This is a genomic window from Ruegeria sp. R13_0, assembly GCF_017743995.1.
In the GTDB taxonomy this organism is placed as follows: Bacteria; Pseudomonadota; Alphaproteobacteria; order Rhodobacterales; family Rhodobacteraceae; genus Ruegeria.
In genome coordinates, this window is the sequence record NZ_JAGHRB010000023.1 from 1 (window position 1) to 47716 (window position 47716).

Sequence of the window (47716 nt, forward strand, 5' to 3'; positions counted from 1 at the left end):
AATGAGTTAGCAAGACCCGCGAGATGATGGTGCATAAGTCAGCCGCCAAAACCAGGACACTCCGCCGAATGGCGCGGGCGTAAGAGCCCGCAAAGCTGATAGGAACTTGGTTTGCGGAACCCATCAGCGCCAGCGGTCAAAACCGCGCAAAAAGGCCGGACACATGACTGCTTCTGACAAATGCACAAATCAGGTCAAAAAGGACTTGCTATGCAGGAGCCATCCACACATGCCATTCGCTGTAATCGAAAAAACTCTCTTTGATTGTGACAGGTTTCGGGTTCCGAGCAGAAATTGAAGCAAACTACAGGGCTATGGGAAGCTGAAGCGTGACGCTTGCTCCTTTTTCGACTTGGTTGATCGCGGCCACTCCTCCGTGGCGCTTCGCTACAGCTGAGACAATCGACAACCCTAAACCGCTGCCTTCGGAATATTCCAACTGCGAAAATCGACTGAAAACGGCTTCGCTTTGTTCGGGTGAAAGGCCGGTTCCGTCATCGGATACGGTAAGCTTTACGTTCTCGCCATCAGAGCGCAGCGCGACTGAAATTTGGCTCAACTTAGTCCCGCCGTGCTTAACTGCGTTGTCCAGCAGGTTTTTGATGGCCTCAGTTAAAAAAACCTGATCTCCTGAAACCGAAATTGTCGAGTCCGGCATCGTAACATCAAACTCGATCCCTTTTGCGAGGATCTGTACACCCATGTCAGTGCAGACTTCTTCCACAACCGCACGGAAATCAATCTTGTCCATCTGATCCTGATGCGTAGGTTGCCGCAACCGCTCCAACGACAATAGCTGCTCGGCCACCGTGGCGGAATTTTTCGCTGCCGACACAAGCTCGATAATCCGTTTGTCCTTGTCCTCATCCGTTTTTGCGTCCCGCAAAGCCTCGGCCATGGACTGAACCGCTGCCGCGGGATTCCGCAGCTGATGCGCGGCCTCTGAGATAAACACCTGATGGGCGTTGATGCTGTGTTCGACCTGTCCAAACAGCCGGTTCAGGGTCTGAACAATGCCATAAACTTCGACCGGGACCGGGCGTTTGATTTCGCTCAGGTCGTCAGGTGAGCGTAGGTCGATCGCATCCTGCAAATCCAGCAAGGGCCGCAACCCGCGTGCGACCCCAAACCACACGACAAAAGCAAGGGTGGCCAGCAGGATACCCATCAGGCTCGCTGCGCGGATCGACAGTTCGTTGGCAAAGGCGTTGCGGTCCGCAACGCGTTGCCAAGCTGTTACCGTCGCATCGCCCACCAGGTTACCCAGTGTGACACGCTCGGTCATTTTCAGTACGCGCACCGGCTCATCCCGATAAATCGCCTCGAAAAACCTCGGCTGGTACGCGCCTTGCTCAGACGGGTTTGCAGCGGCCGGAGGATATGCATACCCTGTGACGTAAATGCCACCGGGTCCGGTCACGTGATAAAAAATCTCTCCGCCTGACGCATCGCGGATCAAGCTGCGCGTGGTGGGCGACAGGGCATCGCCTTCTGAGACTGCTACATCGCGCGAAATGGCCAGACCGGCAGATAACAGGCTGTCGTCAAAAAGCTCCTGCGCCGTCTGCTGGGCGACCGTGTAGCGCCAGTATCCAAGCAAGATTGCGAGCAGAACCAATGGCGTCAGGATCAGAATAAAAAGCCTAAGCCTGAGTGAGCCGTGCCGGATCACTTTTGCACCTCAAGCAGATATCCAAGGCCACGCGCGGTCTTGATCCGGATGCCAAAGTTCTGAAGGCGCTTGCGCAGTCGTGACACATGCGGCTCGACGGCTGAATCGTCAACATCAGCGCCCACGCCATAGACGTAGTCGGTCAACTGACTTTTGGGGACGATCCTGCCGCGTCGTTCCAGCAGGCATTCAAGCACGGCCATTTCCCGGCGCGGCACATCAAGCACTTGGCCCTTTGCGCTGACCTGCCGGGCTGTTCGGTCAAACTCGAGGTCTCCGATGGTTTCGTGTGCGCCGTAGTCCAGCTGTTTGCGGCGCGACAGGGCGCGTATGCGGGCCTCAAGCTCGTCCATTTCGAAGGGCTTCACCAAGTAGTCGTCAGCGCCCATATCCAGACCTGAAACTCGGTCACCGGTTTCGGAGCGCGCGGTCAGCAGGATGACAGGCGCACTGTCGCCCCGATGGCGCAGCGACCGCAAGATCTCAAGACCTGACCGACCCGGCAGGTTGATGTCCAGAACGATCAGATCCGCGCCTTCCTGTTCCAGATACAGATCGGCGGCATCGCCATCTGTCAGTACGTCGGCGGCATGACCCCGATCCCGCAGGCGGTAGGCAATGGCGTTGGCAAGGGTTTCATTGTCCTCGACGATGACGATCCGCATTCGGGCTCCTGCAAGTTTCGCGCAAGGTTGGCGCTCCATGATTGCCAGATGGGAGGGGGAATCAACCCCACAGTTCTATTTACAGTCACGGTGGCGCGGAGGGCGTCGACGTGGTTGTCTGGTCAACAGGGAGGAACCAATGGCCGTTTCCAACTTCACCCGTCGCGCCGTCGTGGGGCTGATCGCCGCCGCCGGACTCGCCGCACCTGCCGCTGCCGAGGTCGATTTCTCGGGCAAGACCATCGAATGGGTCATTCCGTTCTCGGAAACGGGCGGGTCGGCCAAATGGGCCAACTTCTTTGCGCCGCTTCTGTCCGAGGCACTGCCGGGCCAACCGACTGTGGTGGTCAAATTCATGCCGGGCGCAGGTTCGACCAAAGGTGCGAACTGGTTTCAGGAGCAGAATCATGATGACGGCACGCTGCTGTTTGGCACGTCGGGTTCAACACAGTTCCCGTATCTGCTGAGCGACCCGCGTGTGCGCTATGAATACAACGATTGGATTCCTGTCATGGCGTCGGGTACCGGTGGCGTTGCCTATCTGAACGCCGAGGATGGCGCCAAGTTTGATGGCTCTGCCAATGCGTTGAAAGACACCAATTTCATCTACGGCTCGCAAGGCGCGACCCGGCTGGATCTGGTGCCGCTGCTGGCATGGCAGATGTTGGGTATGAATGTGGAGCCGGTCTTTGGCATCAAAGGCCGCGGTGATGGCCGCCTGATGTTCGAACGCGGTGAGGCCAATATCGATTACCAGACGTCGTCGGGCTATCTGGGCGGGTCGGCCCCGCTGGTCGAGGCTGGTCAGGCCGTTCCGATGATGACGTGGGGCGCGTTGGATGCGGATGGCAATATCGTGCGCGATCCGACCTTCCCGGACATTCCGACTTTCAAGGAGGTCTGCGAGGCCACCGATGGCTGCGAAACCAGTGGTGAGGCATGGGACGCATGGAAAGCCTTCTTCGTCGCAGGTTTCCCGGTTCAGAAGCTGGCCTTCCTGCCCGGTGACACACCGCAAGAGGTCGTCGACGCCTATACCGCAGCGTTCCAAGCTGTGACCGAGCGGGGTGATTTTGCGGACATTTCGTCCAAGCGCGTTGGTAATTATCCTGTGTTTGTCGGCGAAGGCTCGAAATCTGCTCTGCAGACGGCGACTAATGTGGACGACAACGCCAAGCAATATGTCCTGAACTGGCTGAAAGAGGCCTACGGCGTCGAACTGAACTAAGTTGACACGTCGTCGCGCGCCCAACGAAGGGCGCGCGTTTCTCTACATCCAAGACATTTTATGAAAGGCGGCCGCTATGGAGGTTTTCGCCACCGCTCTTCCTGCGCTCGGTGACGCGTGGGGTCTGATCCTGCAACCTATCGTTCTGGGGTATCTCATTCTCGGCGTCGTTATGGGGCTGGCCGTGGGCGTCTTTCCGGGGCTGGGAGGCATCGCCGGTCTGTCCCTGTTGCTGCCCTTCATGTTCGGTATGGACCCGATCCTTGGACTGGCGCTGATGATCGGTATGGTCGCGGTGGTGCCGACGTCGGACACTTTTGCGTCCGTCCTGATGGGTATCCCCGGCAGCTCCGCCTCGCAGGCGACCGTGCTGGACGGCTTCCCCATGGCGAAAAAGGGCGAAGCGGCAAGGGCGCTGTCGGCGGCTTTTTCCTCGTCCCTCTTCGGCGGGCTGGTCGGCGCGACCTTCCTGACCATGTTCATTCTGATCGCGCGGCCCATCGTTCTGGCCTTCGGCCTGCCCGAGATGTTGATGATCACAATTCTCGGCCTGTCGATGGTCGCCATTTTGGCCGGGCGGATCCCGCTGAAAGGCGTCGCCGCCGCCGGTCTGGGCCTGATGGTCGGCACGATTGGTGAGGCGGATGCAGGCGGTTCGCTGCGCATGGCAACTTATGACATTCCTTATCTGACGGACGGCCTGAAGCTGGTCATCGTTGGCCTGGGTATCTTTGCGGTGCCCGAGATCGTATCGCTGCTGCGTCAAGATCGGTCGATTGCCAAAGGGGCCTCACTGGGCGCCGGTTGGCTGGACGGCGTCAAAGACTGGTTCGCAAATATATGGCTGTCGGTGCGTTGTTCGATCATTGGCGTGATTGTTGGCGTCATACCTGGTCTTGGTGGTTCGGTGGTTGACTGGATTGCCTACGGCCATTCGGTTCAATCCACCAAGGACAAGAGCAATTTCGGCAAAGGCGAAGTGCGCGGAGTCATCGGCCCGGAAAGCTCAAACAACGCCAAGGAGGGCGGCGGTTTGGTGCCAACTTTGCTGTTCGGCATTCCCGGTTCCGGCTCAATGGCGATCTTTATCGGCGCGGTGGCCCTGCTGGGGTCTGGCGATATCGAGGTCGGTCCGAGCATGCTGAAAGACAATCTCGACATCACCTATTCAATCGTTTGGCTGCTGGCGCTGGCCAACGTCGTGGGCACGATCTTGTGCATCGCAGCCTCGGGCGGCATCGCCAAGTTGACCACGATCCGCTTTACCTATCTGGCCCCGTTCCTGTTCATGTTGATCAGCTTTGCGGCGTTTCAATCCGGCCAAAACTTCGAAGACTTGCTGGCCCTGTTCGTGATCGGCCTGATCGGCATCTTTTTACGCCGTTTCGACTGGTCGCGCCCAGCCTTCCTGATCGGTTTCGTTTTGTCGAACCCGGTTGAGAAGTTCACCAATCAGGCGTTCCAGATCGCCTCATTCCGGTTCCGCAAAAGCTTTGGTGAGGGGATGGAATATGTCTTCAGCCCTATCGTCATCGTGCTGATCGTGGTCACGGTTGTTTCGGTCATTCTGGGTATCCGGCAGGCCAAGATGATCATGGCCGAGGGTGATGTTCAGGCCGGTACCAAACGCGCGCCGCTTATCTTTCTGCTGGTGATCATGGCCTATCTGATCGTCGCTTTGGTCAACGCCAACATGATCCCCGACTACAATATGACCGACAAGATTATCCCGCTGGTTATCGGCGGCGTCTCGCTATTCTGTTGCGTGATCCTTCTGATCCAGATGATGCGACGTCCTGAAGGCGACGTGATCTTTGCCGACAAGGAAATCGCCGGTGAGGACGCCAGTGCCCCCCATGGTCTGTGGTCCACGCTGGCGTGGTTCGCAAGCCTGATCGCGGCCACGTGGGTGGTGGGCTTCATCCTTGCCCTGATAGGGTTCCTGATCGCCTTTCTCCGTATCCGCGCCGGGTCCAGCTGGCAGATGACTCTGATCCTGACCGCCTGCGGCATTGGGTTCATGTGCCTGATGGCGGGCGCTCTGAACCGCGATTTCCCGCCAGGTCTGTTGCAGGACATGGTCAGCCTGCCCTGGCCGTTGAAGTGAGGGGTTCAAAATGACTCAAACCGCAATCCCTTATATCTTGATGCGTGGCGGCACGTCGAAAGGCCCGTATTTCCGCCGCTCGGATTTGCCTGAGGATCTGGACGCGCTGGCCGAGGTGCTGATCGCCGCTCTTGGGTCCGGGCAGTCGCTGAACATCGACGGCATCGGCGGCGGCGCGGCGGTGACCACAAAGGTCGCGATGCTGTCAGTCAGCGAGGATGACTGGGCCGATATCGACTATTTCTTCGCGCAGGTCTCGGTCGAGGACAAGCTGGTCGATTTCAAACCCACTTGCGGCAATATCCTGTCTGGCGTTGCCCCTGCTGCCATCGAGATGGGCTTGTTCAAACCGCAGGGTGATGAAACTGAAGTTCGCATTCGGGCCGTCAACACTGGGGCTCGGATCGTGGCCAAGGTGAATACACCCGGGGGCGAATTGACCTATGAGGGTGATGCGGAGATCGCCGGCGTTCCCGGTCATTCAGCGCCGGTGCAGTTGAGTTTCATGGGCGTGGTGGGCTCGGCCACCGGAGCGTTCCTGCCTACGGGCAACCTGCGCGATGCAGTTCAGGGCGTCGAACTGACCTGCATGGATGTTGCTATGCCGATGGCTATCGCCCGCGCCACAGACTTCGGATTGACGGGCTATGAGAGCGCCAAGGAGCTGGACGCAAACCGCGCGTTCTTTGACCGGATGGAGGCCGTTAGGATCGAAGCAGGGCAGCGGATGGGTATGGGGGATGTGTCCAAATCGGTCACCCCTAAGTTCGGCCTTGTTGCTCCGGCCAGAGAGGGCGGAACGCTCGCAGTGCGGTATTTCATGCCGTGGAAAACCCACCCGACCATGGCGGTCACCGGCGCGCAATGCATGGCGTCTTGCGCTTTGACTCCCGGAACCGTCGCCGACGGTTTGCTGGATCGCCCCACGAACAGCCCGGCTGAAGTCGTTCTGGAACACGCCTCGGGCAATATCGACGTGTTGGTGGATTTTTCCACCACCGACGGGTTCACAGTGAACGCGGCGGGTTTGGTGCGGACCGCGCGCAAGTTGGCGGACGGGCATGTTTATGTGCCTAAATCTGTTTGGAACGGGAGTTGATCAAGTGTAACCCAAATAGTATACTATTGTATACATAATGGGAGGACACGATGGACAACTACTCGGAATGCCTCGATATCGCGCGTCAGGAACTCAGGTTGGCGCAGTCGGCCCTACGGCGGAACATCGCGGACTACCCGACACCGATTGCTGGCTGCGATGAGCAGTTTAACCATTTGCTGGATCAAAGCGAACGGGTCCGCAATGCACTTGCCGCTCTCGACACATGTCATTTTGTGCCGACGCCAAGAAAACTGAACACCGAGCAGGGTATAGAAAGCCGATGAAGGTCCACATTCTTGATGACTGGTTTGACACGCTTCGTGGCCTGCCTTGCTTTGAGAGACTCACGGGTCATGAGGTGACGGTATGGACGGATCATGTCGAAGACACTGACACTCTGGCCGAGAGATTGCAGGAAGCAGAGGTGTTGGTGCTGTTCCGCGAACGTACCAAAGTCACTCGCTCCTTGCTGGGGAAGTTACCGAACCTGAAACTGATCAGCCAGCGCAGCGTTTATCCTCATGTCGATGTCGAAGCCTGTACAGATCACCGCGTGTTGTTGTGTTCGAACATGCATGGTGGAACGCCGTCTTATGCTGCAGCTGAACTTACTTGGGCGTTAATCATGGTCGGGATGCGGGATTTGCCCGCACAAATGGCCTCGGTCAAAGCAGGGCATTGGCAGGCGGGCGTGGGCAAGACGCTGCGGGGGCGTCAGTTGGGGCTCTATGGCTATGGCCGAATTGCCCACGCGGTTGCGGGCTATGCCGAGGCGTTCGGGATGAATGTCGTTTGGTGGTCGTCTGAGGAAGGCCGGACACGTGTGCAGGCGGATGGCGCACAGGTCGCGCCCAGCCGTGAAGCGTTCTTTGGCAGCAGCGATGTCGTCTCTATCCATGTGCGCTTGAAACCTAACACGCGCGGGATCATCACCGCACCGGATTTTGCACAGATGCAGCCGGACGCGCTGTTTGTGAACACCTCGCGAGCCGGGCTGATCGCTCCAGGTGCTTTGCTTGAGGCGCTGAGCGCGGGTCGCCCCGGCAAAGCGGCGATTGATGTGTTCGATACTGAGCCACTGATCGATCCGACCGATCCGCTATTGTCGCATCCCAACTTGATCGCGACGCCACATATCGGTTTTGTCACTGAAGACGAGTTCGACCTGCAATTCGCGGATATTTTCGATCAGGTGAACGCCTATGCCGAAGGCGCTCCGATCCACATGATCAACCCCGAGGTTTGGACCAACGCAGAATAAGATTTGCGGCGATGGGCGCACCGATGATCACCAGCACGATCCTTGTCAGATGATGGGTGATCACAAAGCCCAAATCCGCGCCCGAGACGATGGCCAGCACAGTCATCTCTGCCTGCCCACCGGGCGCGAAGGCCAGAAACGCCTCGACAGGTTGGCCCAGTCCCAAGGTGGTGACAACGGCGGTGAAAGCGGCTGCCAGGACGGCAAGGACAATGACATAGGCGAAGCCCGCTGCCACTACCCGGCGTAGTTCGACCCATGTGACACCTACGAATTTCACACCAATTCCGCAGCCAATGAAAAACTGCGCTGCAAGTATGGCCTCGCGAGGCGGTCGGGTATGAATGAAGTCGCCCAGTGACAAGGCGGCCGTAAGGATCATTGGCCCCAGGATTGACGCCCCGAACAGGCCGATCCGCTCCCCGCCTTTCCAGCCGATAATGGCAGCCAGAACCATCAGCGCCAATTCATGTATTGGCAGGTTGTGCGCGGGCTCGCCAATCGGATTGGTGAGTTGGGCATCATAGAACACGGTGAGGAACAAGGGGGCCAACGTCACGATGATCAGCACGCGCGTACCGTGGATCAAGGACAAGGTACGCGGATTGGCCCCCGCCTCAGTGCCAAAGATGATCATGTCTTGCAAACCGCCCGGCATGGCTGCGTAGAAAGCCGTTGTGGAGTCAAAGCCCCAGAATTTGCGAAAGAATGGCACACCTACCAGCGCGATTAGCAGGATGAAGAACGGGATCAGCGCAATTGACGCGGCCATTTTTGGCAATTCAGCAAACAGAGCCGGCGTAATCGATGCCCCTACCGCCACGCCCAGTATAGTGCGGGCGGCAACCGAGACCTGTCCAAAGCCTTCCATCGGTGCGTGCGCAAGAGCTGCAATCAAACATGCGCTCATTGGCCCGAACAGAAAAGGTAGCGGCAGGTTTAGCGCCCCAAATACCCCAGTGCCCAACACCGCCAGGCCGAGCGTGACGGCCCGTTTCGTCAGAAGAGAGGGGGTATCGGTTTGGCTGTGCAAGGTAAGCATTCCAGCTTCGTTGACTTATAATGTATCCATATGTATACAACTGGACGCAAGATGACAAGAGAGCCTGCGATGACCCTTCAGGACGCCCCGTTACAACCTGGCCCACAAGGCAATTCTGCGTATCAGCGCCTGCTGGACGAGATTCGCGAGGGCACTCTTCTGCCCGGCGACCGGCTGCGTGAGATTGAGCTCTCGGAACGGTTGGGCGTCAGCCGTACCCCGGTACGCGAGGCGATAAGGCAGTTGGAGGCCGACGGGCTGGTCACGCATGTGCCACGGCAAGGTGCCACCGTGCGCAGTCTGGATTACGCTGAGGTCATGGAACTCTATGAGATGCGCGCGGTGCTTGAAGGGACAGCGGCCCGTCTGGCAGCCCGCGCGGCATCGGATGTCGAACTGGATGAGCTTGAGGTTCTGAACGACCGGTTGGCCGAGGCGGGTACTGGTCCCGATGCGGCCAAAATCAACAGGGTCTTTCACGCGACGTTGCTGGATGCGGCCAAGAACCGGTTTCTGGCAAAATCCATGCTCTCCTTGCAAAAGGCGCTGTTGATCCTGGGTCCCTCGCAATTGCTGGATAGCGACCGCGCCGAGGCCGCAGTGGCCGAGCATCGGCGCATCATGGCGGCTTTGAAGGCCCGCGATGGTGCGGCGGCCGAGACAGAGATGCGCGCGCATATTCAGGCTGCGCAGCGGATGCGCATCCGCGCGTTGCAGGACCGCGACCGCTCAATCGACGAAAGCCGGTAGGCAGACAGGATATGGCCACCCCAAAGGAAGCTTACGATATCGCTGTGATCGGTGGCGGCAATGCGGCTCTCTGCGCTGCGATGACTGCCGCTGAGGCCGGCGCGCGCGTTTTGATCCTTGAAACGGCGCCAAAACCTTATCGCGGCGGAAACTCCCGCCACACCCGCAACTTCCGCTGCATGCATTCGGGCCCGTTGGGCCCGCTCGTCGAGGCGTATGGCGAAGATGAATACCTCTCGGATCTGCTGAAAGTCACCGGCGGTAAAACCGATGAACACCTGGCCCGCCTCGCGATCCGCACGTCGGAAGAATGCCTACCGTGGATGCAAGAGCATGGGGTCCGGTTTCAGCCCTCGCTTTCCGGCACATTGTCATTGGCACGGACCAATGCGTTTTTCATGGGGGGCGGCAAATCTCTGGTGAATGCCTATTACCGGACGGCGGCGGTGTTGGGTGTAGATGTGCTGTATGAGGCCGCTGTGACGCATCTGGAACTGAACAGGGACCAGATCGAGTGGGTCGATTACACCTATGAAGGCCAGTCTCATCGCATCGCGCCCAAGGCGGTCATCGTTGCCTCCGGCGGGTTTCAGGCTGACACAGATTGGCTCACCCGCGCCTGGGGTGAACCTGCCAAGAACTTCCTGATCCGGGGAACGCCGTACAACCGAGGCGTGGTCCTGTCTGATCTGCTGGACCAAGGCGTAGAAAGCGTCGGTGACCCGACCCAATGTCATGCCGTGGCTATCGACGGTCGCGCGCCGAAATTCGACGGCGGCATCGTCACCCGTCTGGACTGCGTTCCGTTTTCCATCGTCGTGAACAAACATGCCGAGCGGTTCTATGACGAGGGCGAAGACGTCTGGCCCAAACGCTACGCGATCTGGGGCCGTTTGGTGGCGGCGCAGCCGGATCAGGTGGGATATGCCATCATCGACGCCAAGTCGCTGAATCTGTTCATGCCGTCCGTGTTCCCTCCGCTAAAGGCGGACACGTTGGACGAATTGGCCGGGATGATGGACCTGCCCGCGGAGAAACTGAAAGCAACCGTCAGTGCATTCAACGCCGCCTGCAGTGATACCAGCGGGTTTCATCCGACCGAACTGGACGGGGTGGCAACCTCGGGCCTGATCCCGCCCAAGACCAACTGGGCGCGCCCAATTACCGAACCGCCGTTTTATGGCTACTCGCTGCGAACCGGTGTGACCTTTACCTATCTTGGGTTGAAGGTTGACGAGACGGCCCAGTGCTCGACGCCCAGCGGTAAGATCAAAAACCTTTGGGCGGCTGGGGAAACGATGGCCGGGTCGATCCTTGGGCAAGGCTATCTGGCGGGCTTTGGCATGACCATCGGAACTGTTTTTGGACGCATTGCAGGACGAGAGGCCGCCGTTTATGCAAACTGATCTTATTCAGGAAGCCCGCCGTCAGGCCGAGATCTGTAACGCCTGCCGCTATTGCGAGGGCTTTTGTTCGGTCTTCCCGTCGCTTCATGCGGAACGGGCGTTCTCGGATGGGGACATCACGCAATTGGCCAATCTATGCCACAACTGCCGGGGGTGCTACTACGCCTGTCAGTACACAGCCCCGCACGCGTTCGACCTGAACCTGCCCAAGGCGCTGGCCGAAGTGCGGCGCGATAGTTGGGAGAGCTTGGCATGGCCGCAGCCGCTGGCCCGCCGGTTCCACACCCACGGCGGAGCCATCGCCCTGGCGCTTGTGATCGGATTTGCCCTGTTGTTCTGGGCGATCCGCGCTATCGGCTCCAGCGGAGGCGAAGGGTTTTATGCCGTCCTGTCGCATAACGCGATGGTCGCGATCTTTGCGCCTGCATTCCTGCTGCCTCTGTTCAGCATAGCCTTCAGCCTGAGGTGCTACTGGGCCGAGGTGGACGGCAATCCCATCCAGATGTCTGATCTGATGGCTGCGCTCAAACGCGCGGGCAAGATGCAGGATTTGGCCGCAGGCCATGGCGAAGGCTGTAACTTCGAGGACGAAGACCGGTTCAGTCAGGGCCGACGCCACATCCACCACGCCATCATGTATGGTTTCCTGCTGTGCTTTGCGTCGACCTCGGTCGCGACGATCATGCACTATGTCTTCGGAATGCACGCGCCTTACGGGCTTTGGTCGCTGCCGAAACTGTTTGGGATTTCCGGGGGGCTGCTGCTGACGGTGGGATGTGGTGCGATGGCGCTGATCAAGCAAAAGTCAGACCGAGACCTCGGCGATCCGTCGGCCTGGGGTGGGGATATCGGCTTCATCCTGTTGCTCGGGTTTGTGGGGCTCAGCGGGCTGGTTCTCTATGCCCTCGGTTCAACGCCTCTGATGCCCGCACTGCTGGCCATCCACCTCGGATCGGTCCTGACCTTCTTCCTGCTGACGCCCTACACAAAAATGGCACACGGGTTTTACCGATTGGCGGCACTGGTCCGGGACGCGCAACGAAAAAGAGATGTGTCCATGGTCCGTTAACAGCCCGTCGCGTCTGAGTGAGCAGAAAGAACATGCAATAGGATCAAATATGATTGTGAAGAACTCTGCGTTGCAGCACTTCGAGTGGCGGTCAACGTCCGGAATGGGCCGCCACTGAAGGCGACCCAAACACGCTAGATTTCAATGGCTTCGGCGATAGCGAGAGCGTCTTCAAGTTCGACGCCCAGATATCTAACTGTGCTGTCCATTTTCGTATGTCCAAGAAGCAACTGGACGGCGCGCAGGTAGCCAGTCTTCTTGTAGATCTGGGTTACCTTTGTTCGCCGCATGGAGTGCGTACCATATGCGCTTGCCTCGAGACCAATTGACGTCACCCAATCCCGAACGATCCTAGCATACTGTCGATTGGAGATATGCAGGCGCTCATGGAAACGGCCGGGCCAAAGGTATTCCGAGCCGACCATGAGTTCGTCTTCCATCCACTTTGCGACAGAGGCGCGTGTGCCTTCGGATATCTCAAATCGCACGGGTTTCTGCGTTTTGCTTTGCAGGACCGAGGCACGTTCTTTGATCTGACCTGATGCCATGACATCAACGACTTTCATCTTCACCAGGTCACAGCCGCGAAGCTTGCTGTCGATCGCCATGTTGAAGAGTGCGAGGTCGCGATGGTTCCCTGCCAGTTCCAGTCTGACGCGGATTGCCCAGACATGCTTTGGCTTCAGCGGTCGTTTTTGTCCAACGATGCGGCCCTTGTTCCAGGCCGGCCGAAGCGCACGAATGGCAGGTAAGTTTGGTGTTTCCATGACTGATCCTCCGATCCGCCATGCCCTCCCAAAACGACAACCCGACGTTGACCTGAGCATCCTATCACAACATACCGCGCCGCATCTGATGGCGGAAACGAGCCCAAAACCACCGATGCTGCACGATGCATCAATGTCGGCTTTCGTTGTATTGTATTGGGGCCTAGGCTAAGTTCCGGGCGTGAAGCTTGCTCGAACCATAACTACAATGCTGCTTGTTGTTCTGTTGGTCCTGATGACAGGGCTCGGTGACCGTGCGCATGCCGTGCTGGAGAACTGCAATTGTGGGCATTGCGATCACCACCTGCATACGTCTGTAGTAAAACACCACGCTGACCATGCTTCAGTCGCGCCAAGCGAAGGCTCCCAGCATGATCCAGGAAGTGCAACGAACGGAGGATGCAATCCGTTCCTTTGCAATGCTGCTGCGCTCACGGCGCAGGATTCTCAAACGACACCGAACCGATCCGTGCTTGTGACGGCATGGCAGGCAACAAGCCTCTCGACGCTCAAGGAACCGGACAACCCGGACAGGCCACCTAACACCTGAAACAGATTTCCGACGCTGTTCACCGAGAGTGAGCACGTTCCGGTGAGCTGCAAACTATTTGCAGCCCCACTCTGTTAGATAAGGTTAGGACCAGTACATGAAACGAAAATATCTCCTGATCGGCGCGTGCGCCGTGGTAGCCGTCGCTGCCTATGTCACTCAGCGTCCAGCCCCAGTTGGGGAGGCTGAGCAGTCGGCACCTATCGAGGGCAATGCTATGGTGGCAATTCAGATGCCGCCTATCGAAGAGAATGCGGCCCTTGGGCAACGTATATTCGAAACCGCGTGCGCCGCCTGCCACGGAAGCAACGCGGTCGGAGTTGAAGGCGCAGGACCCCCTCTGATCCATGTTATCTACGAACCCAGCCATCATGCAGACGAGTCCTTTCAACGCGCGGTCGCGATGGGCGTCAGAAGCCACCACTGGCAGTTTGGCGACATGCCTCCGGTTGAAGGCTTGACCCGTGGCGACGTGGCTATGGTCATAGACTATATCCGCGAAGTCCAACGCGCCAATGGAATAAACTGAGGAAACTCGCAATGAATAAACTCATCACAATTGCATTGATTTCCATGCTTGCCACAAACGCTTTTGCCCATTCGAGCGTGGACGCCACCACACCCGAAAACGGCGCGACAGTTGCCGAAGTACCCTCTGAGATCAGCTTTAGTTTCACGGATGATATTCGACTGACCAAAGTCAACATGATCCATCAGGAGGCGCATACCGTCACGCTCGACCTAGGAGATCAGACAAGTTTTGGCCGCGCGTTCGCGCTCCCGCTTCAAAGCATGGGTGAAGGCATCTACCGCATCGAATGGCGTGGCTTGGGTGCGGACGGGCACGCCATGCAGGGCGAATTCACATTCACAGTGGACTGACCATGCCTGATATCTGGGGAATAGGTGCGATTTTGTCCAAGCTGATGCTGTATGTCGGCATTGGCGGTGCGACTGGTCTTTTGATCATTCGGGCCGCTTTTGCTGATTTGGTATCGCCTCTCAGCGATAAGATGCGTGTTCAGATTGCTCTGTTGGCGGGGCTTGCGCTTGCGGGCTCTGTCCTTGGTTTCATGCTGCGCGGTGCCGCCCTGACGGGCGGAGCCGATGGCATGACCGATCCGGAGATGCTCGGACTGCTGTGGCAGACCCCGGTTGGCGACGTTCTGGTCTATCGGGTTGTCGGGACGGTTTTTATGATCGTCGGGGTATTCATACCCCTAATCGGGCAATGGATCTCGCTTGCCGGTGGAATGATCGCCCTGTGGTCATTCGCCCAGATCGGGCATGTCCCGGAGTTGGAGATAACCGGCGTCCGTGTGCTATTGCTCCTGCACCTTCTTGGAGTCGCATTTTGGGTCGGCATACTTGGACCGTTGCGCGCCCTGTCCCAACGGCCAGAATGTCTGAGTAACGCGGCCATGTTGGGGCATCGGTTTGGGCAGGCGGCTGCGGTTATTGTCCCTGCGTTGATTTTGGCGGGACTGCTGATGGCTTGGATGATGCTTGGCGAAATGTGGGCGTTAATGACAACAGGCTACGGGCAAACCCTGCTAATCAAACTCGCGCTCGTGGGCGCGGTCCTGATGTTGGCCGCCGCAAACAAACTGCGCTTCGTTCCAGCCATGCAATCTGGGGACCATAAAGCCGCCCGCGACTTGGTACGATCCATTGAAATTGAAGCCGTAATCATTGTGGTGGTCCTTGCAACAACCGCGACGCTCACCAGCGTTTTGACCCTTCCGAATTGAGGTATCACATGATCAAGCGGGACATTTTGATCGTCACATTTTTCAGCTTCGCAACAGGAGCAAGTGCTGGTCACGAAATGGACGACCGGGATTTGACCATTGGGCAGACCCTTTACGCCGAACAATGCGCGTCCTGTCATGGCGTCAATCTCGAAGGACAGCCAGATTGGCGGACCCCAGATGACAAAGGTATACTTCCTGCGCCGCCTCATGACGAGACCGGGCATACGTGGCACCACGACAATCAGCTTCTGTTCGAATACACCCGGCTGGGAGGCGAGGCGGCATTGGCCGCGCGCGGCGTCGACGGCTTCGCGAGTGGCATGCCTGGCTTTGGGGATACCCTCACCGACGACGATATCTGGGACATTCTCGCCTACATAAGGTCCACTTGGCCTGAACGTGTTCAGGAAATTCAAGCGGGTCGCAACCCACCGCATGACTAAGGAAGGCAACCTTCGCCAAGTGGCGGTCAGGACGTAGCGCCCATGTCGGGTTTTCGTGAAAAAGCCTTGCGCGTACGTCTTTGAGTGAAGCTCGGTGATGAGCAATTCAATCGAAAGCGATACTGACAAGATCAATGACCTGCACATCTGGCAGGTCGGCCCGGGATACTATTCAGCCGTCATCTCGGTTGCCTCAACGGATCCAAGATCACCAGGCGAATACAAGAGCCTGTTAGGCGGAATTGACCTCGTGGCGCGCACCACGGTAGAAGTGAACAAAATCGTGGCGGCCACATAAAGGCTGCAATCACCGGGCGGACAGATGTGATGAAACAGGCTTACGAGCACATGCAGAGAGTTCGCTTGGCTGCCCTCTGTCTCGCGTTGGTCGTTTGGTCCGTAACGCCATCATTCTCTCACGCACCGGCGATATTTGAGACGATCCAAGACCATCTGGAAATGGTCGAGGACCATGGCCATTCGCATGGGTTTGAGGAAGACCTCTTCTGGGCGATGCACGGCCACAGCCACGATGTCGCGGATCATGATCACAATCAGGCGTTTCTCGCCAGTGTTCCTAGCACTGCTCCGGAATGGCACGGAGACGAGGCTTGGCGAAGGCCTACCTCAGTACGCGGCCCTGATCGTCAGTTCCGAATAGACCGACCTCCGCGAGTTTGATTGGTACTGCGCAGCTCACGCGCATCACTGATCAATCAAAATACAAAGCGGAGTTAATCCATGAGAACCTTCAATGAGGGCGTCAGACGCAGTTCTAAGCGTCTCGCCTTCTTCATCCTATCCATGTTGTTGCTATCGACAAGCGCAGCATTGGCGCATGATGTTACGCCCGGCGATGCTGGCTACATCCAAGAAATCTGGGGTGTGCACATCATCCCCTTCATGTATCTCGGGGCCAAACACATGGTCACGGGCTACGACCACATCCTGTTCCTCCTCGGCGTCGTCTTCTTCCTCTATCGGTCGAAAGACGTTGCAGTCTACGTAAGCCTCTTTGCCGTGGGGCACTCAATCACGATGCTCGCAGGCGTCTGGTTCGGCTGGGGCATTAGTTCATACATTGTGGATGCCATTATCGGGCTGTCCGTTGTCTACAAGGCACTCGACAACCTAGGGGCCTATCAGCGGTGGTTCGGTTTCCAGCCTAACACCAAGGCGGCGACTTTCATCTTCGGCTTGTTTCACGGCACCGGCTTAGCCACGAAGATATTGGACTACCAGATCGCACCAGACGGGCTTCTGCCCAACCTTCTCGCGTTCAATGTTGGCGTCGAAATCGGGCAACTTCTGGCACTCGCAGCCATCCTCATCGTTATGGGGTACTGGCGGAAGAGCGCCAAATTTTTCGAGCAAGCCTACACTGTCAACGTCGTCATGATGACCATCGGCTTTGTGCTGATGGGATACCAACTCACCGGCTACTTCGTGGCCGCATAAGGAACAGCACAGATGTTTAACGCAAAGAAACCGAGCCTCGAAGAGTTACCAAGCTCAGCCCAACTCCTTCGGTCCACCATCATCGCGGCTGTCAGCGCCGTGGCGATACTCGTTGCGGTCGTTTTGCCCGCTGAATACGGGATCGACCCAACGGGTGCAGGCCGAATGTTTGGTCTGGCTGAGATGGGTGAAATCAAGCAGGAACTGGCAGATGAAGCAGAACAAGACCAACAGCTTCACGGGGCTGATCAGTCGTCCAGTCTATGGGATAACGTGTTCGGTCTGTTCTTTAGCACAGCACACGCTCAGGAGGCGTGGCAAGATACAATCACGTTCACGCTCGAACCGGGGGAGTTCACCGAGATCAAGGCAACCATGGAAGAGGGAGCGACTCTCTTTTACGCGTGGGTGGCTGAAGGTGGTCGGGTCAACTTCGACCTCCATGCTCATGCGGGTGATCAAAACGTGACTTACGAGAAAGGGCGCGGTCAAAATGAAGGCGAGGGCAGTTTTGAAACTCCCTTCGCCGGGGATCACGGCTGGTTCTGGCGCAACAGGGACGATGAGCCAGTCACTGTTACGCTCAACCTAAATGGCGCTTACTCGGGCATTGTACGAAGCGAGTAAATGCGAAAGCTGCGCATCCGGCAACCGGGTGCGCAACATCGAAGCGGCTATTCGATGCTGCGACGTCAATGGCGGCAAAGTCCCGCGATTTGTGAGTTCGCAAGGCCCGTGACTTTGCTCTTGCAGCGAACGTCTGGTCTGGCGGGCCGCACCGAAGCAAAAATGATCAAGGTCCAACGGCAGGAACGGGCCGGAAACACGATCGTGGATTCCCGCTTGTTCCCAGCACCGGCAACAAGAAAGCTTCACTGCGGCCTTTTCTGCCAGCATTCTATTATTACTGTAAGATGGCATCACTGATCATCGTCGTATTAGATTTTCCGCAAGTATGCCCAAGAGACATACCCCTTTAGTTTACGAGCACGCTCCAATGAAACGCGGCACCAGCGTGTGCCACCGGTCTGCTCGCAGCTGTGAACTCGTAGTGCGGTTCCATTTGGAAGACCAACGATCACATTGAACCCTGTTCCAGGTCCGCTGCGCATTTTTAGCATGTCACCGTCTTCGACTCCAAAAACCTCATATGGTCCCAGTGACGCCGCCGCAGCCGGCTCAACGCCCATGACGACCCCTAGGAACAAAGCCGCTAGGGGTGAGAAGATTGCATTTCGCATCTTGATGTCCTGCTTGTTGCCTCAACTACAATCGTAGCAATTCGGGTCACCAGAAGGAACAACTCCCAGAAAGAAATGTACGTGATACCAAAGCCTAAACCCCTACATATCTTCCAATTGGTGGGGAACCCTGGCCCAGTTAGGGGCATCTTTCACAAAAACCTTTTTCGATGGGCTGAAGTTGTTTGGTTCATCCAGTGTCCCAGCTGCAATGCTCGTCAATCCGAAGGCTGTCAGACCCCACAAGCCTGACCCGCAGGTACCGCAGAAATGCTTGATAACAGGTCGGCCTTCCTTTGAGGTCTTCTCAAAGGTCTGTGGTTTGCCCTTCAATAGCTGTAGATTTTCTGACTTTATCATGTACCCGGCGTAGCCATCTGTACCGGTCATCGATAGGCAATCTCTGCAAAAACACATGAGTTGCAGTACCGCTTCACCAGTGATCCGGTAACGCACTTCACCACAGAAGCACCCACCTTCCAATGATTGTGCCATGATCGTTCATCCCTCTATGTCCACTGGGAAGAGTAGTGAACATCGTATGCGCCCTAATCTGAGGCGGCAACATTTACACATTGTTTCTGGCTACCTCACGCGGAATTTCATCCTCTGACTAAATGCGGCAGTTCCCGGCCGTGAAAAATTCTCTTCTGCGTGAGTACGGTCGTTAAAGAGAGAAAACTGTGCGGATGTCCGCTCAGTAGATGTAGGTCCGTTCCATTGAGGATCAGAATCCATTCCGACGAATGGATCTTGCAAAGTCATTGGACAGACGGTCTGAATTGACCGACAATCACATCATGGAGCTGACGGCAACCACACCTGTCCACCTGATCCATGTGGATCCAGACGTCAACATGGCGCGGTTCTATGGAATAGAGTTGCAGCCGACGCTGTTTGGGGAAGTGACTGTGTTTCGCACCTGGGGACGTATCGGCACAAACGGGCAAGCCATGATGGTACGAACAGACAGCTCATTGATTGGGCGCTGACGACGGAATGAACACAGCTTTTGTTTGCGCTACTTCCTGTTATTAAACGAGAACGCAATACCCACCCGGAAATCCCATTCCATTCTATTGTCCGCGGAACGATTGTGAATTTGAAACCGCAAAGCAGATCGTTGTGAGTTAATAGGAAGTGGCACAGGAAATAGTATCGAAGTCTAAGCTGCGCCAGATTTACCTCGCATGTGCGGCCCTAACCGGACCTTCACCCCGTAATCTCGATGCTGCGGCGCGGCCCGTCGACCCTGCCGTTCGCTGCGAGCGCAAAATCAAAGGCTGCCTGGACTCGCGAAATGCGGGACAACTCTGCCGTTGGTAGCACAACAACCGATGTTTGGTTCCGCGAGCCACAAACCGCAAGGCCTTGATCGAGGTATCGTACTGAGCCCGCAGCCCAATGCCCCCTGTGCCGTTCAAGCAGGCTGATCAGAGCTATTGTGGGCCCGCCGCTTTTTGAACCAAGTACAGACTGTACCAAGTCTCGGTATCTTTAATGCCGATTGATTTCTTACATACGTAGGCTGAGAAAGCCCCCTGCACGTCACAAATAAAGCCCTTTTGACAATAGCTTTACATTTTTCTCCTCAAATACTAGCCGCGCGGCAGTGCGATGTCGTTGCTACCTTCAGGCTCTGGTCCAAGGCCATAATCCATTCGTTGCATCTGATCGATCACACGTGACATTTCTTCATTTGACAAAACCGGCGGTTCCCCAAGCGGTAGCGCTTGCACATAAAGTCGAGACAAAGTCTCAACTTCTGTCGCCAACCAAAGGGTCTTGTCCAGTGTCTTGCCGATCGCGATCTGCCCGTGTTGAGCCAACAGACACGCAGTTCTGCCTTTGAGCGCCGCCAGCACCGCCTCGGATAGCTCTTGCGTCCCAAACGTAGCATATTCGGCACAGGGGATGGTCGTTCCGCCAGCCACTCCGACCATGTAGTGGAAAGCCGGGATCTGGCGGTGATGACAGGCAAGGGTCGTTGCGTAGATCGAGTGGCAATGCAACACGACATCGATGTCCGGGCGGGCTTTCAGGATATCGCGATGGAAACGCCATTCAGATGATGGCCTGCGCCCGACATAAGTGCCTTCGAAATCCATCTCCACCAAATCGTCGAGAATCATCTTTTCATAAGGCAAAGACGACGGTGTTATCAGGAACCCATCCCCGAGACGGACCGACAAATTTCCGGCCGTGCCCTGATTGATCCCAGTGGAGTTCATTTTCAGACATGTCTCAACCATACGCTCGCGCAGATCTTGTTCAGTCATAAGGTTGGCCTCCTTGTCGATTTGCAGCCTCGCGCCATTGCGTCGCGTATTCCGTCAGGCCCGGCAGTACAACAGACCGGACCGGTTCAAGCGTCAGAGGCGGCGGTGGGCTACCAGACGCCCTGCATGCGAGTTGCAACGCACCCGCGACAACACCATGAGTTTCATGCGACGCTTCCGTGCGAAGGCCCGGACGCAAGGCCGCGACGATTTGCGCGTACATTGGGTCCTTCAGAAACGTCCCATCCAAGATGAGCCTTGAGCCTCCGTTCAAGACATCAGTGCAGGTGACTGTTAGCAAAGCCGAATGCAGAACCGCAAGAGCCGCGCGCTCAGCTTGGTTTGCGGGAGAAGCACCAACAATATGACCTCGCCTGGCTGAGCAGGGGAACTGCCCGTCATTGTCACCAAAACTCGGCATCGCCATCGTACCCCGCGTGATCAGTCGCGCCACATCCTTTTGCTTGACAACTTCATCGCTGGTGTCTGCTCCGGCAATCGCCGAAAACTCTCGCCCACCCATCGTCAGTGCCCCACCGATCGGGTTGCCATCCATATCTGCGTTAATCGTGGTACCAAGTGATTGATCAAGTTTTTCGGTTTCAACGTCACGCGACAAAGCGACAACCCAGGTTCCAGTAGAAACCAGGGTAAAATCCTTAACCTGCGCGGCCAGATAGCGAAAAAAGTTGGCCGTAGAGTCATGTGCGCCGGTCAACACCACCATATCCTGAGGTAAGTCAAATCGCTGCACAAGGTCCTCGCGCACCGGTCCGAGAGGGTCCCAGGCCGCCTTGAATGCTGGCATAAGTGTTTCCCAACCTCGCTCCAGAACAATCGGCGTCCACCGTCGCTGCGGCACATTCCACAGATGCGACTGCGCCCCCATAGCCGAGTATTCAGAGGCCGCGACTCCGGTCAGCCACCAACCCCAGAATTGCGCGATGTTCAGAAAGTGGCGAGCGTTGCGAAACTCTGTCGGGTATGTGCGTTCCATCCAAAGCAACTGACGCGCTGCATGCGTGGATGCCATCATCACCGGGCTGCCGCGATCCTCAAAGGTTCCCGCTTTCTTTCGATATTCTGCATCAATGTCAGCAGGGCATGCCTGCTCATAATCGATCATCGGCAAGGCTTGTCCCGCACCGGCGTCGTCTGGGTCCGAGCCCACAAGTACCCCACCTGACCCATGTCCGACCGGAACAATCATCCGGATTGGATGCCGCTTGCAAAGCTCTGCAAGCGTTGTGATCAACCAGATCGAAGCGCCTTCCAAATCATGGTATCGCCAAGTCTGACCCTCCAGAACCGAGTTTGGGGTCGACCGACTCTCAAGCAAAGTGCCGTCCTTGCTAGCAACCCAGAGCTCAATGTTGGTTTTGCCAACATCGATAACAGCGATATCACCTATTCCGGTCAAAAGTTTAGCCCGTCAGCGACTACACAGCATCCTACATCCCCAACTGAACCTGCTGCCGTCATCATATAAGGCGGTACTGAGCCGCCTTGTTCCTGAGGAACGGCAACCCTTTGTCCATAACGTCTTCGAAGGAAGGGGCAACAGGCCGCCACACAGCAAGACCGTACCCAATCTGAGGGGGCATGTTGATGAAACTTTCCATCGCAAGCCCCCCCTTGAAGCCAATCGCGGCCAGCGTCGCGTAGATTTCGTCCCAGTCACAGGTCCCCTCGCCCGGTGTGCCGCGGTCGCTTTCCGACAAATGAATGTAGCGCAAGTGTTCTCGTGCATCGAGGATACCGTTGCCCGCGCCCTTTTCTTCGATATTCATGTGATACGTGTCGAGATGGATGAAGATGTTGTCGACCCCCACCTTTTCGATCATGTCGACCGCCTGCCAGCCTGTATTGATCAAATGGTTCTCGTAGCGATTTACCGGCTCAATCCCAAAGGCGATCCCAAGGGTCTTGGCATGTTTCGCGGCCCCCTCCAAAGCCCGAGCAATATTATCGTATTCTGCCTGTGTGGGTGGGACACCTGTGCGTTCTCCAATGCCGCCATAAGTCACGCCGGAAAGGGCTTCGGCACCCATGTTACTGGCCATGTTCATAGCGTCGACAAGGTGCTCGATTGCGCCGTCTGGATTGACTGACGCCCAGTGTTGTTCGGGCAGTCCGAGCGAGCAAACCGCTCGCATTTCGTGTTTCTCGAGCAAGTCGCGCGTGTGAGCCGCATCCACAACGGCGGTATCCAGCAATGCAATCTCGATGAAATCCATCTGGTAGGCAGCCGCAGCGGGTATCGTCCGCTCGGCCCCATCACGATCCCAATGCATGGTCCACATGCTGGTATGTACGCCGAAACCTTCCATGATCATGTCCCTCTTCGTCGTTTGTTTCGCCACCGTTCACCAACCCAGCGCAGCGCCATCACGCCAATCAGAAACAACCCCCAGACAGCGGTGGACAAATGTTGGTTGGCGCCGATCAGGTTCAAACCTGATGAAAGTGCTTGCAGGATAATCAAAGCCAGAACCACCGGCAGAACACGCCCAAAACCGCCAAATGGATCGATGCCGCCCAGGAAACAAGCCAGCACTGTCACCAGCAGTAGGGCCTCGCCATGGCCAACTCGGACAGAATTGAAACGCGCCGCCATCAAAATCCCGGCAACGGCGCATATCATGCCCGAAATCGCGTAGATCAAGACAAGTGTCCGGCGCGTATGCAGGCCGGAATATTCAGACGCCTGGATATTCGAACCGATCATGTAGACCGAGAACCCGTGGCGTGATCGTCTTAGCATGATATGCCACATGAGCGCGGCCACCAGAAAGACTATCATCGGAACTGGAACACCCATAACGCTGCCATGGCCCAGTACGTTCATGTACTCTGGAAATCCCGATATGTCTCCTCCGCGCGTCAGAAACTCACCCAACCCACGTAGGAAGATCATCATGGCAAGCGATACCAGAATGGGATGTGCTCCGACATAAGCCACGACGACGCCCATGACAGCGCCCGAAGCAGCACCGGCCAGCAAGGCAAGCGCCGCTCCCAGCACGAAAGCCCCCGGTCCAGCCTCGGCTCCCCCAAATTGTATCAAAACCCAAGCCAGTGCGAGACCCGATATGTTGGCTTGAAAGATGATGGCAAGGTTCAGCCCCCCCGAAAGAATCGGCACAAGCATTGCCAGTGTCAGCAACCCCAAGACCGGCATCTGAAACGCCATCGAGCGCAAGTTGGCACCTGTCAGAAACAAAGGCGTCGCGAAGGAAAACGCCAGAAAAACCAAGCCGAGAAAGACAAGAAGGGGCAAGGTTTCCGCACCAAATGCCGCGTTCAATTTGTCGCGCAAGCTCATGTTGTGCCCACCTTTGCGACAGCTGTAGCGCCACGTGGCAGCCGCCCAAAACTCAGGTTCGATGATGAGATGGCCAGCAGGATCGCTGCGCCGATGATCATTTGGAAGGCAAATGGCGAGATTCCAAGAAGGTTCAGACCGTTCTGCGTGATCGCAACAAACATCACCCCAAGGATGCATCCAAGAACAGTGCCTCGCCCACCACCAAGTCGAGCCCCGCCGAGGACCACCGCGGCCAGCACGTCCAGTTCCCGACCGTATAGCGCATTTGGAACAACCTCTTGGGCAATGTTCACCTGCATCAGCCCCCCTATGCCGGCCATCATCCCGCACCATCCAAAGGCGACAATTTGCATCTGCCAGATATTCACGCCCGCGCGCCTTGCGCCCTCGGGGTTGTCGCCAAAGGCATAAAGCTGGCGGCCCAGAGTGGTTAAACGGATGAGGCCCCACGTCGCGACGACGCAGACGATCATGACGGCAACTGAAAGATTCAGTTCCGACCAGGTTCCATCCGAGGCTTGTCGTTCAAAGATGAAAATACGATCAGTCCACCAATCTGGCAGGTTGTAGATGTTTCGGCCTTTCGTGAAGAACATTAGCAACCCGAAGAACGCGTTGAAGGTGGCAATGGTGATAACAATAGAAATCACCCGAAATCCGTGGATCAAAAGAGCATTGATCATTCCAAGACCGATCCCAAGCAGGCCCGCGACCAGAAACCCAACTGCCCAGTTTCCGCCCCCTGTGCCCATGAAAACCTGCGCGGCCACATACTGAACGACCGAAGCCGCGACAGCGAAAGAAATGTCAATGCCACCGGCAATCAGGACGACCAGCAGGCCAACCGCCCAGATCAGGTTCACCGCGTTATTGTTCAACAACGAGGTGATGTTGCCCAACGTCAGGAACGTGTCCGTACCAAGCGACAAACCAAGGATCATCAAAAGCAGCACAACACTTAGGCGCGCCTCGACGGGATAGGTTCGAAAGAAGTCACGCATAGATACGTGCCTCGAGTTCGGGAACGCTGGTCGTCCGTGGATCGTACTCGCCCACAATACGCCCATCCGCCATATGCAGCACACGATCCGCATTGAACATCGCTTCGGTCACCTCGTCCGAAATCAAAAGGATCGCCAGCCCTTCTTCGGCCAAGTGTCGTACAATGCGAAAGATGCCCGCCCGAGCCCCGACATCCACACCAACGGTTGGGCTGTCGAGGATCAACAGCCGTGGCTCGGTTGCCAGCCATTTTGCCAGTACAACTCTTTGCTGGTTGCCGCCTGACAACGTCGAGACAGCATCCTTCGGCTGCCCAATCTTGACGGCAAGTTCATCGATCCAGTGGCAAACAAGTTCGGTTTGACGTCTTGGGGATAGCAATCCGAACCCATTGAGAATGCGATCAAGCACTGAAATAGACGTGTTGTCCGCGATTGATTGCGGTTGAATAAGCCCCAGGGACAGTCTGTCTTCCGACACATAAGCGACACCGCGCGCGATGGAGTCGCGGATCGAGGCAAATCGAACAGACGCTCCTTCCAGGCGGGTTTCACCCGTATCAGGTGGTTTCATACCTATTAGTGCAAGGGCCAATTCCGTGCGTCCGGCTCCGATCAAGCCCGTCAAACCCAGAACTTCGCCACGCCGGATGGTAAGGGAAACATCGTAGAACTCTCCGTGCCGACTGAGTCCAACGGTCTCCAGTACCGGTTCCGCCTTAGAGCGGTCCTGCGCGCTGACCGTGTTTTCCAAAAGCGCCCCGGTCATGAGCTCGCCAAGGCGGGATTGCGTCATACCTTCGGTCGGATAGACACCAACAAGCTTGCCATCCCGCAGGACTGTGACCCGCTCTGAAATGTCTATTACCTCTGCCAATCGGTGGCTGACGAAGACGACAGCAATACCTTGTGAGGACAGCGTGCGAACGACCGCTAGCAATGAATCTGTTTCGCTTTGGGTAAGCGATGCCGTTGGCTCATCCATAAACACCAGACGTGCGTCGCCCATCAAAGCTCGTGCAATCGCAACGATCTGGCGTTGCGCAATTGGTAAATCGCCCAGTCTTGTTTCCAGGTTCAACGGCACATTCAAGCGATCAAGCACCGCCTGTACTCGGGTCTTATAGCGATGTCCGAAAGTCAGGCGCGGCACCAGTCCAACCATCTCATCGAAAGCGATATTTTCCGCGACGGTCATATGCGGAAACAGAGCAAGATCCTGCCAAATAACCGCGATCCCCAACGCTCGGGCTTTTGTCGGAGAGATCGAGTCAACGGTCTGACCAAACAGTTGCAATTCCGCGCCGGGGTCGGCTGTGTAAACACCAGTAACAAGCTTGATAAGTGTCGACTTGCCACAGCCGTTCTCTCCGGCAAGGCAATGCACCTCTCCCGAACGCACTTCGAAATCAACGGATTGCAGCGCCTTTACGCCGCCGAAGGTTTTCGAGACATTTCGAAGCCTCAGCGCCGGGGCCGTGTCTGGTTCAGCTTTCATGTGTGTTCTTAATATGAATGGAGATCCGCGATGCGCGGACCCCCAAATCGACAGTAAATCGTATCAGAGCCCCTTGGCAGCCAGTTCATCAACGGTGCTCTTGTTAATCTCCAAGAGGTTATCGGTGATAATGTTGCGGGTTGCGGCATCTGGACTGACAACACCTAACCCCTCGATCTCGGTGCCTTCGGAAATTTCTTCACCGTTCACCAGCATGTCGCCCAGAGTGACGAATACGCGGCCTGCCTCAGCTGGGTTCCACATGAACCCTCCGGAAATGACATCATCTTTCAGCAGCTTCTGGCCCTGACCGGGTGAGAACGGCCCAAGCACATGGACCTTGCCGCCCAAGCGACGTTCCTCGATCGCGCGCCCTGCCCCGATTGGACCTTGGCTGCCAAAGGCAAGGAAGCCGCGCAAATCAGGATTGGCTGCGATCAGGTCAAGAGCGGTCGAACGGCTGTCATCAACGCTTTCTGCAACGCCATAACGATCACCCACCGGCTGCAACTTGTCGGAGCAGTTCTCGGCCAGCCAAGCGATGCCAGCATCCGCCCAAGCGTTGTGAAGCGGTACAGTCAGTGAGCCCACATAAACGGCATAGGTACCCGGCTCTTCGGTTTTCTCACAAAGAAGCTTGGCATGCGCTTCACCGAATCCATCTGCAGAAGCCAGTTCGAAGTTCCAATCTACGTTGTTCAACCCGGGCCCTTCGTGAGCGATCACCTTGATCCCGGCGTCCATCGCCTTCTGCAACACGGGCTCAAGCGCCGCCTCGTCGTTCGGCACCACGCCGATAACATCCACACCCTTGGCGATAAGATCTTCAATCGCACGCACCTGTAGGGCTGGGTCGGCTGAGGTCGGACCGATCATTTCGGCACTGACACCCAACTCACCAGCACGTTCCTTGATACCTTCTTCCATAGCGTTGAACCAAGGAATCCCGCCAATTTTGACGACGATTCCCATGGTGGTTTCAGCAGCTAGGTTGGTTGCCCCAAGCGCAAAAGCGCAGACTGAGGCTGCGAGTACCGGTCTAAGTTTCATAATTTCCTCCCAGATTGGCCAGCGCTGAACAGAAAGCGCATGGCAGAAATCAAACTGCACCATCGGTTGTTCTTTGTTGCGCAATCGATGGTGCAAAGGCTATATGGAATACACTAAACTTGTCAAAGGGGAATCTTCGGTGTCGACAACCGAGACTAAGAAACAGGTCACAATTTACGACATCGCCGAGCGGGCAGGCACCTCGGCCAGTACTGTCGGTGCAGTTCTGAACGGCTCGTGGCGCAATCGGCGCATCAGTGAAAAACGAGCCAACGCTATTCAGCAAATCGCGAATGAAATGGGCTATGCACCCAATATGCAGGCCCGCGCCCTCCGCAGCGTCAGATCAAGTATGATTGGAATGATTATTCCTATGTACGACAACCGCTACTTCGGAGCGATCGCCGAACGGTTCGAAATGGCGGCCCGTGCCAGAGGGCTACTGCCCATGACCTCGTGCACACACCGCGAACCGGAGCTGGAACTTGCGACGGTCAAGCAGATGCTGTCTTACAATGTGGACCGGATCGTCTGTGCCGGTGCTTCTGACCCCGATACCATCGCCCGGATTTGCAAGGCGCAGGGCGTTCCAACGATCAACCTTGATCTGCCTGGTGCAGCAGCGACTTCTATCATTTCCGACAACTACACAGGCGCATATAGATTGACTGCAGCCCTGATAGAACATGCGCAAGTTAAAGGTCTAGATTGGCAGAACGAGTTTCTGTTCCTAGGCGGCCGCCCGACCGACCACAACACAAGCGAAAGAATACGCGGTTTCCGTGATGCGGTCTCGGACGCAGGGGCTATACCTTTGGACGAGAACATACTGGCCTGCGGCTACGCAGCCGCTAAGTCTAAGGCCGCATTTGCCGCGAAGTTGGAAGAAACGGGCCGAATGCCGACCGCGATGTTTGTAAACTCGACGATATCGTTGGAAGGTGTATTTGATTGGTTGGCGCAGAATGACAGAGCCGCACTAGACACAATTCTGTTTGGAAGCTTTGATTGGGACCCTTTTGCTCAGTACATGGCCCAGAATCTGTTTTCGGTCCGACAGGATGTCTCGGCGATGGTAGACACGATGTTCAGGATTATTGACGGTGAACCACCCCATAAACCTGAAATCATCCAGATTGCGCCAATCGTCATCTCTGACAAAGCAGGCTGCGATACGGCCCCTTCGTCACGGATGTCGTGAACAATTCCCAGTTAACTGTCTGTGCTGATATGCTGTGCCGAAGACGTTCAAAAACTATTGGCAGGCGCGAGGTAAGTAGCCCTTAAGGTGCCGCCAATGCCTGACGCAGACGACGTTCAATGTCTTGCAGTCCCTTAAAGGCCTCGTACCGGGCATCATGCAGTTGTGCGATCACGCCAGATTTTGGCAAGAACCGATCCTTTTCTGATGACATCCTCGCCATTGCCTCCTCAAGAGACGTTTCTGGCTGGCTTGCCACGGCACCTAGCATAGCTGCACCCAAAAGAACCGGTTCAGGTGAGGTTGTCGATAGGACAGGAGCGCCGCTGGCATCTGCCAGAAGTTGCTTGATCGTGGCGCTTTCCCCTGCCCCACCACTAATCGCGACGGTCGAAGGATGAACACCATGTGCGGCTTGCGCCTCCATGATCTGGCGCATCCCGTAACCTACTCCGAGCACTGCAGCGACATAGGTTGCAATCAGGTCATCGCTATCATTTGCCAGTGTTAGGCCAGAAACGATTCCGGTTGCGTCAGGGTCGGCATAAGGTGCCCTGTTGCCCAGGAAATCCGGGACAATTACCCGGGCCCCTGCCAGCCGGACCGCATCGCTTGCATCTGACACGCGCCGTTCGACCTCGCGCAGAAGAAACGATTGCAGCGACATCCCCTCTGCTTGCGCGAGGGAGGTTGCGTCGCGGCTCGATGGATGGCCCGTGATTAGGTGCGCGATCGCTTCCCCAGCCGTGGATTGCCCCCCTTCTGACAACCACATTCCCGGCACCATGGCCGAATAATATGGTCCCCAGACACCCGGAACCTTGTGCGCGGTCTTCGAAGTCGACATCGTGCAAGCCGACGTTCCGAATACATAGGCCATCGTCGACTCGGGTCCTGTTTCGGGATCAGCGCCTACGGTGCCGATCCCCCCGGCATGAGCATCAATCAAACCCGCGCCGACGGCTGTACCTTCAAGCAAACCCATGCTCGATGCGGCTTGAGCGGTCAATCCCTGTGCCAGAGGTGTTCCCGGTGCCACGATATTCTGCCCGATACGGGCATACTCCTCAGATGGCAATTCTGAGAGACCAATCTGGTTGAAGTAACTGTCATCCCACCGACGTTCATGCGCCAGGTAAGTCCATTTGCATGTCACCGTGCAGGCGGATCGATCCAGTGACCCTGTAGCGGCCCATGTCAAATAATCCGGCAGGTCAAAGAACTGGCCGGCGCTGCGGAACGAGTCCGGCATATTCTCTTTGATCCACAGCAGCTTGGGCGTCTGCATCTCAGGAGAGATCCGCCCCCCAACATAGTCCAAAACGGGGTGGCCCAATCCATTGATGCGCTCGGCCTGATCCTTGGCCCGGTGATCCATCCAAACGATTACGTTGCGCTCGGTCATACCCGAGGCGCTGATGCTCAGCGGTTGCATGGTCTGGTCCAGGACGACCATTGAACACGCCGCATCGAAACCAACACCTTTGACCTGCGAGGCCTCGATTCCACTCTCCTCAACCGCGCCCCGAACACAGGCACAAACAGCCTGCCATATGTCTGTCGAAGACTGCTCGGCTATATCGCCGGTGTCGCGCCACATTTGAATGTCTTGTTTTCGGCTGGCCAACAATGTGCCGTTGCTATCAAAAACACCCGCCCTGGCACTGCCGGTCCCAACATCTACCCCTACGAAATAGCTCATAGGTCCACCGCGTTTGGCAGGATGACAAGATCCCGGATCGTGACATTCGCGGGGCGGCTGAGCATGAAAACCACGCAATCGGCCACTTCCTTGGGTTGCATCAGACTCCCCTCGGCCAATGCTTGTTCCATTTTTTCCTTCGGCCAATCATCCAGCAAAGCGGTCACTACAGGACCCGGCAAAACAGCGCCAACCCGCACACCATGCTTGGCAACCTGCCGCCTGACAGAGTGAGTGAAAGCCTGCACGGCATGTTTTGAGGCTGTATAGATGGGCTCCCACACGACGGGAACAACACCTGCGATGGAACTGGTCATGATGATATCACCCGATCCCTGTTTGGCCAGATGTGGCAAAACAGCCTGCACCGAGCGAAACGCAGCATTTATATTGAGGTTCAAAACACGATCCCACGCATCCGGATCACCTTCCAATACGTCGCCGCCAATGTAAGCGCCGGCATTGGCGTGGAACGCGTCCAGTCGCCCTACTTTTCCGAGGATTTTTGGCAGCATCTGGTCCACGCTGTCAGGATTCGCAACGTCTGTAACGATTGAAAAAGCGTCGTCCCCCAAGTCATCGCAAACTGTCTTCAATGCCGCTTCGTTCCGATCGACCAAAGCAACCGTGGCCCCTGCCGCGATACACTCTTTGGCACAAGCCAGGCCTATGCCCGACGCAGCGCCCGTTATCGCGATCACCTTGCCCGCCAGATCAACCATTCAGTTGCCTCCTCTACACCAAACCGTACCGTTTTTCCTCACCTTCCGGGAAGTCTCCGCAGTGCTGAAAACAGATCGACGGGCCAATCCCAAACCCAGAGGGTTGGTTTGCAAAACGCGTCATATGCTTGAATACCCCCCTTCGATCATCATGATCGCACCGTTCACTAGATCGGATGCGGGGGCAGCCAGATACAGGGCCATATCTGCGATCTCGACAGGTTCGCCAAAGCGGCCCAAAGGCGTTCGCTCGATAAACGGATCTTTCTTTTCCGGCGCCGACCATAGCTCTTTCCCCATTTCGGTTAGCACGACGGTTGGGCAGATCGCGTTGACCTGAACGTTGTATGGCGCCGCTTCGGTCATGAGCGATTTCGTCAGAGAATTGAGCGCCCCCTTGGAGGTGGCGTAGGCCGCGTGATCGGCTAGGGCAATAACGCCCGTCTGCGATGAAATGTTGATGATCTTGCCCTGTCGGCGTTCCATCATGCCAGGCAGTACCGCGCGGGATAGGATAAAGGGCGCTGTTAGATTTACCGCCAAAGTGCGCTGCCAATCCGCCAGATCATAGTCAACAACCGGCCCGGTCAGGGCAATTCCGGCAGAGTTAACGAGAATATCGACCCGCCCAAAAACCTCCAATGCCCTGGCTGCGACCAAGGCCGTTTCTTCGGCATCAGCCAAGTCTCCGGTTATTGCTGCAAAATCTCGCCCCAATGCTTGAACCTCAGTTCCCAATTGCGCAAGCCGGTCCTTGTCGCGGCCATGCGCCGCGATGTCCGCTCCTGCATCCGCAAAAACCTGTGCAATTGAGGTTCCAATCCCTGAAGACGCACCGGTGATCAGCGCTTTCTTTCCCTCCAAGCTGAAACGGGTTTCCCAGGCCATAAGCTATTCCAAATTCGTGTGATTGCCGCGCATAGCCTCGGGTGTGACGGCCATTCTTTCGCGCAGGTCCAGCACAAGAAGCTCGAAGAACAGGAACATGAGTGCCTCATAGAGCGACCCCATCGGCAGCACAGACGTGGCATCAGAACCTTCGTCTGCGGCCATGGTTTGCGCGGGAAGGTGAACGGTCAGATCCACGACCTGTGGCACGGCACCCTCGGGTTCTGCAGTGATGCAAACGACTTTGGCACCGGCCTCCCGCGCAACGCCCACCAACGCGGCCACGGTTGAAAAATGCCCCGGTCCTGCGCTGACAAGCAGGATGTCAGATGCCCCGACAGATGGCGCCGTCATGTCGCCGACCACATGGGCGTCGCACCCCAAGTGAAACAGCCGCATCGCAAGTGCCTTCATCATCAGGCCCTCTCGACCGACACCGTAGCACAGGATGCGCCGTGAATTGACAAGAGCCTCAGATAAGGGCGCGATCTGTTTCAAAACGTGACCGGACAAGCCCGGTCGTAGTTCAGACAGGACCTGTTCAGCCAAATTGTCCAAAACGTCGGTCATGTTCGGTCCAACCGAATCTGGATTTTGACATCTGTTGGTCGCGCCTCAACTGCACGGTCGAACGCTTCGATGCTGTTCTCAAAGTCAAATGTTTCAGTGATCAGTGGTTTCAGATCCACTTTACCCGATCCAAGCAAAGCTATGGCCCGGTCATACATATTGGCATAGCGAAAAACCGTCTCCATCCTGATTTCCTTGGACTGAGCCAGAACAATGTCCACTGGCACCGGATCGACCGGCATGCCCACCCAGATCACACAGCCCGCAGGGGCTACGACGTGGAGCGCTGTTTGAATTGAAGCGGCAGCACCGGCACATTCGAAAACCACATCTGCGCCCCACCCTTCGGTCGCGTCGCGCAAAACGGCTGAGGGGTCATCGCGTCCGATCAAAATAGGTTCGATATTGTCATATTGCGCAGCAACCGACAGTTTTTCCCCAACCAGGTCAGAAATATAGACCTTGGCGCAACCACCAGCCAGCGCGGCCAGAGCCACCATTATGCCAATTGGCCCTGCACCGGTGACAAGCGCCACATCACCCGGTTTGATCTTCGCTTTGGTTGCTGCCTGCATGCCAATCGCAAAGGGCTCGACCATTGCCCCTTCGGCAAAGCTGATGTGGTCGGGCAAGCGATAGGTGAACGCCGCAGGATGTACGACCGAAGGGGTCAGGCAGCCATGCACCGGAGGCGTGGCCCAAAACCGCACAGATGGGTCCACATTGTAGGCACCAAGCTTTGCGGCCTTGGACCGGGTATTGGGAATGCCGGGCTCCATACAGACCCGATCACCGACACCTAGGTCTGTTACGTCTGACCCGACCTCTGTGATCACACCTGCAGCTTCGTGTCCTAGCACCATAGGCGCGTTCACGACAAACGGCCCAATCTTGCCATGGGTATAGTAGTGAACATCGCTGCCGCACACCCCGACCGTATCTATCGCGACGCGGACATCCTCAGGGCCCAATGTCTCGGCCATCTCAATGTCGCGCAACGCCAGGCGACGGGCTTCTTCCAGAACCAGAGCTATGGCCATCCTACACCTCTCTTATGTTCCGTTGGTTTCAAGCAAAGCGGCTGCCGTGTTCTCATCCGTAACAAGCGTGTCGACAAAACCGCGCTTCAGGGCCGCAGCAATGATCGGCGTCTTGTGAAGGCCACCTGCAGCCAGAATGACGTTGTCTATTTCGGCCATCTCATCCAGCGACAGGCCAATGACGCACTGGTTCAACGGATGATCAATCAGCTCACCATCCGCATTCAAGATGTGCCCGGTTATATCGCCCACTCCTCCTTTGGCGATCAGATCGGCCGGATCTACCCCATTGGGCAAGGCATCACGCACCAGCAGCGAACTCTCCAGATCCCCCGTAGCCAGCGCAATTGCACCGCAAGAGCGAATCTTTTCCAGCATATCCCGGATCACATCCTGATCCATGAACAGTGCCTGACTCTCCGGGCTACCCGCATAAAGCGGCGCGGTGAAAAAGCTGTGTTCGGCGTTGCATAAATCAGCCAGCCGCGTTGTGATCTCGTACCCGTTCACGTCCGATCCGCGCGAGACGCCGCCCATGATCGACACGATCTCAAGATCAGGACGGTCGAGCGGCTGCATGTGGCGCGTGGCAAGGTTAAGAGTGTTGCCCCAGGACATGCCAAAATGGGTCAGGTTCGGGTCGCTCAAAACTTCGCCCAGATGCGCGCCCAGCCCTGCAGCAACCAGCGGGGTGACTGACAACCGGTTCTCGGGCGAAGGCACCACGACTGCGCGTGTCAGCTTGAACTGCCGCTCAAGTTCCCATTCAAATTGCGCCGCTGCGGCAAAAACGGAATCCACACTGACACGCAAAATGCCACGCCGCCGCGCCTCGCTGAGCGCTTTGTTGACACGCAGCCGCGTTGTTCCAAACCGCTCGGCCGCGTCGGCCTGTGTCATACCCTCGACCTCGCAAGCCCAGCACAGCCGCACCAACAGCTGTTCTTCCGGGTCGATCTGGTCGAGTTTGATATAGCGTGACATGGATGTCCTTTCCTTTTTGTTCCGTTCTACCGCAACGAAACGGGAAAGGGAGTGGTCGAAGACTTCATTTCACGGCCCCCATCGTCAGGCCACGCACCAATTGTTTGGAGGCGATGAGCGCGAAGATCAGAACCGGGATCACGATCAGCGTCGATGTGGCCATGATCTTACCGTAGGGCAGGTTGTAGCCCTCCATAAACGATACTGCCATTGCGGGGGCTGTTTTGGCTTCTGTCCGTGTCAGGATCAGGCCAAACATCAATTCGTTCCAAGAAAAGATAAAGGAAAAGATGGCCGATACCGCGACCCCTGGCATGGCCAGCGGCAGACAGATTTTACGCATGATAGTAAACTGCGAGGCCCCCTCCAGCCGCGCAGCCTCGTCCAAGTCGTAGGGGATGCCCCGAAACTGATCGGTCACGATCCAGATGACGATCGGCAGATTAAAGGTCAGGTAAATCAGGATCAGCGTTATGTGTTTGTCCAGCAACGACAGGTTTCTGGCGATCAGAAAGAACGGCAGCGCAAGTACGATGGGTGACACCATCCGGTTGGTAATGAACCAAAACCACAGGTCTTTCTTTCCGCGAAACTCGAACCGAGCCAGCGCAAAGGCGGCGGGCACGCCCAAAACCAGCGCAAGAAGAGTGGTTGAGATCGCAATGATCAGCGAATTGATCAGCGTCCGCATAACCCCGTCTTCGAACAGAGCCTCACGATAGTTGGCCAATGTCGGTTCGAATAACCACACCGGGGGAGACTCGAGCGCCACCACCTGTGTTTTTAGCGAGGTCGTGACCATCCAGTAGAACGGAAAGACACAGACCAGTATGATCGCAGCCAGCAAGGCAATCTGGGACCAGTATGAGCGGGTCGTCATCATGGCTCAGACCTCTTTGTAGAAAACGCGGATGTAAATCTGCGCAAGTACAATGGTGATGATCAGCAGTATGATCGCCTGCGCCGAGGCCAGCCCCTGATCAAAGCCGCGAAACCCAACCCGTTGGATCATAAGCGAAATGAACTCGGTGGACGATCCCGGACCGCCGCGCGTCAGAGTGAATACCATATCGAACAGTTTCAACGTGTCCGCTGTCCGCAGGATCAGCACCGCAACCAGACCCGGAACTAGAAATGGCAGTTGCACGTAGCGCAGAACAATCCACTTGGACTTGGTTTCCAGGCGCGCAGCCTCTTCCACTTCACCCGGCACCATGGTCAGACCTGCCAGAAGAACCAGCGCTACAAACGGTGTCCATTGCCAGACGTCCCAGAAGACAATCATGGCAAAAGCGTTCTGGGGATCGCCGATCCAGTTTATGTCGGCCCCGCCCAAAAGCTGGTTCACTACACCAAACTTCTGGTTGAACATCACCTGACCCAGAAGACCCACAACCGCGTAGGTCGTGGCCATCGGCAGAACGAGGCTTAGGCGCGCCAGTGTTTTTACCAGTGTCAGACCGGGTTGATGCAACACCAACGCAATGCCCAGACCGAGTGCGATTTGCAGCGGCAGAGCCGTACCCAGCAGGAAAAACGTGCGGCCCATCGCCTGCCAGAACACTTCGTCCGTCAGAACGGTCCAATAGTTTTCGAAACCTATGAACTCGACCCGTTTCAGCTTTGTAAGGTTGTAGAAATGCGCCGAGGTCCAGACCGCGTAGAGCAATGGTGCGATTCCGACCATGGCAAGGCCAATGACCGCTGGACCGATGAATGCAAATATTGTTCTGCGGGGTACTTGGCCGCGCATGTCCGTCCTCCAGCTGACCCTCTTGAACAGGGTGCAGGGGCGCCAAATATGCGCCCCTGCTTTTTTGGTTTACTGAGCCAGTGGCTTGTCGCCAGAGTAGTATCCGGCTGCGCCCAGCACAGCCTCCATCCGGGTACCGATCTCTTGTGCGCCTTCCTCGGTCGAAACCTCACCCAGCATCATTTTCGTGCCCCATTCCTGAACGATCTCGGTGATCTCGGGCCATTCCGCGAAACGGGGGCGGAATTCCGGCACGCCGTCCTGCCAGCTTTCGACCAGCGCGGGGACAAATTTGAAGTCTTCCAGACCGTCTTCCTGATAGACAGACTGACGGGCCGGTACGCCACCGCGCTCAAGGTATTCCCGCGCGTTGGCTTTCGAGGTTGCCCACTGGATGAACAAATAGGCTGCGGCTTGTTCGGCTTCGTCTGCTTGTGAAGCGACGGCCAGAGAGAACCCGCCTAGGGCTGGCTTGCGGCCTGCAGGGCCTGTGGGCTCGGGCGCGATTTCAACGCAATCCGCCACTTTCGATGTCTCGGGCGAGACGACTGACGAATAGAAGGCCGACCATTCGGTGATCATTGCGATGTCGCCCTGACTGAACCCGTTGACGGTTTCGGCGTGATCATATGCGACGATGCCGTCGGGCATGAATTCCATCAGATCCTGACGGAACTTCAGACCTGCCTGGCTTTCCTCGCTCATCAGGTTGGATTTGAATTCATCATCCAGGAACGAGCCACCAAACGGCCACAGCATCCGCGCAAAGCTGTCGGCGGATTGGGTTTCATTCCGCTTGGACTGCAACGCAAAGGCGTATTTGCCGTCTTTTGTCAGTGCCGGGCCATAGGTGTCTTTCAGCTCTTGCCACGTTTCCGGTGGGCCGTCGAACCCGGCCTCTTCCAGCATGCAGCGGTTATAGAACATCAGGCCGGAATAGTTGTCGAACGGCAGGCCATATAGCGTGTCATTCCATCCGCCAAAAGCGTTCAGCACCAGCGGGAAAAAGTCGTCGATGTCCAGATCGGGGTCAACTGCATCAGGGAACTTCGCCTGCACATCCGCCAAAGGAATGATCCAGTCGTTTTCTGCAAAGTTGCCAATCCAGACAAGGTCAATCAGTGCGATGTCCAGATCGCCGCCAGCTACAAAATCCCGCACCTGTTCACCCAGAGCGTTTTCGTAGGGGTGCTTTATGACGTTTACCTTGATGCCTGTTTCCGCTTCGAAATCGGGCAGCATGGCTTCGATCGCCTCGTAACCCGGACGCAGCAGGAAGACGACGTCAATGGTTGTGCCCGCGTAGGGTTCTGCAGCCTTCTTCAGGCTCCAGCCATCATCTGCAACTGCCGCGCCGGTCGCGACGATGCTTGCGACTGCTGCGGTACCTAGCAAGTTTCTAAGAGTTTTCATTCTCAGGTCTCCTCCCAGTTCAAAGATCTTTTGCATCTCATCACATACAAAAGTATTTTTCTGGCTTGAAAGTCAATACATTTGTTCCTACTGATAAACAAAAGATACCGCGAACCGCGACGTTCGCCGTTGGGGAGGGATCGCCTTGGCTGGCATCAATATTGAAGGTCTCAACAAGTTTTATGGTGAAACACAGGCGCTATTTGACGTCAGTCTCGATATCGAGGACGGAGAGTTTGTTGTGTTCGTCGGGCCGTCAGGCTGTGGGAAATCAACCTTGTTGCGTACGCTGGCCGGGCTAGAGGGCGCGGACTCGGGGAGCATTAAGATTGATGGGCGTGACGTGACCCATGCCGAACCTGCTGATCGCGAGCTGGCAATGGTGTTCCAATCCTATGCCCTGTACCCCCACATGAGCGTGCGCGAAAACATGGATTTCGGCATGAAAGTCAACGGGTTTGCGCCTGCCCTACGGCAGGAACGGATCACCGAAGCAGCGCGCATTCTACAGCTGGAGGACTACCTTGACCGCAAGCCCTCTCAGCTTTCGGGCGGTCAGCGGCAGCGTGTCGCGATTGGTCGGGCCATCGTCAAGAATCCAAAGGTTTTCCTGTTTGACGAGCCATTGTCCAATCTTGATGCCAAACTGCGGGTGCAGATGCGGGTCGAGCTGGAAGGCCTGCACAAACAGCTCGCCGCGACAATGATTTATGTGACTCACGATCAAGTCGAAGCCATGACCATGGCTGACAAGATCGTTGTTTTGAATGGAGGGCGCGTCGAACAGGTTGGCACTCCGATGGAGTTGTACCATGCACCTCGGTCCCGTTTTGTGGCCGAGTTCATCGGTTCACCAGCCATGAATGTGTTTGCCCCAAGCAATACGGTGAGCAACCTTACTATCAAGCCGCATGCGGCTTTCGTCGGCTGCCGGCCCGAACATCTTGAGCTCGTGCCACAAGGTGCAGGCAATGCCGACGCCGCGGTCCGGGTCAAGGAACAGCTTGGAGGCGAGAGCCTTCTGTACCTGATCCTCTCGGACAAAAGCGAGATTGTCGCGCGTGTGGCCGGCGACGACGATACACAAGTCGGTCAAATTGTGGGCGTTCGAATACCCGAACTTCGGCTGCATCAATTCGGCGCCGACGAGCTTGCACTGTAGCGGTGCGCGTGATGACAAAGGGGGAACCCGCAGATCAGGAATCGGATACTCAGCTTCCATTACTGCTGGATGCCTTCAGCCTCGTGATCTTCGATTTTGACGGGGTCATTGCCGATAGTGAGACTATCTCGCTCTCGACATTGAAAGAGACGTTCACCAAGTACGGTATAGACATGCCCACGCAAGAAGTCAGGCGGCAATTCCTGGGCAAATCTCTTGCTGCAATAGAAACGTTTGTTGCTGAACATTGTACGCAACGATCCACCAGCGCCTTTGCGCATGATTGGCAGGCTGAGCTGTTCCGACGCTTCAAGCGGGAACTCTCACCCATTTCCAATGTAACGAGCTTTTTGGGGGTGTTGGCTTCGCTGCAGGTTCCGTATTGCATCGCCTCAAGCGGTACATTCGAACGGATCGCTGTTGCCTTGAAAGCGATGCAGATGACTGCGCTGTTTGAAAACGTCTTCAGCGCCGAACAGGTTGAGCACGGCAAACCGGCGCCAGACCTGTTCTTGCACGCGGCCGCCCGGGTTGGTGTCGCACCCGAAAACTGCCTGGTGATCGAGGACTCACCCTATGGTGTGCGCGCTGCCAAGGCGGCGAACATGTACTGCGTCGGATTTGTGGGCGGGGCGCACTTGCGTGGTATTGAAGACCGGCATGGTGAATTTCTCCGTCAACAAGGGGCTGATCTGATCATACCATCCTATGAGTCTCTCGCCCCCGCGCTGGTCACGCAGCGGACAAAACAATAAACGGTTTGAAGACACAGATGGGGGGCAACGTGGCATGAGCTACCTTGCATAGATCTGGGAACATCCGGGCTTCGCGCCTTGCTTCTGACGGAAAACGGGGGTGTGATCGGATCAGCAGAGCGGACTTATTCCACTGAACACAAACACCCCGGTTGGAGCGAACAGAACCCCGCAGATTGGATCACGGCGCTTGAGGAGACAGTCCGCGAATTGCGCAGCAGTCACCCCGAGTTTACCTCGCTCGGCGCAGTCGGCGTCGCAGGACATATGCATGGCGCAACGTTACTGGATTCCCTGGGCGAGGTGATCCGGCCGTTTCAATGTGCAGGAAGACTGTCACCAAACGCATGAGCCCACGCATCAGCATGAACACAAATGACGATGTGATCCAGTTGGCATTGCAAGGTCATGGTGTCGGACGGCTTCTGTCCTATCAAGTCGCCCCCTACATTGCAGATGGGCGGATCAAGACTGTTCCAAAGTCATATGAACCACCCGAGATCCCCATCCATCTTGTTCATAAAGAGGGACGAACCGTGTCTGCGAATGTGCGCGACTTCGTCGATTTTGCGGCCGAGCGCATCAAATCCAATATCCTACTTGTTTGAAAAGGGTCAAGTTCTGACCGCGCGACCAACAAAAAAACGAGTTCGCGCTATTCAGCCGCCGCCGAAACCGAAGAGGTCCACGCATTTGGAACAAAGGCATCATCCAAAGCGGTGTCCGCCACATGGTTCGTATAGTTCGACAGGACTTTCAAAGCGGTGCCAAGGATGACTTCCAGCATGGTTTGGCGTGTGTAACCTGCCGCTAGAAACACCTCGATCTGGGCGTCGCTGGGCCAGCCCCGGCTTTCGTTGATCACGATGGCAAATTTGCGCAGCGCTTCCAGCTTGGGGTCGGCAATGGGGCTGCCGGTTCGCAATGCGGTGATGACGTCCTCGGGGACACCGGCCATCTGTGAGAGCGTGGTATGGGCGGCCATGCAGTACTTGCACCCGTTCAACCGGTTGTTGGTCATCAGGATTACCTGGCGCTCGGTCTCTGACAGGCTGGTCTTTCCGAAGATGCCGGAAAGTGTGGTGTAGCCTTCCAGAATTGCGGGAGCTTCGGCCATGGTCGCATAAAGGTTGGGCACAAAACCATACCCTTTCAGCGATGCTTCCAGAATTGGTTTCGCGGCATCAGGGGCGGAGGCGATTGTATAGGTCTCAAAATCAGTCATGTCTGGTTTCCTTTGGGATGAGATTTTAACGCACCCGTATTGTCCTTGCGGACAGGGCGTCTTGTGGAAATGCCGGTCTTTTGAGGAGGGGAGAGGCAGGGGTGGCTCCGACCGGCAAAAGCCACCAAATTCCTTGGTCAAAGGCTGCCGACAGGCGTGTGGTGGATATCTGCCCATTTCGCATGGGCGCCTTGGATCACGGTCTCTTTGTCTTCAAGGTACTTCTTGAAGATGTCTTCATTCACAAAGAGATAGAGTTTGCCGTCGACGATATCGGCATAGCGAACATCGCCATCAAGCTTCTTGCCAACATAGACGCCAAAGGCGCAGAAACCGCCGAATTGGGGCAGATGTGCCGCCGGATCCGCTTCGAACGTGGCTTGCGCTGCCTGTGATGCAAAATAGTAGTCCACACCGTCATGAGCCGATGTGTAAGCGGCGTTGCCCCTCTCGGGTTTCTCAGCTTCAAACATCGACACAGGATCGACGCCGTGCATACCAAGGGGGTGTCCGGTCAGCGTCAGACTGTTCGAGACGTTGTATTCATCATCGGCCAATGCGGCCGCCGCCAGGGCAAGAGTCAGCGCTGTTGTAAGCGCAGGAAATGTAAAGATGCGTTTCATGTTGTGTCCTTTCTTGATGTCAGGATCAATTTGGAAAGTCGGTTCGGGTCAGGCTGATTGGCCGATGCGCTCAACCGCGTCGTCGGTCCACCAGACACCGTTGGCGACCATGCGGAAGTTGATGATGGCGGCGAGATACCCGTCACCTTCAGGCACCTTGGCCCCGGCCGTGGCATCGCGAACGACAGCAACTTCGTAGCCCAGCTCCAGCAGCTCATAGAGATGCGCCTGCGTGCACAGGTTTGCGGACATGCCCGCAAGGATCACTTTGTCGATCTTTCGTTTGCGCAATTGCAGGTTCAGGTCGTTCTGAGCAGGGCTGTAAACCTTGTGGGGCGAACAAATGATGGTTTCGCCATCCTCGATGTACTTCTTGTATTGAGGCATCCAGTCGGCACCTGAGCCTTCGAAATTGTCCAGGTTGAGCGGCCCGAGGCGGTCAAACATGCCGATGCTGTGCATCGTGGCTTCCAGCGTGCCCTCGAACTCCCACTTGTGGTCATGCGGGTAGTAATAGTGGGGCGAGATGAAGACCGGCATCCCGGCCGCCTTGGCGGCAATGAAAAGCCGTTCGATATTATCGACGGTGCCCTGTTCGGTCACGCTTTCACCAACGACGCCCCATGTCACACCGTCCTCGGACAGAAAATCGATCTGGGGATCGGTCACCACAAGCGCAGTGCGCCCCGGTTCGATCGTCATGTCGATTTGAGGAAGGCCCGGGTTTTCCGGGTCAGCGTAGTAGGCACGGGCCTCGTCGGTCGCGGCAAATGCTTGCCCGCCAGCCGCGAGTGTTGTCCCAGCAGCGGCCGCCCCGGCGGCTTGCGTCAGGAGGCGGCGGCGCGCCATATCAACGCGTTCGGGCGTGACGTCGCAGCCGCAGCCGGCTCCATGTTTGTGGTCATGATTGCTCATTTCATATTTCCTTTGTCTGAGAGGGGCAAAGCGGTCTGCCTTACTCGGCAGCGCCCCAGGTGGGTCTGACAAAAAGGAAATTAGGCACCACATTGGCCTGGGTATTGGCAGGCCCTGCCAAGGTTTTGACCGAACCTGCCATGTGGTCTTGAGCTGTGCGTCTAGTCGGAGGTCGCTTGCTGCCGGAATCGAGCAGGAGCCTGTCCGACCCAACGTTTGAAGGCACGGCTAAACGTGCTCTGTTCCGAAAACCCGGTCATAAAGGCAATCTCGGCGATGGACGCCTTACCGTCACGGAGCAGGTCACGAGCAAGTGCAACTTGTGCCTGACCAAGAACGTCGCGATAGGTCAGTCCTTCTTCGGCCAGCCTGCGGTAAAGCGTGCGCTCACTCATTCCCATCTCTTGGGCGACATGCGCTGCTTGTGGTGCGCCGTTGCTCAGGGCTGGTGTAAGTCGGTGGACAATTGTTTGGCTCAGTGAGGTGTCGTCATCGCGAGAGTTGAATGCCTCATCCAAGTGCTTCGTCATGAAATCTGACAAGCCCGGGTCGCCAAGACGATTTACGCAATCCAGCATAGCTGGGCGCATCGCAATGGCGTTGTGAGCGCTCCCAAATCGAACCGGGCACCCGAAATATTCGGCGTAACGTTCCGGTTCTTGTCTGCAAGCATGCTGAAACGTTACATATGCGAGCGACAACCCATCACCCACAAACCGATGCATGTTGCTTGCAAAGGCCGCAAGCGCGCATTCGTTGCGCAGCTCCAAGGCGGCGCGATGTGGTGTTTGTCCTTCAAAAATCCAAAGGACCGGATCACCGGTTTCATCAAGTCTGTAAACTGCGGTGTCCGTGACGAGACGAAAATAACGCTCGATCCGTTGCAAAGATTGCCGCAAGGTCGGAGCTGTCTTTACGGCCAGGCCAAGGACGCCGAGATCATCGGTTGCAATCGCCTTCGCATAGGCCTCAACCAACGCAGCCTCATCCGCTTGTTGCGCACGAATCCAATCGATCAAATCGAAATAAGCATCATCCGCCAATTGGCCGTCCTGAGCCTCTGGTAAACGCAGCATGACAGCGCCATTTGAAATCAGCGCGCCATCGTCGTTCAGCGTCATCCCGGCGGCGTTGGCCATCGCGCGGGCGAATGCGTAGGTTACACTTGCCATACAGAGAGATTAGCACTGGAAAGCCCTTCCGCGCCAGATCGCACAACCCCGTGATAAGTATAATAAACATAGACAGTCACGATCTTCGGGCGATTGAGGATAAATGCGCCAAACTGATAAACCTCGTCATCAGATTTTCAGAACGGTATCGTCCAAGAGCGCGCGAGAAGCATGCAGTTATCGAGGTCATGGTAGATGGGCGAAATTTTCATATCTGTGCTGCTGCCGCTCGCAGTTGTTATCATCATGTTCTGCCTTGGCCTTGGTCTGACCGCGGCTGACTTTCAACGCATCGGACGACGTCCACGGGCCTTTTGCGTTGGCGCGCTCAACCAGATCATTTTTCTGCCTTGCATCGCTTTGATGGTGATCCTTGTCTTTGGGATTTCCTCCGAGACAGCCGTTGGCATCATGATTTTGGCAGCCTGCCCGGGCGGGGCGATCAGTAACATCGTGACCAAGCTTTCGAATTGGGATGTCGCTTTGTCCGTTACGCTCACAGCAGTCTTCAGTCTGACATGCGTGCTGACCGTACCGCTCATCCTGGGGTTTTCGATGCAGTTGTTCATGGGATCAGCAGCGCCTGCGGTCGACATTTCTTCGACGGTTTTGGCGATGTTTTTGTGGACGGTTGCACCGATCCTGGCCGGCGTGACCGTGCGATCTGCGGCGTCGCAAACCATCGCCGATATCGAGCCGGTCTTTAGCAAAATCTCTATGCTACTTTTTGCAGTGGTCGTCGGAGGGGCGATCATTTCAAACTGGGGGGTGGTCGCGGAAAACTACCTTAGACTTGGACCGGCACTTTTTAGTGTAGGCGCGTTGCTCACGCTTACAGGCGTCATGAGTTCACGGTTGCTCGGATGCACGGATGTTGAGGCTAAAACGATTTCAATTGAAACCGGCGTTCAAAACGGGGCCTTGGGCATCGCAATTGCCACCTTGCTGTTGCCTGGCACCGATGAGTTAAGCGCTTATGCCATCCCATCCGCAATTTATAGCGTGGTCTGGATCGTGACAGTGTTGCCCGTCTTCGCTTTCCTTGCGCGAAGAAGTCCAATTTCATGATCTTGGTACCAATTTGCTAGCTCTGGCTGCGGGCTGGGCCAAGTCCCGTCGCTTGCATGCCCGAGCGCTATCTGGCAAAGGAACGATCAAGCAGTTTCCAAACTCGCTGTGGGATGACCGCTTTGGCGGTCTTTCGTGTTGAGGGGCGAAGCCTTAGCTGCCAGTGCGGAGGATCCTAAGTCAGCGAAGGTATAGATTCCAAGGTCAGTATTGTCCGGCTTTTTTCTCATTCGTAGACCTCCAGATTTCGCTTGCGTAGCGAAGGTTTTGTCGCAAACTTTTTCCCATCTGTCAGACTGAGTGTCGTTTTGGTAGCGCATGCTCTAAATGACAGGAGCAGACCGTGACAATCTCATTCAAAGGCGCACATTTTCCGAAAGAAGTGATCTTGTACGCGGTTTTCTTCTACCTACGCTACGGTGTTTCATACCGGGATCTGGAAGAAATCATGGCGGAACGCGGCGTTGAACTCGATCACGCGACCTTGAACCGCTGGGTGAGCCGATATGCCGGTCTTCTCGCTGATGCTTCGCGGCACAAAAAGCGTCCTGCCGATCGTTCATGGCGCATGGATGAGACCTATGTGAAAGTGAAGGGTGAGTGGGTTTATCTCTATCGGGCCATCGACAAATACGGCAAGACCCTAGACTTCATGCTATCCAAACGCAGGAACAAAGCTGCTGCAACGAAGTTCTTTGCTCGTGCGCTTGAGGTAAACGGATTACCACGGAAGATTGTCATCGACAAAAGCGGGGCTAACACTGCTGGCATCAAAGCAATAAACAAGATGCTGAAAGGCTTTGGTTGTCCGGTACCTATTGAGATGGTCAGACGGAAGTACCTCAACAACATCATTGAACAAGACCATCGCTTCATCAAACGTCGGATCAGGCCCATGTTGGGTTTCAAGTCTTTCTCGTCAGCTGCATCTGTTGCATCAGTCAGCGCGTTGGGTTCTGTCTGATGGGCAAAGGTCCAGACTGTGGTCACGACGCACTCGTCATCCTCGACTGTCACCCGAAATTCTTCAGGCGCGCAAAGCGCTTTGAACCTAGCAATGCGGTGCAAAGCCTCTCCGACATTCCTGGCATGGAACGCGACAAGAAAGGACGGAGGAAGGGTCGCACCGTGCATCGTTTCCGTCAAACTGAGGCCAATGTCATCGCCACCGAGGCTTTGAAGGGCCTCCCACATTGTAAAGAGTTGCTTCGTTGTCATTCGCCCCTCTGACGAGAACACGCTGGACGGTAGTTTTGCGTCTCGCAAGAGTGCAGCGCGGCTGATCGACAGGCTCTCAAGGGCTTTCCAGAAAGTGTCGGGCGTCTTTATTCGGTCGGGCGTTGGCATATGCGTGATCCTTGGTGTCGGAACAGAACATAGCTTCCGACACGGCAAAAGTTTATAGCCGCAACCGCCAATCCACTCGCATAACACGCCAACAAGCACATCTCGCTGTTACGACCCAAGCGGTCATTCAAACAAGGCGCAGCATTTGGTACTTTGGGCTCGCAGTCAAATTTCGCCGCACAACTTGCGAACGACTGCACCAGGCTGTCGCAGCCATTCGCAAGTTGGCTGAAAAGCGGGAACGATGCGGAGTTTCTTGCCATTCGTCCATCCAGTACTTATGGCGGCTTTCGGTCCGCTGCGATGTGATTATAGTTCTTCTGACTTTCACTGTGTCACTCAGATCAGTCAGACCACGCCTCTGGCGCTTGAGCGAGTCACTCAAGACAAGGATAGGTATGTTCGATCATGTCGAGTTCACTGTTGGCGATATATCCACAGCCTACGAGTTTACTCTCCGATTTTCTCAGCGATTGGGGCAAAGGTAGCGTTTTTCGACGTCGAAGTCGGGGAGCTTGGATTTGAGATGGACGGTATCGTCGCGTTTCTAATCACCGAAGGGAACGTCACCAAACCCCATTTGCATATTTGCTTAAAGGCCACCGGGAAGAAAGCTGTGGAGACGGCCTATCAAGGGGCGATCGAAGGTGGTGGGCGCTGCAACGGCAGGCCGGGATATCGCGACCACTATGAACCGGGGTACTATGCCGCTTTCATCTTTGATCCTGACGGGCACAATATTGAAATACTCTTCAGAGAGGCCTGAGGTGAAAGAGCTCCGGTCGGAGGCGTCGGCCCTGAAGGACACGCTGCACAAGCAAAATCCAGACGAGTCCGATCTCACATTTTGTCGGCAAAACTCCAGTTCCCTGCAGTGCATAATCTCGACTTTAGAACGTCAAAAACGCGCCGAGAAACGGACATTCAAAGTCTCGCTGAGGCACCAAAGCAGACACTTGTCGCTATCTCGCATATAGCGGGATCGCCTCTTTGGAGCGGTTGTTAGTGCTCCGTGCCGCCGTCTCAAAACGAAAAGAACTGCAGGCGTATCGTTCAAATCTGTTTTCGAAGACGAGCCACCGTTTCTTTCGGGTGAGCATCCAGCAGCGCCAGAAGTTTGAACGCAGGCCCTCCAGGGCGGCGGGCTCCGTTCTCCCACAGTTTGTAACCGAGCTCGCTCATCCCGATAAGTTCGGCCATTTCCGCCACGGTCAATCCGGCCTTTTCGCGGACCTCAAGAGGGGTTGCGACGGGCTCGGATATGGTGTCCGAACGGGTGCCTTGCGCCGGATCAACGGACACAAGGCTGGGATCCGGTCCTGTCATCATCTGCTCCTTTTTTGTTATTTGAGGCATGACCATAGGTCATGCCTGAAGATCGCGATTGCGCCGATGTCAAAGTCTGGCGCGCAGGCGTTTTTCAACCGTGCTCAGCCTGCGGGTGGTCTGAGCCATATCTGTCCGGAGGGTCCGGATTTCATCAAGGATGCCCTGAATATCCTCCG

The 47716-nt window shown here is 56.3% G+C and carries 51 protein-coding genes and 2 pseudogenes; 24 read left to right on the forward strand and 29 right to left on the reverse strand.

All coding sequences use genetic code 11. The features are described from left to right. Positions 1–304 precede the first annotated feature (304 nt). Complete coding sequence (locus J7394_RS20915; protein WP_371812119.1) at positions 305–1672, reverse strand: sensor histidine kinase; 1368 nt, start codon at positions 1670–1672, stop codon at positions 305–307. Further along, the gene (locus J7394_RS20920) at positions 1669–2337 is read right to left on the reverse strand and encodes a response regulator transcription factor (RefSeq protein WP_209255912.1); all 669 of its coding nucleotides are present in this window, start codon (positions 2335–2337) and stop codon (positions 1669–1671) included. The genes J7394_RS20915 and J7394_RS20920 overlap by 4 nt, the downstream gene beginning before the upstream one ends. A 139-nt stretch (positions 2338–2476) precedes the next feature. Between J7394_RS20920 and J7394_RS20925 the strand changes: the two genes are divergently transcribed. The 5 genes from J7394_RS20925 (at position 2477) to J7394_RS20945 (ending at position 8035) form a co-directional block, all read left to right on the forward strand. Then, the gene (locus J7394_RS20925) at positions 2477–3565 is read left to right on the forward strand and encodes a tricarboxylate transporter (protein WP_209255913.1); all 1089 of its coding nucleotides are present in this window, start codon (positions 2477–2479) and stop codon (positions 3563–3565) included. Between the two features lie 76 nt (positions 3566–3641). After that, positions 3642–5672, forward strand: coding sequence for a tripartite tricarboxylate transporter permease (locus J7394_RS20930; RefSeq protein ID WP_209255914.1), 2031 nt, complete (start codon positions 3642–3644; stop codon positions 5670–5672). Positions 5673–5682: 10 nt separating this feature from the next. Beyond that, entirely contained in the window at positions 5683–6771 is a 1089-nt protein-coding gene (locus tag J7394_RS20935; RefSeq protein ID WP_209255915.1) for a 4-oxalomesaconate tautomerase, read from the forward strand. Between the two features lie 50 nt (positions 6772–6821). After that, positions 6822–7058 carry a hypothetical protein gene (locus tag J7394_RS20940; protein ID WP_209255916.1) on the forward strand — a complete coding sequence of 79 codons (237 nt, stop codon included), beginning with the start codon at positions 6822–6824 and terminating at the stop codon, positions 7056–7058. Beyond that, on the forward strand, positions 7055–8035 hold the full coding sequence (locus J7394_RS20945; RefSeq protein WP_209255917.1) for a D-2-hydroxyacid dehydrogenase family protein: 981 nt from the start codon (positions 7055–7057) through the stop codon (positions 8033–8035). The genes J7394_RS20940 and J7394_RS20945 overlap by 4 nt, the downstream gene beginning before the upstream one ends. On the opposite strand, the gene J7394_RS20950 is transcribed toward J7394_RS20945, so the two are convergent. Further along, positions 8004–9077: an AbrB family transcriptional regulator gene (locus tag J7394_RS20950; protein ID WP_209255918.1), complete on the reverse strand. Its 1074-nt coding sequence runs from the start codon at positions 9075–9077 to the stop codon at positions 8004–8006. The genes J7394_RS20945 and J7394_RS20950 overlap by 32 nt on opposite strands. A 69-nt stretch (positions 9078–9146) precedes the next feature. On the opposite strand from J7394_RS20950, the gene J7394_RS20955 reads away from it, so the two are divergent. The 3 genes from J7394_RS20955 to tcuB are packed head-to-tail and all read left to right on the forward strand — an operon-like array spanning position 9147 to position 12302. Then, positions 9147–9827, forward strand: coding sequence for a GntR family transcriptional regulator (locus J7394_RS20955; RefSeq protein ID WP_209255919.1), 681 nt, complete (start codon positions 9147–9149; stop codon positions 9825–9827). An 11-nt stretch (positions 9828–9838) separates the two neighbouring features. Next, complete coding sequence (gene tcuA, locus J7394_RS20960) at positions 9839–11233, forward strand: FAD-dependent tricarballylate dehydrogenase TcuA (RefSeq protein WP_209255920.1); 1395 nt, start codon at positions 9839–9841, stop codon at positions 11231–11233. Further along, positions 11223–12302, forward strand: a complete 1080-nt coding sequence (gene tcuB, locus J7394_RS20965; protein WP_209255921.1) for a tricarballylate utilization 4Fe-4S protein TcuB — start codon at positions 11223–11225, stop codon at positions 12300–12302. Before tcuA ends, tcuB begins: the two co-directional genes overlap by 11 nt. 134 nt (positions 12303–12436) lie before the next feature. Here tcuB and J7394_RS20970 read toward each other — a convergent pair whose 3' ends face one another. Beyond that, the gene (locus J7394_RS20970) at positions 12437–13069 is read right to left on the reverse strand and encodes a tyrosine-type recombinase/integrase (RefSeq protein ID WP_209255922.1); all 633 of its coding nucleotides are present in this window, start codon (positions 13067–13069) and stop codon (positions 12437–12439) included. 647 nt (positions 13070–13716) lie between these two features. Between J7394_RS20970 and J7394_RS20975 the strand changes: the two genes are divergently transcribed. The 5 genes from J7394_RS20975 (at position 13717) to J7394_RS20995 (ending at position 16114) form a co-directional block, all read left to right on the forward strand. Next, complete coding sequence (locus tag J7394_RS20975) at positions 13717–14148, forward strand: cytochrome c (protein WP_209255923.1); 432 nt, start codon at positions 13717–13719, stop codon at positions 14146–14148. 11 nt (positions 14149–14159) lie between these two features. Further along, positions 14160–14501, forward strand: coding sequence for a copper resistance CopC family protein (locus tag J7394_RS20980; RefSeq protein ID WP_209255924.1), 342 nt, complete (start codon positions 14160–14162; stop codon positions 14499–14501). A 2-nt stretch (positions 14502–14503) separates the two neighbouring features. Beyond that, positions 14504–15370 carry a copper resistance D family protein gene (locus J7394_RS20985; protein WP_209255925.1) on the forward strand — a complete coding sequence of 289 codons (867 nt, stop codon included), beginning with the start codon at positions 14504–14506 and terminating at the stop codon, positions 15368–15370. A gap of 8 nt (positions 15371–15378) precedes the next feature. Next, entirely contained in the window at positions 15379–15816 is a 438-nt protein-coding gene (locus J7394_RS20990; protein WP_209255926.1) for a cytochrome c, read from the forward strand. Positions 15817–15913: 97 nt separating this feature from the next. Next, positions 15914–16114 (forward strand): hypothetical protein, encoded by a 201-nt coding sequence (locus tag J7394_RS20995; protein WP_209255927.1) that lies wholly within the window; start codon positions 15914–15916, stop codon positions 16112–16114. A gap of 110 nt (positions 16115–16224) precedes the next feature. On the opposite strand, the gene J7394_RS21000 is transcribed toward J7394_RS20995, so the two are convergent. Then, the gene (locus J7394_RS21000) at positions 16225–16362 is read right to left on the reverse strand and encodes a hypothetical protein (protein ID WP_209255928.1); all 138 of its coding nucleotides are present in this window, start codon (positions 16360–16362) and stop codon (positions 16225–16227) included. Positions 16363–16620: 258 nt separating this feature from the next. On the opposite strand from J7394_RS21000, the gene J7394_RS21005 reads away from it, so the two are divergent. Both J7394_RS21005 and J7394_RS21010 read left to right on the forward strand, forming a co-directional pair. Next, entirely contained in the window at positions 16621–17274 is a 654-nt protein-coding gene (locus J7394_RS21005; RefSeq protein WP_245223309.1) for a HupE/UreJ family protein, read from the forward strand. Positions 17275–17286: 12 nt separating this feature from the next. Beyond that, complete coding sequence (locus J7394_RS21010) at positions 17287–17901, forward strand: transmembrane anchor protein (protein ID WP_209255930.1); 615 nt, start codon at positions 17287–17289, stop codon at positions 17899–17901. 311 nt (positions 17902–18212) lie between these two features. Here J7394_RS21010 and J7394_RS21015 read toward each other — a convergent pair whose 3' ends face one another. Further along, the gene (locus J7394_RS21015) at positions 18213–18515 is read right to left on the reverse strand and encodes an SH3 domain-containing protein (protein WP_209255931.1); all 303 of its coding nucleotides are present in this window, start codon (positions 18513–18515) and stop codon (positions 18213–18215) included. 102 nt (positions 18516–18617) lie between these two features. After that, positions 18618–19010: a GFA family protein gene (locus tag J7394_RS21020; protein WP_209255932.1), complete on the reverse strand. Its 393-nt coding sequence runs from the start codon at positions 19008–19010 to the stop codon at positions 18618–18620. A gap of 287 nt (positions 19011–19297) precedes the next feature. Here J7394_RS21020 and J7394_RS21025 point away from each other — a divergent pair, with 287 nt between their 5' ends. Continuing rightward, positions 19298–19507, forward strand: a complete 210-nt coding sequence (locus J7394_RS21025; protein ID WP_247748342.1) for a WGR domain-containing protein — start codon at positions 19298–19300, stop codon at positions 19505–19507. Between the two features lie 606 nt (positions 19508–20113). Here J7394_RS21025 and J7394_RS21030 read toward each other — a convergent pair. The 7 genes from J7394_RS21030 to J7394_RS21060 form a co-directional block, all read right to left on the reverse strand. Continuing rightward, the gene (locus J7394_RS21030) at positions 20114–20794 is read right to left on the reverse strand and encodes a class II aldolase/adducin family protein (RefSeq protein WP_209255933.1); all 681 of its coding nucleotides are present in this window, start codon (positions 20792–20794) and stop codon (positions 20114–20116) included. Continuing rightward, positions 20787–22214 (reverse strand): FGGY family carbohydrate kinase, encoded by a 1428-nt coding sequence (locus tag J7394_RS21035; RefSeq protein WP_209255934.1) that lies wholly within the window; start codon positions 22212–22214, stop codon positions 20787–20789. The genes J7394_RS21030 and J7394_RS21035 overlap by 8 nt, the downstream gene beginning before the upstream one ends. A 61-nt stretch (positions 22215–22275) precedes the next feature. Beyond that, the gene (locus J7394_RS21040) at positions 22276–23130 is read right to left on the reverse strand and encodes a sugar phosphate isomerase/epimerase (RefSeq protein WP_247748344.1); all 855 of its coding nucleotides are present in this window, start codon (positions 23128–23130) and stop codon (positions 22276–22278) included. Beyond that, on the reverse strand, positions 23127–24119 hold the full coding sequence (locus J7394_RS21045) for an ABC transporter permease (RefSeq protein ID WP_209255935.1): 993 nt from the start codon (positions 24117–24119) through the stop codon (positions 23127–23129). The genes J7394_RS21040 and J7394_RS21045 overlap by 4 nt, the downstream gene beginning before the upstream one ends. Further along, positions 24116–25123, reverse strand: a complete 1008-nt coding sequence (locus J7394_RS21050; RefSeq protein WP_209255936.1) for an ABC transporter permease — start codon at positions 25121–25123, stop codon at positions 24116–24118. Before J7394_RS21050 ends, J7394_RS21045 begins: the two co-directional genes overlap by 4 nt. After that, positions 25116–26621, reverse strand: a complete 1506-nt coding sequence (locus J7394_RS21055) for a sugar ABC transporter ATP-binding protein (RefSeq protein WP_209255937.1) — start codon at positions 26619–26621, stop codon at positions 25116–25118. The genes J7394_RS21050 and J7394_RS21055 overlap by 8 nt, the downstream gene beginning before the upstream one ends. 63 nt (positions 26622–26684) lie before the next feature. After that, entirely contained in the window at positions 26685–27671 is a 987-nt protein-coding gene (locus J7394_RS21060; RefSeq protein WP_209255938.1) for a substrate-binding domain-containing protein, read from the reverse strand. A gap of 139 nt (positions 27672–27810) precedes the next feature. Between J7394_RS21060 and J7394_RS21065 the strand changes: the two genes are divergently transcribed. After that, on the forward strand, positions 27811–28872 hold the full coding sequence (locus J7394_RS21065) for a LacI family DNA-binding transcriptional regulator (RefSeq protein ID WP_209255939.1): 1062 nt from the start codon (positions 27811–27813) through the stop codon (positions 28870–28872). A gap of 82 nt (positions 28873–28954) precedes the next feature. Here J7394_RS21065 and J7394_RS21070 read toward each other — a convergent pair whose 3' ends face one another. The 9 genes from J7394_RS21070 to J7394_RS21110 form a co-directional block, all read right to left on the reverse strand. Further along, on the reverse strand, positions 28955–30574 hold the full coding sequence (locus J7394_RS21070) for an FGGY-family carbohydrate kinase (RefSeq protein WP_209255940.1): 1620 nt from the start codon (positions 30572–30574) through the stop codon (positions 28955–28957). Next, positions 30571–31296: an SDR family oxidoreductase gene (locus J7394_RS21075; RefSeq protein WP_209255941.1), complete on the reverse strand. Its 726-nt coding sequence runs from the start codon at positions 31294–31296 to the stop codon at positions 30571–30573. Before J7394_RS21075 ends, J7394_RS21070 begins: the two co-directional genes overlap by 4 nt. A 120-nt stretch (positions 31297–31416) precedes the next feature. Beyond that, positions 31417–32184 (reverse strand): SDR family NAD(P)-dependent oxidoreductase, encoded by a 768-nt coding sequence (locus tag J7394_RS21080; protein WP_209255942.1) that lies wholly within the window; start codon positions 32182–32184, stop codon positions 31417–31419. A 3-nt stretch (positions 32185–32187) separates the two neighbouring features. After that, positions 32188–32754 carry an SIS domain-containing protein gene (locus J7394_RS21085; protein ID WP_209255943.1) on the reverse strand — a complete coding sequence of 189 codons (567 nt, stop codon included), beginning with the start codon at positions 32752–32754 and terminating at the stop codon, positions 32188–32190. Further along, positions 32751–33794: an NAD(P)-dependent alcohol dehydrogenase gene (locus J7394_RS21090; protein ID WP_209255944.1), complete on the reverse strand. Its 1044-nt coding sequence runs from the start codon at positions 33792–33794 to the stop codon at positions 32751–32753. The genes J7394_RS21085 and J7394_RS21090 overlap by 4 nt, the downstream gene beginning before the upstream one ends. Before the next feature lie 12 nt (positions 33795–33806). Further along, positions 33807–34778: a sugar-binding transcriptional regulator gene (locus J7394_RS21095; protein ID WP_209255945.1), complete on the reverse strand. Its 972-nt coding sequence runs from the start codon at positions 34776–34778 to the stop codon at positions 33807–33809. A 64-nt stretch (positions 34779–34842) separates the two neighbouring features. Next, entirely contained in the window at positions 34843–35661 is an 819-nt protein-coding gene (locus tag J7394_RS21100; RefSeq protein WP_209255946.1) for a carbohydrate ABC transporter permease, read from the reverse strand. Between the two features lie 3 nt (positions 35662–35664). Then, positions 35665–36531 carry a carbohydrate ABC transporter permease gene (locus J7394_RS21105; protein WP_209255947.1) on the reverse strand — a complete coding sequence of 289 codons (867 nt, stop codon included), beginning with the start codon at positions 36529–36531 and terminating at the stop codon, positions 35665–35667. A gap of 69 nt (positions 36532–36600) precedes the next feature. Further along, positions 36601–37944, reverse strand: coding sequence for an ABC transporter substrate-binding protein (locus J7394_RS21110; protein ID WP_209255948.1), 1344 nt, complete (start codon positions 37942–37944; stop codon positions 36601–36603). Between the two features lie 145 nt (positions 37945–38089). Here J7394_RS21110 and J7394_RS21115 point away from each other — a divergent pair, with 145 nt between their 5' ends. The 4 genes from J7394_RS21115 (at position 38090) to J7394_RS21130 (ending at position 40469) form a co-directional block, all read left to right on the forward strand. Beyond that, positions 38090–39106 (forward strand): ABC transporter ATP-binding protein, encoded by a 1017-nt coding sequence (locus tag J7394_RS21115; protein ID WP_209255949.1) that lies wholly within the window; start codon positions 38090–38092, stop codon positions 39104–39106. An 11-nt stretch (positions 39107–39117) separates the two neighbouring features. Next, entirely contained in the window at positions 39118–39861 is a 744-nt protein-coding gene (locus tag J7394_RS21120; RefSeq protein WP_209255950.1) for an HAD family phosphatase, read from the forward strand. A 102-nt stretch (positions 39862–39963) separates the two neighbouring features. Next, complete coding sequence (locus tag J7394_RS21125; RefSeq protein WP_371812120.1) at positions 39964–40212, forward strand: FGGY family carbohydrate kinase; 249 nt, start codon at positions 39964–39966, stop codon at positions 40210–40212. Next, positions 40182–40469 (forward strand): LysR substrate-binding domain-containing protein, encoded by a 288-nt coding sequence (locus J7394_RS21130; RefSeq protein WP_371812121.1) that lies wholly within the window; start codon positions 40182–40184, stop codon positions 40467–40469. Before J7394_RS21125 ends, J7394_RS21130 begins: the two co-directional genes overlap by 31 nt. Before the next feature lie 47 nt (positions 40470–40516). Here the strand turns inward: J7394_RS21130 and J7394_RS21135 are convergent, their stop codons facing one another. From J7394_RS21135 to J7394_RS21150, 4 genes are all read right to left on the reverse strand, one after another. Then, entirely contained in the window at positions 40517–41086 is a 570-nt protein-coding gene (locus tag J7394_RS21135; RefSeq protein WP_209255951.1) for a carboxymuconolactone decarboxylase family protein, read from the reverse strand. 137 nt (positions 41087–41223) lie between these two features. Further along, positions 41224–41709 (reverse strand): YHS domain-containing (seleno)protein, encoded by a 486-nt coding sequence (locus J7394_RS21140; protein WP_209255952.1) that lies wholly within the window; start codon positions 41707–41709, stop codon positions 41224–41226. 48 nt (positions 41710–41757) lie between these two features. Beyond that, positions 41758–42624, reverse strand: coding sequence for a cysteine hydrolase (locus tag J7394_RS21145; protein WP_209255953.1), 867 nt, complete (start codon positions 42622–42624; stop codon positions 41758–41760). Positions 42625–42785: 161 nt separating this feature from the next. Continuing rightward, entirely contained in the window at positions 42786–43745 is a 960-nt protein-coding gene (locus J7394_RS21150; protein WP_247748348.1) for an AraC family transcriptional regulator, read from the reverse strand. A 246-nt stretch (positions 43746–43991) separates the two neighbouring features. On the opposite strand from J7394_RS21150, the gene J7394_RS21155 reads away from it, so the two are divergent. Together J7394_RS21155 and J7394_RS21160 are read left to right on the forward strand one after the other, a co-directional pair. After that, positions 43992–44864, forward strand: a complete 873-nt coding sequence (locus J7394_RS21155; protein WP_209255955.1) for a bile acid:sodium symporter family protein — start codon at positions 43992–43994, stop codon at positions 44862–44864. A gap of 343 nt (positions 44865–45207) precedes the next feature. Continuing rightward, positions 45208–45795: pseudogene (locus J7394_RS21160) on the forward strand (IS6 family transposase); the annotation flags it as partial. Positions 45796–45797: 2 nt separating this feature from the next. Here J7394_RS21160 and J7394_RS23175 read toward each other — a convergent pair. Then, a pseudogene (locus J7394_RS23175) lies at positions 45798–46211 on the reverse strand (AraC family transcriptional regulator ligand-binding domain-containing protein); the annotation flags it as partial. Positions 46212–46737: 526 nt separating this feature from the next. On the opposite strand from J7394_RS23175, the gene J7394_RS21170 reads away from it, so the two are divergent. Next, on the forward strand, positions 46738–46977 hold the full coding sequence (locus tag J7394_RS21170; RefSeq protein ID WP_209255957.1) for a hypothetical protein: 240 nt from the start codon (positions 46738–46740) through the stop codon (positions 46975–46977). 287 nt (positions 46978–47264) lie between these two features. On the opposite strand, the gene J7394_RS21175 is transcribed toward J7394_RS21170, so the two are convergent. Next, positions 47265–47537: a DNA-binding transcriptional regulator gene (locus tag J7394_RS21175; RefSeq protein ID WP_209255958.1), complete on the reverse strand. Its 273-nt coding sequence runs from the start codon at positions 47535–47537 to the stop codon at positions 47265–47267. Positions 47538–47716 lie beyond the last annotated feature (179 nt).

What these genes read in the sequence shown, in the direction of transcription:
- J7394_RS20920 (WP_209255912.1), bottom strand. Translation starts at nt 2,337, where the DNA reads ATGCGGATCGTCATCGTCGAGGACAATGAAACCCTTGCCAACGCCATT.
- J7394_RS20925 (WP_209255913.1), top strand. Translation starts at nt 2,477, where the DNA reads ATGGCCGTTTCCAACTTCACCCGTCGCGCCGTCGTGGGGCTGATCGCC.
- J7394_RS20930 (WP_209255914.1), top strand. Translation starts at nt 3,642, where the DNA reads ATGGAGGTTTTCGCCACCGCTCTTCCTGCGCTCGGTGACGCGTGGGGT.
- J7394_RS20935 (WP_209255915.1), top strand. Translation starts at nt 5,683, where the DNA reads ATGACTCAAACCGCAATCCCTTATATCTTGATGCGTGGCGGCACGTCG.
- J7394_RS20940 (WP_209255916.1), top strand. Translation starts at nt 6,822, where the DNA reads ATGGACAACTACTCGGAATGCCTCGATATCGCGCGTCAGGAACTCAGG.
- J7394_RS20945 (WP_209255917.1), top strand. Translation starts at nt 7,055, where the DNA reads ATGAAGGTCCACATTCTTGATGACTGGTTTGACACGCTTCGTGGCCTG.
- J7394_RS20950 (WP_209255918.1), bottom strand. Translation starts at nt 9,077, where the DNA reads ATGCTTACCTTGCACAGCCAAACCGATACCCCCTCTCTTCTGACGAAA.
- J7394_RS20955 (WP_209255919.1), top strand. Translation starts at nt 9,147, where the DNA reads ATGACCCTTCAGGACGCCCCGTTACAACCTGGCCCACAAGGCAATTCT.
- tcuA (WP_209255920.1), top strand. Translation starts at nt 9,839, where the DNA reads ATGGCCACCCCAAAGGAAGCTTACGATATCGCTGTGATCGGTGGCGGC.
- tcuB (WP_209255921.1), top strand. Translation starts at nt 11,223, where the DNA reads ATGCAAACTGATCTTATTCAGGAAGCCCGCCGTCAGGCCGAGATCTGT.
- J7394_RS20970 (WP_209255922.1), bottom strand. Translation starts at nt 13,069, where the DNA reads ATGGAAACACCAAACTTACCTGCCATTCGTGCGCTTCGGCCGGCCTGG.
- J7394_RS20975 (WP_209255923.1), top strand. Translation starts at nt 13,717, where the DNA reads ATGAAACGAAAATATCTCCTGATCGGCGCGTGCGCCGTGGTAGCCGTC.
- J7394_RS20980 (WP_209255924.1), top strand. Translation starts at nt 14,160, where the DNA reads ATGAATAAACTCATCACAATTGCATTGATTTCCATGCTTGCCACAAAC.
- J7394_RS20985 (WP_209255925.1), top strand. Translation starts at nt 14,504, where the DNA reads ATGCCTGATATCTGGGGAATAGGTGCGATTTTGTCCAAGCTGATGCTG.
- J7394_RS20990 (WP_209255926.1), top strand. Translation starts at nt 15,379, where the DNA reads ATGATCAAGCGGGACATTTTGATCGTCACATTTTTCAGCTTCGCAACA.
- J7394_RS20995 (WP_209255927.1), top strand. Translation starts at nt 15,914, where the DNA reads ATGAGCAATTCAATCGAAAGCGATACTGACAAGATCAATGACCTGCAC.
- J7394_RS21000 (WP_209255928.1), bottom strand. Translation starts at nt 16,362, where the DNA reads ATGATCCGCGACATCGTGGCTGTGGCCGTGCATCGCCCAGAAGAGGTC.
- J7394_RS21005 (WP_245223309.1), top strand. Translation starts at nt 16,621, where the DNA reads ATGTTGTTGCTATCGACAAGCGCAGCATTGGCGCATGATGTTACGCCC.
- J7394_RS21010 (WP_209255930.1), top strand. Translation starts at nt 17,287, where the DNA reads ATGTTTAACGCAAAGAAACCGAGCCTCGAAGAGTTACCAAGCTCAGCC.
- J7394_RS21015 (WP_209255931.1), bottom strand. Translation starts at nt 18,515, where the DNA reads ATGCGAAATGCAATCTTCTCACCCCTAGCGGCTTTGTTCCTAGGGGTC.
- J7394_RS21020 (WP_209255932.1), bottom strand. Translation starts at nt 19,010, where the DNA reads ATGGCACAATCATTGGAAGGTGGGTGCTTCTGTGGTGAAGTGCGTTAC.
- J7394_RS21030 (WP_209255933.1), bottom strand. Translation starts at nt 20,794, where the DNA reads ATGACTGAACAAGATCTGCGCGAGCGTATGGTTGAGACATGTCTGAAA.
- J7394_RS21040 (WP_247748344.1), bottom strand. Translation starts at nt 23,130, where the DNA reads ATGATCATGGAAGGTTTCGGCGTACATACCAGCATGTGGACCATGCAT.
- J7394_RS21045 (WP_209255935.1), bottom strand. Translation starts at nt 24,119, where the DNA reads ATGAGCTTGCGCGACAAATTGAACGCGGCATTTGGTGCGGAAACCTTG.
- J7394_RS21050 (WP_209255936.1), bottom strand. Translation starts at nt 25,123, where the DNA reads ATGCGTGACTTCTTTCGAACCTATCCCGTCGAGGCGCGCCTAAGTGTT.
- J7394_RS21055 (WP_209255937.1), bottom strand. Translation starts at nt 26,621, where the DNA reads ATGAAAGCTGAACCAGACACGGCCCCGGCGCTGAGGCTTCGAAATGTC.
- J7394_RS21060 (WP_209255938.1), bottom strand. Translation starts at nt 27,671, where the DNA reads ATGAAACTTAGACCGGTACTCGCAGCCTCAGTCTGCGCTTTTGCGCTT.
- J7394_RS21070 (WP_209255940.1), bottom strand. Translation starts at nt 30,574, where the DNA reads ATGAGCTATTTCGTAGGGGTAGATGTTGGGACCGGCAGTGCCAGGGCG.
- J7394_RS21075 (WP_209255941.1), bottom strand. Translation starts at nt 31,296, where the DNA reads ATGGTTGATCTGGCGGGCAAGGTGATCGCGATAACGGGCGCTGCGTCG.
- J7394_RS21080 (WP_209255942.1), bottom strand. Translation starts at nt 32,184, where the DNA reads ATGGCCTGGGAAACCCGTTTCAGCTTGGAGGGAAAGAAAGCGCTGATC.
- J7394_RS21085 (WP_209255943.1), bottom strand. Translation starts at nt 32,754, where the DNA reads ATGACCGACGTTTTGGACAATTTGGCTGAACAGGTCCTGTCTGAACTA.
- J7394_RS21090 (WP_209255944.1), bottom strand. Translation starts at nt 33,794, where the DNA reads ATGGCCATAGCTCTGGTTCTGGAAGAAGCCCGTCGCCTGGCGTTGCGC.
- J7394_RS21095 (WP_209255945.1), bottom strand. Translation starts at nt 34,778, where the DNA reads ATGTCACGCTATATCAAACTCGACCAGATCGACCCGGAAGAACAGCTG.
- J7394_RS21100 (WP_209255946.1), bottom strand. Translation starts at nt 35,661, where the DNA reads ATGATGACGACCCGCTCATACTGGTCCCAGATTGCCTTGCTGGCTGCG.
- J7394_RS21105 (WP_209255947.1), bottom strand. Translation starts at nt 36,531, where the DNA reads ATGCGCGGCCAAGTACCCCGCAGAACAATATTTGCATTCATCGGTCCA.
- J7394_RS21110 (WP_209255948.1), bottom strand. Translation starts at nt 37,944, where the DNA reads ATGAAAACTCTTAGAAACTTGCTAGGTACCGCAGCAGTCGCAAGCATC.
- J7394_RS21120 (WP_209255950.1), top strand. Translation starts at nt 39,118, where the DNA reads ATGACAAAGGGGGAACCCGCAGATCAGGAATCGGATACTCAGCTTCCA.
- J7394_RS21130 (WP_371812121.1), top strand. Translation starts at nt 40,182, where the DNA reads ATGTGCAGGAAGACTGTCACCAAACGCATGAGCCCACGCATCAGCATG.
- J7394_RS21135 (WP_209255951.1), bottom strand. Translation starts at nt 41,086, where the DNA reads ATGACTGATTTTGAGACCTATACAATCGCCTCCGCCCCTGATGCCGCG.
- J7394_RS21140 (WP_209255952.1), bottom strand. Translation starts at nt 41,709, where the DNA reads ATGAAACGCATCTTTACATTTCCTGCGCTTACAACAGCGCTGACTCTT.
- J7394_RS21145 (WP_209255953.1), bottom strand. Translation starts at nt 42,624, where the DNA reads ATGAGCAATCATGACCACAAACATGGAGCCGGCTGCGGCTGCGACGTC.
- J7394_RS21150 (WP_247748348.1), bottom strand. Translation starts at nt 43,745, where the DNA reads ATGACGCTGAACGACGATGGCGCGCTGATTTCAAATGGCGCTGTCATG.
- J7394_RS21155 (WP_209255955.1), top strand. Translation starts at nt 43,992, where the DNA reads ATGGGCGAAATTTTCATATCTGTGCTGCTGCCGCTCGCAGTTGTTATC.
- J7394_RS21170 (WP_209255957.1), top strand. Translation starts at nt 46,738, where the DNA reads ATGGACGGTATCGTCGCGTTTCTAATCACCGAAGGGAACGTCACCAAA.
- J7394_RS21175 (WP_209255958.1), bottom strand. Translation starts at nt 47,537, where the DNA reads ATGACAGGACCGGATCCCAGCCTTGTGTCCGTTGATCCGGCGCAAGGC.